This window comes from Sinorhizobium sp. CB7 (genome assembly GCF_041357635.1).
In the GTDB taxonomy this organism is placed as follows: domain Bacteria; phylum Pseudomonadota; class Alphaproteobacteria; order Rhizobiales; family Rhizobiaceae; genus Rhizobium.
Genome location: NZ_JAULLL010000022.1, coordinates 56,096 through 111,525 on the forward strand (window position 1 = coordinate 56,096; position 55,430 = coordinate 111,525).

The following is a 55,430-nucleotide window of genomic DNA, read 5'->3' on the forward strand; positions in this document are numbered from 1 at the left end:
GCCCTCCGGAAAGGAGATCCGCTCTGATCGGCCGCAAAGGCAGCTCCGCATCCGTTGCGTTTTCGATAATGCCGTTGATCAGCAGCACGCGCATGCCGTTCGCATCGCGTGGCGTAACGCTGACATGGGTGAAATGCAGCGGCGTGTCGGAAAGTGTGGAAGCCTCTCCGCTGCCGGTGAGACCGGAAAAGCCACCGGCAAGTCCGAAGACAAGAACGAAGGAGGCAGCGACCAGCGCTGCAAAGGTCTTTTCGGACGCCCGTTGCAGCCACTGCTCTGCTGCGCGGACGCAAGAGACGGCGACGGAACGCGCCTCAGGGGCCATCTGCCGATACCGGGGAGCAAAGTTACGACGACTGTCGTTGAAGCTCCGCGATGAAGGGGGGCTGGAGCAAACATCGTCGATCACCACGAAATCCGCATCTGCGATATCAGATTGGCGCTCGAACGGTTGGAACGGTCGGGAGCCTGTCCTACGCTCCGGTGGTAAAAGATCATAGCGGCGATCAGGTTGCGGTTGCCGGTAGTGGAATGCGCCCATGATGACGACCTCCTCCTGCAATTCAAAGGGTGACAGCGATCTTTGTGCGTCTCACAAGACGCGCAGCGCTGCCGGTGTCCACCTACTGGATGTTTCCTTAAATCGGAGCCGATTTACGGATAAAAACATCCAGCAATTCAAAGTGCTACAGCGACCTTTGTGCGTCTGATAGGACGCACGGCGCTGTAGAGCGGGATGCCGAAAAGAGTGTGCGGCTTTCGGGCGACATCCTGCTCTAACTTTTTAGATTTAGAGGCGGATTCAGATTTCAGGTCGATCCGACCTGAAATCATCCGGCTCTAGTCTCAACGCCATACGAAATCTGGCATTGAAACGAATCCCGCTCAGTCGTAAATTTTAATGGTTAACGCTTCGCAAAGATCGCCATGAAACGGGCGTCTTTCTGGCAAAATTTACCGACTGTTAACGGTGTTGGTTAACAAGTCTCCCGAAGAGAACCACGAAAGACTGAGCTGCCCGTTGATCCATTTCGAGAACGTCGGTTTGCGCTATGGTATGGGACCGGAGATCCTCCGGGACCTGACGTTCAATATACCGAAGAAATCCTTCCAGTTCCTGACGGGGCCGTCCGGTGCTGGGAAAACGACGCTGCTGCGCCTGCTGTTCATGTCGCTGCAGCCGACCCGCGGCCTCATCCATATGTTCGGGCGTAACATCTCGGAGATTCCGCGCGCCGAATTGCCGTTGCTGCGCCGGCGCGTCGGCATCGTCTTTCAGGATTTCCGCTTGCTCGATCACCTGACCACCTATGAAAATGTCGCGCTTCCATTACGGGTGCGCGGCAAGGAGGAAGGCTCCTACCGCAACGATGTGCTGGAGCTCTTGAAATGGGTCGGCCTCGGAGAACGTATCAATGTGCTGCCGCCGGTTCTTTCCGGCGGCGAAAAGCAGCGCGCGGCGATCGCAAGAGCCCTCATCGACCGACCGGAAATCCTGCTCGCCGACGAGCCGACGGGAAATGTCGATCCTCCCATGGCCCGCCGGCTCCTGAACCTTTTTCTCGAGCTGAACCGCCTTGGAACTGCGGTCGTCATTGCGACCCACGATCTCGGTCTGATGGAGCAGGTGGAAGCCCGCCGCATGATTCTTTCCGAAGGGCATCTCGATATCTATGACTGATCGGGCTGAGAGAAAGAACGGAACGACCGCGCCGAAAGGCTCTCGCCAGAAGCGGCCGGAAATGCGCGTGCGTCCGACGGGGCCGATCGTGCCGTCGTCCAATATCCAGGGCAACGCCCTTATGGTGGTTATAGCCATCATGGCCTTTCTCGCCTGCCTGACGCTCGGGGCCGTCAGCATGGTCCGCTCCACCGCGGCAAGCTGGGAAAGCCAGATCTCCCGCGAGATTACCATTCAGATCAAGCCGGACGACAACCTCGACATGGAAAAGGCACTGACGCAGGCGCGCGATCTGGCGCTGACCTTTGTCGGCACCAAGACCGGCCAGATCGTTGACGAGGCAGCAACCGCACGGCTTCTCGAACCTTGGCTGGGCGCCAATCTGGACCTCAAGGAGCTGCCTGTTCCCCGCCTCGTCATCATTACGATCGACGAGAATCACCCCCCTGATTTCGAAGCCATGCGCTCCCTCTTGAAGGATACGATTCCGCAGGCGTTCCTGGACGACCACCGGACCTGGGTGGACCGGCTCGTCTCCATGGCACGCACGACCGTCATGATCGGTACCGGTGTCCTTCTGCTCGTCTTTACAGCCATGGTTCTGACGGTGATCTTTGCGACCCGCGGCGCTCTTTCCGGCAACCGCCACATTGTGGAGGTGCTGCATTTCGTCGGCGCTGAAGGATCCTTCGTTGCAACCGAATTCCAGAAACATTTCCTGAAGATCAGCCTGAAGGGCTCGGCCGCCGGCAGCGCGCTTGCCGCGCTGTTCTTCGCCAGCGCTGGGTTTCTGCAGAGCCGGACGCTGGCAACCCCCGAGACCGACCAGGCCACGGCGCTTTTCGGCACCTTCTCGGTCGGCGCGTTGGGTTATCTCGGCATATTCGCGACCATGATCATTATCGCGCTGTTGACGACACTGACGGCGAGAATAACGGTCATGCGCACGATTTATGAAATTGATCTGCTAAGATCCGATCCGGCGCGAACCGACGGTATGGCAAATTGAAGCCATTATGATGATTTGCCATGAAACAGTCTGTTCGCTGCCGCAATCTGCGTATAATCACGAATCATGACCATGGGCCAAGTGACGCAGAAGACGAGCCCGGTGCCGGAGAATCACAGCTACCGCGACGCGGTGCCGCGGAGGCGCAGCCTTATGCGCCGTTTCCTCCGCTGGGGCGGATTTGCCGCAATCATCCTCGCTGCAGTCATCTTTGGCGGCTTTCTGCGCTTTGTCGATTCGGTAACGACATTGAAGCCTCCAACGGAGCCGAAGGCAGATGCCATCGTTGTGCTGACGGGCGGCTATCAGCGCATCGACCAGGCCGTGGACCTGCTGCGGCAGGGCGCGGGAAAGCGGCTGCTGATCTCCGGCGCCCATCCCACGACGACACCCTTGCAGATCCGCAAGATGACGCAGGGTCCCGCGGACCTTTTTTCTTGCTGCGTCGACATTGGCTATGATGCGCTCGACACGATTGGCAATGCGCGCGAGGCTGCCAACTGGATCCACAGCAAGGGCTACAGGAGCGTCCTGGTTGTCACCAACAATTACCATATGCCGCGCAGTCTCTCGGAACTGAAATATGTCGATCCGGTGACCGATTTCATCCCCTATCCGGTCGTCAATTCCGATCTGAAATCGAAGAATTGGTTCACCGATCCAAACGCAGTCCGAGTGATGCTGGCCGAGTATGGGAAAGTGATGCTGGCAGGAGCCCGCAACCTGATCGGCTTCGGCAGACATGCCGGACTTCGCTCCGAAACCATTGCCAAAAGCGATTGAGCATCGCCGAAAACGAAATGCTTTTTATGACTGACAATATCGTGTAGGCACTGCGACAGCTGGCCGCCTCAACGGCCAGCGCTTAGGAAAGTTCCATGATCGCCTTACGTTCCATCCTTTTCAACATCGCCTTCTATGCCAATCTTACGCTCCAGCTGATTGTATTCCTGCCCTATTATTTTCTGGTGCCGCGCAAGTCCGCCTATGCAATCCCGAAGAACTGGGCGCGATCGAATCACTGGTTGATGGAGAAGATCGTCGGAACGACCTTCGAGGTCGAAGGGCTCGAGAACATCCCGGACGGGAGTTGCATCCTGGCCCCAAAGCATCAGGCCGCCTGGGACACCTACGCGCTTCTGCCCCGGCTCGACGATCCGGTCTATATCCTGAAGCGCGAACTGATGGCGGTGCCGCTGTTCGGCTGGTACGCGAAGAAGCAACGGATGATTCCGGTCGACCGCAGCGCACGCGGCAAGGGCCTGGCAGATGTTCTGAGGCGGACCCGCAAGGAAATGGCAACCGGCCGCCAGCTCATCATCTACCCGGAAGGCACACGGCGCCCACCTGGTGCCGAGCCGATCTACAAGTATGGCATCGCCCGCATGTACCGCGATCTGAATCTGCCGGTCGTGCCGATCGTCATGCACCCCGGCCTCTTCTGGCCAAGGCGCACCTTTCGCCGGTATCCCGGACATTTCAAAGTGCGCATCCTGCCGCCGATCCCGCCCGGCATGGATCCCGACGCATTCTTCGCCCATCTGATCGAGGTCATGGAGAAGGCGAGCGACGAGTTGCTGATCGACACGATCGAGAGAAATCCGCATCTGCCGATACCGCAGACCGCTGCCCAGAGGCTTGCTGAGCTTGGCCGGTCGCAAAAGGCGGCGATCGGCTGACGGACGCGCCGCCTCTAACGGGGAGTACGCATCCGCTCTACTTCGCCCGCGACCTCTTCGAGCCACCGATCGCGGATGCCCATCTCATGCAGATGCGCCAGGGTGTTGAAAACATAGGCATCGTTCCTGCCGGATCTCCCGATTGATTCGTTTACGACCCGGGCGGCGTCAACAGCATGAAGCGCGCCCGCATATTGCTGGTGGGTGCGATCGACGACATAGGCGACCGCCGTTGCCCGCCGTCCGCCATTGAGCCGCAGCGGCACCTGACGCTCGAGATAGACGTTGGTGACGAGTTCGCGGGCGCGGAGATAGTCCAGAACGTCATCCCTGTCTTGCAGTGCGACGCGAAAGGCCATGCCCCGACAGGAGCCGCCGCGGTCGAGACCAAGGACGAGACCGGGTCTCTCCTGCGTTCCCCGATGAACCCAGGAATGGACGCAGAGCGAGCGGCGATAGCCGAAGACGGTTGCGTGATCGTGTTCCACATAATCGAAGCCGGGATTCCACATCAGGGAGCCGTAGCCAAACACCCAAAATTCGTCCATATCCGAAGCCAAATCAAAATCTCAAATCGCGATCACCATTGGAGAACATCATGGCAGCGTCAAGCCAGATCGGCTATTCCGGGATTGGCAGGAAGCTCTGGCTTCTCGTCGCAGCCGTGATCGTCGCCATTGCGCTTTATACGGCCGGCTGGTTCTACGCGGCCGCGGCCCTGAAGACGAGCATCCTGAATGCGCTCGGCGACCAGAACGCCGCCGGCGTCTCCGGGGAATGCAGCAATATCGAGCTTCGCGGCTATCCTTTCCGCATCGGGCTCTTCTGCTCGGAAGTGAAGATCGACGACCGCATCAACGGTGTCTCGGCCACCTTCGGCGACCTTCGCTCCGCCGCCCAGGTCTACGCGCCCGGCCATATCGTCTGGGAGCTGGATTCGCCGGCCGAAATTCGCACCACCCATGGCCTTGCCGTTTCCGCCGAATGGTCGAACCTGCAATCGAGCCTGATCGCCAAGCTCGCAGGTGTGGAACGAACCTCGACCGTTATCGAGAACCTTAAGGCGGGCATCGTTTCCGCCGTTACCGGGCAGACTTTCAATTTCGATGCCGCCCGTACCGAGATTCATTTGCGCCAGAACGGCGACGATCTCGATGCAGCCGTGCAAGTCGAGAATTCGAATACTGCACTCAAGAACATGCCGCCCTTGTTTCCGTCCCTTTCGGCGAGCGCCGACGTGACGCTTGTCGGCAAAGCCGGCCTGATCGACGGCAGTGATCACAGCGGCACCGGTCTCTATGGCGCCAAGGGTGAATTGCGCAAGGTGGTAGCCGATATCGGCGATGGCAAGATCATGACCTTGACCGGACCATTCTCCTTCGATGACGAGGGCTACATCTCGGGCCAGTTCAAACTTCAGATCGAACAGCTTGATCCCTGGCGCGACAGCCTGAAGAAAACCTTTCCCGATCTTGCATCCATGATCGATACGGCCGGCAAGCTCCTGAAAGCAATGGCTGCCGGTGGTGACAACGTCTCGGTGGATCTGAGGGTGGATCGCGGCCAGGTTTCGCTGAACGGCTTCATTCCGCTCGGATCTCTGCCGCCGATCTGAGCCGTGGGCGTAAGGATCCAATATCTTTGATGAAAAACACTTCAGGGCTTGGCTGAAAGCCGAAGAACTCGATTCTGCCGGCCTCGCGAAAACCATTCCGCCGATGCCAGGCCTGCGGCTCGATTTCCCCGAGCTCGCTCGACGTCATCAGCAATCGTGCCCCTTCAGCGGCCATGCCGGCTTCCCACGCGAGAAACAACTGGCTCCCCACACCTGAGCGACGGTGCTCTGCCAGGACGCAGATCATATCCATGTAGGGTATCGTGCCCCAAAAACGGCTGAACCGCAGAAATCCGACGATCGTTCCATTGCGTCTGGCGACCAGATATTCGTTCGACAAGATGCAGCGTCTTATCCAGTCCCTGCCGACATGCTCGTCATGATCAGCCAGCCAATCGATGTTCTCGAGGGTTGCCGGTCCGATCTCCATAGTGCAGTTGTCCTTGAGCGAACCTTCTATTTCTTGTCCAAGGCGTGGCGGCCGAAGTCCGGGGCATCGACATCCTGTCCGGCCTGGACGATGGAGCGACGGATCGCTCGCGTGCGGGTAAAGAGTTCGAAGAGCTTGTCGCCCTCGCCCCAGCGGATCGCACGCTGCAAAGAGGCGAGATCCTCCGAGAAACGCGACAGCATCTCCAGGATCGCGTCTCTGTTGTGCAGGCAGACGTCGCGCCACATCGTCGGATCGGAAGCGGCAAGACGGGTGAAATCGCGAAAGCCGGAGGCGGAATATTTGATAACTTCCGATTCCGTGACGGTTTCGAGGTCGTCCGCCGTGCCGACGATGTTATAGGCAATGAGGTGCGGCAGGTGCGAGACGATGGCAAGCACCTTGTCGTGATGCTCCGGGTCCATTTCGTCGACCCGGGAACCGAGCGTTTCCCAGAAATGCCGAAGCTTCCTGATCGCGGCCTCGTCGGTGCCGGGAAGCGGCGTAAAAATACACCAGCGGTCGTGGAAGAGCCCGGTAAAGCCTGCATCCGGCCCCGACTTTTCAGTGCCCGCCAGGGGATGGCCCGGGATGAAGTGCACATTGTCAGGCATGTGCGGCTGCATCTGCGCGATAACCGAGGCCTTGGTCGATCCGACATCGGTGACGATAGCTCCCGGCTTCAGATGCGGGGCGATCTCTTTGGCCACACTTTCCGAGGCGCCCACCGGAACGGAGACGATCACCAGATCGGCATTCTTCACCGCATCGGCCGAAGAGGTGGTGTAGCGGTCGCCGAGACCAAGCTCCTCGGCTCGCTTCAGTGTCTCCGCACTGCGGGTCGCGACGATCACCTCCTTGGCAAGGCCGAGTTGCTTGATGTCGCGTGCCAGCGACGAGCCGATCAGCCCGATGCCGATCAAGGAGATATGCGCAAACTGGACGCTCGTCATGGGCGGCGCCCCATGAATTCGCCGAGTGCATCGACAACACCGCGATTGGCCTCCTCCAGACCGACGCTCAGGCGCAGCGCATTCGGAAAACCATAGCTGCGGACGGCGCGTAGGATATAGCCGCGGCTTGTCAGGAATTCATCGGCATCCGCCGCACGCTTACCCTCCATGTCTGGAAAGTGAATGAGAATGAAATTGGCAACGGATGGCGTAACTTTGAGGCCCAGGCCTTCCAGTGCGGTCGTCAGCTTCTCGATCCAGAGCATGTTGAAGGAAACGGCCCGCTGGATGAAAGCCTGGTCTCTGATCGCGGCGGCACCGGCGGCAATCGCCACCGCGCTGAGATTGAACGGGCTGCGGATACGGTCCAACGCTCCGACGATCTCGACCGGCGCGTACATCCAGCCGATACGCAGCGCCGCAAGGCCGTAGATTTTGGAGAAAGTGCGCGTCATGACCACGTTGGAGCTCGAGGAAACAAGCTCGATACCCGCCTCGTAGTCGTTGCGCCGCACATATTCCGCATAGGCGCCGTCCAGCACCAGAATGACGTGTTTCGGCAGGCCGGCCTGCAGGCGCCGGATCTCGCTGACCGGCACGTAGGTTCCCGTTGGATTGGCGGGATTGGCAATGAAGACGACCTTCGTCCTCTCTGAGACGGCGGCAAGGATCGCATCGACATCGATGGTGCAATCCTTCTCCTTGACCACGACCGGTGTCGCGCCAGTGCCCATGATCTGGATCTTGTAGATGAGGAAGCCATGCTCGGTGACAATGCCTTCATCCCCCGGTCCGAGATAGACATGGCAGATCAGGGCAAGAAGCTCGTCCGATCCGTTGCCACAAAGGATATTGGCGGGGTTTAAACCATGAACGGCAGCAATCGCCTCCCGCAGCTCCCTTGCCTGACCGTCCGGATAACGCTGCAGGTTGCTGCATGCCGACTGGATGGCCTCGATCGCCTTCGGGCTAGCGCCGAACGGCGTTTCGTTGGAAGACAGCTTGAACACCCGTGCCGCGCCCGGCGCATGTCCCCTGCCAGGCACGTAGGCTGCAATATCCAGGATGCCGGGGCGCGGAACGGGCTTGCTCATCTCAATGTTCATGGGGTCGACCTTGGAAAACCGGAAATCCGGGCATAACAATCCAGTGGCATTAAAGCGGAAAGACGGATTTGTCGAGGGTTGGCTGGCTGCACTGAAGCTGCGCTCGCCGGCCTACCGCTCGATCGGCGCCTGTTTGCGCGTGGTCCGCACGCCACTCGGCGCCAGCACGGGAACAAAGACCCGGCGCGACGCGCGAGCGGCAACAGGCAGACCCTGATAAAGCCGCTTCTGTGCCTCGACGACGATAACACCGGAAAAGGCCGGCCAAAGGGTCCGGCCGATCCGTTCGAAAGCACGGCGCAGACGCAGCACCGTCCTGAGCTTCGACGGTGGGAAGAAGAGCGCCTCGGCGCTCGCGCCCGGCGTGAAATTCGTTTCCCTGAGCAGCGCCGTCAGCTGGCCTCGCGAATAGGGTCGGCCCGAGCCGAAGGGCGTGTGTTCCATCCGTGCCCAGACCCCCCGCCGGTTCGGAACCACGATCACCAGCCGTCCGCCGGGAGCCAGCACGCGCCAGAGCTCCTTCAGCGTCTCGCGCGGGCTTTCGGCAAATTCCAGCGAATGCACCATGAGGATACGATCGATCGAGGAATCCGGCAGCGGCAATTCCTCGTCGAAGATCAGCGCCGTCGAGGAGAGCGCCCCAGGCGGCCAGTTTACCGCCCCCTGCCCGGCGGGCATGAAAGCGAAGGTCCGCTCAGTATCGCCTTTGAACCGTTCGAGGAATGGAACAGAGTAGCCGAGCCCGACGAGCCGTTCCTGCGGCAGACGGACCCACAGCGACGACAATGCCATGGAAATAGATTCCTCCGCCAAGCGCCCGAGCTCGGAATGATAGAACTGACGGAGGTCCACAATATCGGTATGCATTGCTGTAAATGTTATCAATGGGTGGTTGGACTTCAAGGCGGAGGCCTCTACATTTGCCCCTGACTAGAGCGGGATGCCGAAAAGTGTGCGCGGTTTTCGGGCGACATCCCGCTCCAGACTTTTGATTAAGAGACGGATGATTTCAGGTCGATTCGACCTGAAATCATCCGTCTCTGGAATGAAGAGGATTATTTCGATTATGAAGCCTTTGGAAATAGAAGTTTTTATCTGTCGGTCTGATAATTTCGGAGTCCTGGTCCACGATCCGGAAACCGGGCTGACCGCCAGCATCGACGCGCCGGAAGAGGGTCCGATCCTTGCGGCCGCGACGCGCCGAGGCTGGAACATAACCCATATTCTCACCACCCATCACCACACCGACCACGTTGAAGCCAATTTGGCACTCAAGGAACAGTTCGGCTGCGAGATCATCGGTCCATTCAACGAAGCGGTCGCCATTCCGGGCCTCGACCGTTCGGTTGCCGACGGCGACAACTTCGAATTCGGCGATCATACCGTCAATGTCATTGAGACGCCGGGACATACGGCAGGTCACGTCTGCTATCACTTTGTCGATGATAAGCTCCTCTTTGCCGCCGATACGCTTTTTGCGCTCGGCTGCGGCCGCCTTTTCGAACGTCCGGCCGCCGACATGTGGCATTCGCTGCAGAAGCTCGCTGTCCTCCCCGACGAGACCGCCATCTATTTCGGCCACGAATACACGCTTTCCAACGCGCGCTTCGCGCTGACCATCGACCCCGACAACGAACGGCTGAAATCGCGCGCGGCTGAAATCGAGGCTATGCGCGCCGCCGGCAAATTCACCATTCCGACGACGCTGGCAATGGAAAAGGAAACCAATCCCTTCCTGCGCGCGGCCGATCCTGCCATCCGGCGCCATCTGCTGATGGAAAGCCGGACGAATGAAGAAGTCTTCGCGGAGATCCGCAAGCGCAAGGATAATTTCTGATGAGAGCCGAAGATATCGTCCGTGCGCTGTCCATGCAGCCGCATCCTGAAGGCGGATGGTACGTCGAGACTTTCCGAGACAGCCAAGGCGGCACGCGCGGTCATTCGACCGCGATCTACTATCTGCTAGAGGCAGGCCAGCGCTCGCATTGGCACCGTGTGCGCGACGCGGTCGAGGTTTGGCACTACTATGCCGGCGCCCCCCTTGCGCTTTATCGCTCGTCCGATGGCATTCTTTCGGAGACCCTCCGGCTCGGCGCCAACATCGTCGAGGGAGAACGTCCACAGGTGATCGTTCCCGCCGGCTGGTGGCAAGCCGCCGAGACGCTCGGTGACTACACGCTTGTCGGTTGCACGGTTGCGCCCGGTTTCGAGTTCCTCGGCTTCGAGATGGCGCCGCCCGGCTGGGAGCCAACGGGTCGCTAGAAATCACGAAGCCTAAAAAGAAAACTCAGAGCGGTTCTGGGCTTCCATGGAACCGCTCTGATTTACTGGGCCACCGCCGGATGTTCCACGGGACGGCGCCGAAACATTTCCTGGGCGGCAAGGACTGCACCGCCGGTCACCAGCAGGCAGGCGGCCACGATACGCCAGCTCGGTTCAGCAAAGCCGAAAAGCGTCAGGATCAGCGTTGACAGCAAGGGCGCCGTATAACTTGCTGCGCCAAGGATCTGGATGTCACCGTTCTTGACGCCGTAATCCCAGGCATAGAAGGCGGCACCGACTGGAAAAAGGCCGAGGCCGGCAACGGCCAGCCATTCGAACGCGGTTGCCGGCCAGACGGTGGCTTCCAGCCCGATATGGCAGACGAGCGACAGGACGGAAGTTGCAAGACAAAAACCGGTGACGACATCGGTCGAGACGGCGTCGAAACGCCGCGTCAGCAGCGAATAGCCGGACCACGTGAAGGCGCAGAGGAAGGCCGCGCCGTATCCGACCGCATAGGTGCTATCGAAATTCACGCCGTTTCGTCCAACGATGAGAAAGGTGCCGCAAAGGCCGGCAAGCGCACCGACGAGATGATACCATCTGAGCCGCTCGCCCGGCAGCAACGCCGATCCGACGACGATCAGGAGCGGCCAGAGATAGGCGATGAGACCGGCCTCCACGGCAGGAGCATTTCGCAGAGCCGTGAAATAGAGAAAATGATAGCCGAAAAGGCCGGCAATCCCGATGAGCCAGACCTTGGCCGGCTGCTTCAACAGGACCACGCGCTTCGGATTGAGGATCAGGACGATAATCCCCGGCACGCTGCCGATGGCAAAGCAGATGGCGGAAAGCTGGAATGGCGGCATCTTGCCGGAGGCGGCCGTGAACAGCGCCAGAAACGACCACATCAGAATGGCCGAAAATCCCGTCAAGGTCGCGCGAAGCTTCATATGTTCCCCCGAGCGGGAACATTGCCCGCTAGAGCAATTCCAGGAAAGTGCAAAGCGGTTTTCCGTCCGGAATTGCGTAAAAACAAAAAGTTAGAGCGGTTCTGCGTTTCTATGAAAAGCTGAAACGCTCTAATGCATGTCACGCAAAAGTGTGCAGCGGTTTTACGGCAGCGACATGCATGAAAATAACAAGCTGAAGCCTGTGCGCAACAGGCTTTAGATCCCGTATTTTACGGCAGTAATCGTTACCGCTCCATATTGCGTCGGAATGCGCACATAGACAGGAGCGTATACATTCGCGGCCGTGGACTTGGCAAACCAGATTTCCATCGCGTCGCTCTTGCGCAGATATTCGATGTCGCTGCGTCCCTTCTTATAGCCGGATCTGGGCACGAAACGCACGTTGCAGACCAAGGCTTCACCGGAGAAGCCATTTGTCGAGAACGGCCGCGATCCCCTGGGAGACAGGACGAGATCCATCCGTGTTTCACCGTCGAAAATCGGAAGGGTTTGCGAGCAAACCTTCACCTTGTCTGGAAAGATGAGACCGGAAACGGGATCCAGAACGGCGCGCAGATCACTGTCGGTGACGGGAATCCAGCTCTTGGGGCGCCTCGGCTCCGGCTTTGTCGTCGTAGAGACGATATTACCGTTGCGGTAACTCACTTCGTAAGTACGAGCCTTCTTTCCGCTCTTGTAATAAAGCGAATAGTGCAGCGCCTGCAACCGGTCGCGACCGATAATGCCGGTAACTGTGGTCTTGGCGGAAAGCGTCGTCAGGAGATCGGCCAGCCCGGCGGAATTGATGTTACCGGCGATCGTATAGCGTCGATCGTCCTCTATCTGGGTTAGGAAAGCCGCCCTTGCGATCGGAAGACCTGCCAGTGCTACCCTGTATTCGGTTTCGTGCTGGATTTCGCGCGCGCCAACGGGTATCGCAGTCAGAACCGCGATCACGGAGGATAAAAACAGTCTTCCCGCCTTAAACATTACAGATGCCCTGAAATTGGCATGCGGATTTATTTCCGCGTGAACCTGCCTTATACCTCTGCTGCGGAATGAAGGAAACAGCAGCTTTTTGACAGAATTGCGGGAAACGCCAAGGATTGGCTTGACGGGAGCGGCCTCTCTGACTATAGAACCGCAACTTTCCAATTACGGCCTGTTGGATTGCGAGCCCGGTTTGTGCCTGGCATGGCGGTTCGATGGCAGAGAAAAAGAAAATAGGTGTACCCATGTCCCGCATGTGCGAATTGACCGGCAAGGCCGTCCTGACGGGCAACAATGTCAGCCACGCCAACAACAAGACCAAGCGCAGGTTCCTGCCGAATCTGTGCAACGTCACGCTGATCTCCGACGTTCTCGGCCAGCGTTACCGCCTGCGCGTTTCCGCAGCGGCGCTCCGCTCCGTCGAGCATCGCGGTGGCCTTGACGCCTTCCTTATGAAGGCCAGCGAAAACGAGCTCAGCATGCGCGCTCGCCTGCTGCGTCGTCAGATCGTCAAGAAGACCGCTGAAGCTGCATAATCTTCCGCATCTTTCAAAGGCATACGGGCTGAGAGGCTTGCACGGATAGCATCCGGACAAGCCTTTTGCTTTGCCCGGTTTGTTTCTCCAACTGGTGGCATCACCCAGGATAAAAAAATGCAAGTGACCCGCTATACCCTTATCTATGTTACGCTGATGACGCTGGTCGTCGTCGCCTCCAATTTTCTGGTGCAGTTCCCGCTGAACGGCGAGTTCGTCGGCATCAACCTCGGCGATATCTTGACTTGGGGCGCCTTCACATACCCCGTCGCCTTCCTCGTGACGGACCTGACGAACCGCCAATTCGGCCCGGGGGTCGCCCGCAAGGTCGTCTTCGCCGGCTTTGTCGTCGGCGTCGGTCTGTCCTTCTTCACCGCCGTTCCACGCATCGCGATCGCCTCTGGCTCGGCCTATCTCGCCGGCCAGCTTCTCGATATCTCGCTCTTCAATCGCCTTCGCCGTCAGGCCTGGTGGCGCGCGCCGCTCGTCGGCTCCCTGATCGGATCGGCGCTCGACACCGTCATGTTCTTCTCCTTTGCCTTCGCACCATTCTTCATCTTTTTCGGACCGAACGAACCCTTCGCGCTGGAACAGGCTCCGATCCTCGGGATCTTTGCGACAGAGGGTATGCGCTGGATCTCCTGGGCAATCGGCGATTTCGCGGTGAAGATGCTCGTCGGCCTCGCCATGCTCCTGCCCTATGGGGCGTTGATGAACGTTCTGAAGCCGATGCAGCCTGTCCGGGCATCCTGACGACGAGGGTTCCTGGCTACCGAACCAGCGGCTCTTCATTCAGCCGAAATTCCAGCATCATGGTTCGCTGCAGGATCGAATGGTTGTCATCGGAGACCATGACGACATGGGTCGTGCCGTCAGGATCCTGGAAAGCATCGAGCCCTTCCATATTGTCGATCTGATAGCCGAAATCGGCATCCATCAGGACTTCACCGTCGGCGACCGCACCCGGCCTTATCTCATCGCCCTTGATCAGGCGCAGACGCATGCCGATGCCCTCGGCCAGATTGAAGCGCCGCTCGAGCAGAAGCAGGTCGCCATTCGGCAGGAACGCTCCGTCAGTCACATCGAACGCCCCGTCCGGCCGCACGCCGAACCGCCCCTTGAGCGGCCCATCTAGAATCGCCGCCAAAAGATTGCCTTGCTCGTCGAAGCTTTTCTCGGAAACGGCAACCGTGCCGCCTTTCAACGGGCTGGAACGCGGCGCGACCGCAAGTGCTTCCAGGCCACGATTGCCGCGAAGCTCGCTCGGCGGAATTAGGATCGGTACAGAACGGATCGACCGTGATGTCTCGAAACCGGGATCGGGATAGACCTCGACCCGGTGTCGCTGCTCAAAGCCGACAAGAATGCTGTCGCCGTGAAGAGCGAGGCTTTCCGCGTCCATCTGCCCCTTGCCCTCATGGGTTCGGCCTGCTCTGTCCATCATCGGCGTTATGGTCACATCGACCACGTCGGAAAGACGCCCCCGTTCATCCCGTTCGACACGGCCTGTCAGCCAATGTCCCGTATCGAGCACCGAGACGAAATGCTGCCCGTCGGGACGGAAGCGGATCGCCGACAGGGCGCCGAAAAGCCTGTCGCTGGAATAAAGTTCAAGTCCGCCCAGAAACTCCAGGCGGCCGAAAGTCTTTTTTGTTTTGCCAATTTCGAATTCGGAGATGATCCGGCTCTTTACCGGCGTATTCCCGTCGGCCTGCGCTACCGAAGCCTGAGTCGCAAGAAGGAAAACGAGAAATGCGGCGCGCGGCAGATGCCTCATCATCATGCGCACATTTCCGAAACAGGTCGATATCGCCAAATCACGCTCGGTTGTCTCACCCGGTCCTGCGCATACGCGTCGGACCCCGCAGCGAAGATTGGTCTTCGAAGAGGGAGGCGAGCTGCTCGGTCATCGCGCCTGCCAATTCATCCGCATCGACGATCGTCACGGCGCGGCGATAATAGCGCGTGACATCATGCCCGATGCCGATTGCCAGCAGCTCGACGGGCGAGCGTGTCTCGATCTGTTCGATGACGGCGCGCAGATGCCGCTCGAGATAGTTGCCCGGATTGACCGAAAGTGTCGAATCATCGACCGGCGCGCCGTCCGAGATCATCATCAGGATGCGCCGCTGTTCACGGCGACCGAGCAGGCGGTTATGCGCCCAGATCAGCGCTTCGCCGTCGATATTCTCCTTGAGCAGCCCCTCCCGCATCATCAGGCCGAGATTGGTTCGGGCCCGACGCCATGGCGCATCGGCGGATTTGTAGACGATATGGCGCAGATCGTTGAGGCGGCCTGGTGTCTGCGGCTTGCCGCCGGTGAGCCATTTCTCGCGCGCCTGTCCGCCCTTCCAGGCCTTGGTCGTGAAGCCCAGGATCTCGACTTTCACGCCGCAACGCTCCAGCGTACGCGCCAATATGTCGGCGCAGGTGGCGGCCACCGTGATCGGCCGACCGCGCATCGAACCGGAATTGTCGATGAGGAGCGTCACGACCGTGTCGCGGAACTGCGTGTCTCGCTCCATCTTGAAGGAGAGGGGCTGCATCGGGTCGATGATCATGCGCGTCAGCCGCGCCGTATCGAGATAGCCTTCCTCGAGGTCGAAATCCCAGGAACGGTTCTGCTGCGCCATCAGGCGGCGCTGGAGCCGGTTCGCCAGACGTCCGACGGCGCCCTGCAGATGGGCAAGCTGCTTGTCGAGGAAGGCGCGCAGCCGTTCCAGCTCGGCTGCATCGCAAAGCTCCTCGGCCGTGATGATCTCGTCATACTCCTCGGTATAGATGTGATAATCGACCTTTTCGTTGAAGTCGGCGAAAGGCGTATTGGGACGGCGGGTCTCGCCTGGGGTCTCCGAATCGTCTTCACCCTCCTCCATCATGTCGTCGTCGGAAATTTCGGCGCCGTCCATCTCGCCGTCTTCCATCTGCTCGTCGGAAGCTTCGCTGTCTTCGGCAGGCGCCGCATCGGAACCAGCGTCGTCCTCGACCTGATCCTGTTCCTCTTCCTGACTGCGCGGCTGTTCCTCGTCGGTCGAGTTCTCTTCCGAGTCCGGATCCACCTCCTCGTCGCCAAAGTCCTCCGCCATCTGCATGGCGGACAGCATATGGCGCACGACGCGGGCAAATGCCTCCTGGTCATTGATGGCAGCCGAAAGCGTGTCGAGTTCGCCTGCGGTCTTTTCCTCGATGAAGGGGCGCCACAGATCGAGGACCTTGCCTGCGCTCGCCGGCGGCTTCTGGCCCGTGAGCTTCTCTCGCACGATCATTGCCATGGCTTCGCCGATCGGCGCATCCTCCCGCCGCTCGATGCCGGTGAAGTTCGCTTTGGAATATTTCTCCGAATTCATCGAATTGAGGTTGGAGGCCATGCCGCTCATGCGCAATGCACCAATCGATTCCACGCGCGCCTGCTCGACGGCATCGAAGACGGCACGCGCATCGGCGCCTTCCGGCGACATAGTGGCGTGGACGCGCGCATCGTGACAGGCAAGCCGCAGAGCCATGGAATCGCCCAGACCACGCGTGACCGCCAGCTCGTGCGGCGTCGGGCGCTTGGAAAGTTCCGGCAGACGGATGCGCTCGCCGGTCATTCCCGGACGTTCATTGGCAAAGGCGACCTCGACATTGGGATCGCCGGCGATGGAACGCACGCAACCCGTTATCGCACGACGCAATGGCTCCATGTCCACCGGCGCGCCCGGTTTGGCTTTCGAATTGTCTCCACGAGCTGCCATGGTTTGAGAGCTCTTCCTCTCAGGCTTCGAGCACGATGTTGGCGGCACTTTCCTTCAGCTCGACCCCGAAGGCGCGCTGATAGTGCTCGGCGACGAGCGGTCGCTCCAGCTCGTCGCATTTGTTGAGGAAGGTGATGCGGAAGGCGAAAGCGACGTCGCCGAAGATTTCCGCATTCTCCGCCCATGTGATGACGGTACGCGGGCTCATGACCGTCGAAAGATCGCCGTTCATGAAGGATGCGCGCGTCATGTCGGCGACGCGGACCATTTTCGAGACCGTGTCGCGCCCGTTTTCACGGAAGCTCTTCACCTTGGCGAGAACGATATCGACCTCGTTGTCATGCGGCAGGTAATTCAACGTCGTCACGATCGACCAGCGGTCCATCTGGGCCTGGTTGATCTGCTGTGTGCCGTGATAGAGGCCGGTCGTATCACCGAGACCGATCGTGTTGGCGGTCGCAAAGAGCCGGAATGCCGGATGCGGGCGGATGACGCGGCTCTGATCGAGAAGCGTCAGACGGCCGGAGGACTCCAGCACCCGCTGGATAACGAACATGACATCCGGCCGTCCGGCGTCATATTCATCGAAGACAAGCGCGACATTGTGCTGATAGGCCCAGGGCAGGATGCCGTCCTTGAATTCGGTAACCTGCAGCCCGTCCTTGACGACGATCGCGTCCTTGCCGACCAGATCGATACGGCTGACATGGCTGTCGAGATTGATGCGCACGCAGGGCCAGTTGAGGCGGGCGGCAACCTGCTCGATATGCGAGGACTTGCCGGTGCCGTGATAACCGGAAATCATGACGCGGCGGTTATGGGCGAAGCCTGCGAGAATGGCGAGCGTCGTGTCGCGGTCGAAGAGATAATCCATGTCGAGATCGGGCACATAGGCGTCGCCCTTGCTGTAGGCCGGAACGCGGATATCGGAATCGATGCCAAATACCTCCCGGACGGAGACGGTGGTGTCGGGCAGTTCGGAAATATCAAGATCAATCTTGCTCATCATTTCTCCAAGGCGGGTGATCAACACCCGGCCGCATTGTCGTGTCCATTTCGCAGCCGTATCGCTACAGGAGGCGGCCCGCCCGTCCGAATACGTCGGGACGTCGGCGATTCTTCTCCGGGACTGAAACGAAACCTCGATGCGACCCACTGGCCGCCTGCGAGCATTCTTGAACAGTGTCCCGGACAAGAAACGCCGCGTCCGGAAGGTTGGTTCAGCACCGATCGAACGAGCGCGCGAAAACCTGCCGCTGTTGCCCGGCGATCCTGACCAGATCGGACCATACCCTATCCAGACGCCAGAGCAAGGACGGCGCTCAACAAAAACCGTTCTGCTTCAGCAATTGATAGGCCTGGATGACGGCGCGGAACCGGTCCTCCGAACCGCGATCGCCGCCATTCGCATCGGGATGGTGCTTCTTCACCAGCTCCTTGTATCGGCTTTTGATTTCCTTGGCGGAGGCGTTGGCCGGAAGGTCCATCGTATCGAAAGCCTTAGCCTCGAGGCTCTTGAGCTTGCGCATCTGCGGCTCGACACGTGACCCATTGCCGCGACCCTGCGCGACGAAGCCGAAGGGGTCTCGAACCCGCGAATAGGCGCCGGAACGGATATCCGAGTGCAGCGGACTGTTGCTTGCCGCCTTGTTGACGCCGACGGTCCAGGTCGGGCGATGACCCGTCACCGCCTCCTTCTGATAGCGCGCGATCTCCCCGTCGGAAAGACCGGAGAAGTAATTGTAACCCTTGTTGTATTCCTTGACGTGCTCAAAACAGAACAGAAAGAACTGGCCTTCCGCATTGCGCCCGACCGGAGCGCGATGCGTGCCCTGCTTGTCGCAGCCATCCCATTGGCAGGTCGGAGCCGATTGCTCCGCTTCCTGCTCCCTTCGACGACGGGTACGGATGCGATCGAAATATTTTGAATCAAGTCTCATAGCGGCTTAATTATGGGACTGCAGACCCCTGACAACAAGAATTGACAAACAGGAATGTTGCTGGCTTTGTGGAAGCCTTTTGCCGTCAGACGAAGCAGCGAGAGTAACGGAATGACACTTCAATCCCGCATTGAGAAAAAGCTCATCGAAGCCTTTGCGCCCGAGCGTCTGGCGGTCATCAACGAAAGCCATCTGCATGCGGGTCACCAGCCAGACTTCACCGGAACCGGCGAGACCCATATGCGCATCAGGATCGTCTCGGGGAAATTTGCCGGAATGCCTCGTCTTGCTCGGCATCGGGCGATTACCGATCTTCTGAAGCCGGAACTCGACGCCGGACTGCATGCGCTTGCCGTCGAGCCGGCAGCACCCGGCGAGCCTGTGCGCTGGTAGCGGAACTTGTTGCAGATATAGGTGTTAGCCTTCCTCATGCCAAGGAGGAGAGCAATGAGCGAAGGCAAGCCGCAAGCACGGATAGCACGCATCTGGAGGGGCCGGACGACCCGCGCCAAGGCGGACGCCTATGAAGCCTATAACTACGAGGCGGGCATAAAGCCGTTGATCGAAAAGGCCCTCGGCGTGCAGACCTTTCGCGAGGACCGCGAGATCGAGAGTGAATTCATGACCATCTCCTACTGGGAGAGCATCGAAGCTATGAGCAGCTTTGCAGGCTCCGATCCGACCAGAATCCATCATCTTGAACGGGATGCCGAATTCCTGATCGAGCTGCCGAAGGAAGTGCAGATCCTGCGTCTTCTGACCAGCCACGGTATAACTGGCTGTTGAATGTTTCCTAAATCGGAGCCGATTTAAGGATAAAGACATGCAGCAATTCAAAGTGCTACAGCGTCCTTTGTGCGTCTGAAAAGACGCAGGGCGCTGTAGAGCAATTCCAGGAAAAGTATGGAGCGGTTTTCCGTTCGGAACTGCGTAAAACAAAGGCCGGAAGACGCTCAGACCGATTTGCTCTCGGTTTCGTCGGCAGGGCGGATGCGCAGTTTCGTAATGCGATTCTTCTCGCGTTTCATGACGAAAAAGCGCTTGCCGTAGAAAGTAAAGGCCTGGCGTTCTTCGGGAATGGTCATGGATTCGTGGATGACGAGCCCGGCGATGGTCGTCGCCTCCTCGTCCGGAAGGTCCCAGTCCAGAGCGCGATTGAGATCGCGGATCGGTACGCTGCCGTCAACGACGATGGAGCCGTCGGCTTCCTGCCGCACGCCCTGGATATCGAGATCGTGTTCATCGGAGATATCGCCCACGATTTCCTCGAGGATATCTTCCAGCGTCACGATGCCTTGCACCTCGCCATATTCGTCGACGACAACCGCGAAATGCTGCTTGCGCCGCAGGAAGGCATTAAGCTGATCTTCCAGATTGGTGCTGTCGGGCACGAACCATGGTTTCTGCGCGATCTTGACGATGTCGAGATTTTCCGGCTCGACATTGGGTTCCGCCAGCGCGCGCAGAAGATCCTTGGCGTGGACGACGCCGATGATGTTGTCGATCGTGCCGCGCCAGAGCGGCATGCGCGTATAGGGACTTTCGAGAATCGCCCGAACGACGCTCTCGGGCGGATCGTCGGCGTTGATCGCGCGCATGGCGGTGCGATGTACCATGATGTCGGAAAGCTCGAGCTCGCCGAGATCGAGGACCCCGCCCAGCCGATCGCGATCGGCCTTGACCACAGACCCCTCGCGATGGAGCAGGTCGACCGTGCCGCGCAGTTCCTCGTGCGCCGAAAGCATCGAGATTTCCTTCGAGAGATTGATGCCGAAGATCGCCAGGATCTGACGCACCATCGCATTGACGAAGCTCGAAACCGGACCGACGACCACAACGAAGAGTTTGATCGGCACCACGACGGCAAGCGCGAAGCGATCAGGCGCAGAGATCGCCCAACTCTTCGGCAGCACCTCGGCGAAGATGACGAGAATGATGGTCATGGCAAGCGTCGCCAATGCAACGCCCGAGCTTCCGAACAGACCGAGGAAAAGGCTGGTCGCAATGGACGACGCGAGAATATTGGCGAGATTGTTTCCGATAAGCAGCGCGCCGATCAGACGGTCGCGCCGCGCGATTAGCTCGCGCACGAAGCCCGCCCGCACCTCTCCGTTGGTCTCCAACGTGTGCATGCGGCTTCGCGAGACCGCGGTCAGCGCGGTTTCCGAGCCGGAAAAGAAAGCCGATATGAGCACCAGGACCAGAATCGAGATGGCTTCCGGCCAATATTGCGCGAGAAGCGCCAGGGTGCCCTCTACCGTCATTTTGGATGCTTTTCCCTTAAAAAGCTCAGGACCTCGGAAGCCGGCACATCGTCTGCGACGAATGATTGCCCGATGCCATGCGTCAGGATGAAAGTCAGCTTACCGCTCTTGACCTTCTTGTCCTGGGCAATCGCGTCCATCAGCGCCTCCGCCGGCGGCAGCGTTCCCGGAATATCGGACATGCGCACCGGCAGGCCGACAGCGTTCAGATGCGCCTCGACCCGTCGTGCATCATCGGGGCTGGCGAGATTGAGCCGGGCGGAAAATTCATGCGCCAGCACCATGCCGATCGCCACCCCTTCGCCGTGCACGAGGCGGCGGCTGTCATATTCGGTAGCCGCTTCGAGCGCATGGCCGAAGGTATGGCCGAGATTGAGGAGCGCCCGAGGCCCATTTTCGCGTTCATCGGCGGCAACCACGTCCGCCTTGGCCTGACAGCTCGCGGCGATCGCCTCGATCCGGGCTGATCCCCCGGCAAAGACATCCTTCCAATTGGCCTCCAGCCAGGCGAAGAATTCCGGCTTGTCGATCAATCCGTATTTGGCGACCTCCGCATAGCCGGCGCGGAACTCGCGCTCGCTGAGCGTGTTCAGAACATCGGCGTCGGCCAGCACGAGATCCGGCTGGTGGAAGACGCCGATCAGGTTCTTGCCGTGATGGGTATTGATCCCGGTCTTGCCGCCGACGGAGGAATCCACCTGTGCCAGCAAAGACGTCGGCATCTGCACGAAACGCACGCCGCGACGCACGATCCCCGCAGCAAAGCCCGCCAGATCGCCGATCACACCGCCGCCGAGCGCAATCACCGCATCGTTGCGTTCGACGCGCGCGTCGAGAACCGCGTCGCAGACCGCCATCAGATGCTCGAAACTCTTCGTCTTCTCGCCGGCTGGCAGAACAAGTTGCGTGGCGGCAATGCCGGCCGCCTCCAGGCTGGCGGCAAGAGCACCGAGATAAAGCGGCGCCACATGTTCATCGGTAATGATTGCTGCTTTGCGTCCCTTGAGACGCGCCGCAATTTCGTGGCCGGCGCGCGCCATCAGCCCCGGCCCGATCAGGATGTCGTAGGAACGCTCCCCGAGAGGTACGCGGACGAGCCGTTCGGCAGAGGCGGAGAGAATAGCATTCATGGAGCAGCGCTTTCATGGTGGGTCGCGGCAATGGCCGCAAGAACCTCACTGACGATGACTTCCTTGCGGACGTCTCGGGAAGAAATCGTCAGGTCGGCTTCGGCATAGATCGGATAGCGCGCCTTCATCAGGTTTTCGAGCGTCTGCTTCGGATTTTCGGTCTTCAGAAGCGGCCGCGTATCTCGCTTGCTGACACGCTCCCACAGGACGTCGAGATCGGCCTTCAGCCAGAGCGAAAGACTGCTTTTCTTGATGTGCTTGCGGGTGCGGTTGTTGATAAAGGCACCGCCGCCGGTGGAAACCAGCCGTGGCCCCCCCTTGAGGAGGCGCTTGATCACACGGGTCTCCAGAGAACGAAACTCCTCTTCGCCATAGGCCGAAAAGAGCTCGGTAATCGTCATCCGCGAGACTCGTTCGATCTCTGCGTCCGTATCGACGAACGGAATCCCGAGCTGGCCGGCGACCAGGCGGCCGATCGAGGATTTCCCGGCGCCCATCAGCCCGACGAGGACGAGATTGCGTGAGCCGAGCGCAAGGCGCGCCTTCTCTCTCAGACCTTCGTCTTTCAGGCTTTCGGCAAGGGTCAGAACTGGTTCACTCATCGGGCCATTCACAATTTGTTTGCAAACGGTATCGTCAAATGCACCGGTAGCGTCAAGTCGCCGACGCAAACATCACCGCCATATCCGCGACCGACGCGGATATCTGCTATGGAGTCGCGAGGCCTGCCGACCCAAATCGAGGAGACCATTGCATGCCAAGCCTGTTTCGCCTCCTTGTCATCTGTGCGGTGATCGCCGGATCGATCTATGGAGCGATGGTCGCCCTCGTCACCTTCGTAGAACCGCAGCAGCGCGATGTGACGATCCGCATTCCGTCCGAGCGGATCAATCCACCCGCGACCGGCACGGTGCGCAAGTGACGTCCGGGATCATGCCATGAGGGATCTCGGCCGCGCCCATATGGAAGCCTTTCTGGAGATGATGAGCGCCGAACGTGGAGCGGCGGCCAATACCCTCCAATCCTACGAGCGGGATCTGGAGGATCTGCATTCCTTCCTGAACGGTCGCAACGTGCGCCTGACCGAAGCGGGTTCCCCTGATCTCGGCGCCTATCTCTCGGCGCTTTCACAGCAGGGCTTCAAGGCGTCGTCCCAGGCCCGCCGTCTCTCGGCCATGCGCCAGTTCTACAAATTCCTTTATGCGGAGGGGCTGCGGGGCGATGACCCGACCGGCATCCTCGACGCGCCGAAGAAAGGCCGCGCACTCCCCAAGACCATGGGTGTGGACGAAGTGACGCGCCTGCTTGCTGAAGCCGAGAAGGAAGCTGCAGACCCGGCACCGGGACAATTGCAGCGCCTGCGCATGCTTGCCCTTCTGGAATTGCTTTATGCCACCGGCATGCGCGTCAGCGAACTGGTCTCGCTTCCCGCGCGGGTTCTCGATCAGGAGGGTCGTTTTCTCCTAATCCGCGGCAAGGGCAACAAGGAAAGGCTCGTGCCCCTCTCGCAGTCGGCGATTGCCGCCCTCAAAGCCTATGGCCGGATGCGCGCTCTCGAAGCCCGCCGAAACGAAAAGGAGCAGGAGGAAAGTCCATGGCTCTTTCCCGCTGCCTCGAAAGAGGGTTACCTGCCCCGGCAGGTCTTTGCCCGTGATCTGAAGGATCTCGCGATCCGCGCCGGTTTGACCCCGTCGATGATTTCGCCGCATGTCATGCGTCACGCCTTTGCGAGCCATTTGCTGCAGAACGGCGCAGACCTCCGTGTGGTGCAGGAACTCCTCGGGCATTCGGACATTTCGACCACGCAGATTTACACGCATGTGCTGGAAGAACGGCTGCATCAACTGGTGCAGACGCATCACCCCCTTGCCAAACAGGCCAAAAAACAGGAATAGGACCGGCGGAAAAGGCGGAATGCCGCCAGATGCGCTCTGGGCAAAAGGATCGGAAACGCACTTCATGCACAACTATCTCGATTTCGAAAAACCTATCTCGGATCTCGAAGGCAAGATTCATGAACTGAAGAAGCTTGCCAGCGAAGACGAGAGCATCGATACGTCGGACGAGGTCGGGCGGCTTGAGGTACGTGTTCGCGAAGCCATGATCGACATCTATTCCAAGCTCAATCCCTGGCAAAAGACGCAAGTCGCGCGGCATCCGCAGCGTCCGCATTTCGTGGACTATGCCAAGGTGCTGTTCGAGGAATTCACCCCGCTTGCCGGCGACCGCAAATTCTCCGAAGACGCGGCGATCCAGGCCGGCCTTGCACGCTTTCGCGGCGAGCCTGTTGCCGTGATCGGGCAGGAAAAGGGCAACGACACCAAGTCGCGCCTCAAGCACAATTTCGGCAGCCCCCGGCCTGAGGGTTACCGCAAGGCGATCCGCGTCATGGAGATGGCCGACCGTTTTCGTCTGCCGGTCATTACCTTGATCGACACGGCAGGCGCCTATCCGGGCGTCGGTGCCGAGGAGCGCGGCCAGGCGGAGGCGATCGCCCGTTCGACGGAAATGTGCCTGAACATCAAGGTACCGCTCGTTTCCGTCGTCATCGGCGAGGGCGGTTCAGGCGGCGCGATTGCGATTGCGACCGGCAATCGCGTCTACATGCTCGAGCACTCGATCTACAGCGTCATTTCGCCGGAAGGTGCCGCCTCGATCCTTTGGCGCGATTCCACCCGGGCAAGAGAAGCGGCCACCAACATGAAGATCACCGCCGAGGATCTGAAATCGCTGGGCATCATCGACGGCATCATCCCCGAACCCGTCGGCGGCGCGCACAGGGAACCGGACAGCGTGATCGCCGCAACCGGCAACGCGATTGCGGCCGCACTCGGCGAATTGTCCGAGCGGCCCGGCGAGCAGTTGCGCAATGAACGGCGCCAGAAATTTCTCAATATGGGCCGCAATCTTTAGTATACGATCGGCGCTTTATACGCGAGAAGCGGGGAATGAGGCCAAACCTTGGCCACATTCCTGTTATTCCTAACAATTGTGCTTGGGGGAGTCGCGGGCGCTTCATAGGCTAATAACGATTTGTGAAGTATAAGCGGCCTATGATTCCGCTCCAGTCTTGACCATGGGACGGTTCAAGTTGGGTTGTCTCGTACTTATGGGCTTTACCGCATGCGTGTACGTCATATCGCCTATGTATCCCTGATGGCGTTGGCTCTTGCCGGCTGCAACGACGCATTGGAGTCGACGTCCATTGACCTGTCGAAGGTCAAGAACAAGGTCGAGCAGCCGCTTCCGAACAGCATCCTTGCCGAAATGAAAACCAAAGGCATGGATCGCAATTCGCCGATCATGATCCGCATCTTCAAGGAAGAGGGCGCTCTCGAAATCTGGAAGGCGAGGACCGACAATCGGTTCGAAAAAATCGCGGGCTATCAGATCTGCGCCTGGTCGGGGCGCCTCGGCCCGAAAGTGAAGGAAGGCGACCGTCAGGCGCCGGAAGGCTTCTACGATCTTACGCGCGCCAATCTGAACCCGAATTCCAAATATTACCTTGCGATCAATACCGGCTTTCCCAACCGCTACGACCAGGCAAACGGCCGCTCCGGCACCAATCTGATGATCCATGGCGCCTGCTCCTCGTCGGGCTGCTATTCGATGACCGACGAACAGGTTCTGCAGATCTACGCCTTTGCCCGCGACGCCTTCAAGGGCGGCCAGACCACAGTGCAGCTGCAGGCCTTTCCGTTCCGGATGACGGCGGAAAACATGGTCAAGCACCGCATGAGCCCAAACTATGATTTCTGGAAAATGCTGAAGGTCGGCTACGACAATTTCGAGGTCACCAAGCGGCCGCCGGAGGTCAATGTCTGCGAGAAGAAATACGTCTTCAATCAGCAGGCCGAGAACGGTGCCGGCTTCAACCCGTCCGGCAAGTGCCCGGCCATGTCCACGCCTCCGGCACTGACGGCCGCGCTCGCTTCCTACGAAAAGGAATATGAGCGTGACTACGCCAAGGCCATGGGGAAGTATGATGGCATGGCCTGGTACGATCCGAGCGAAGCGGAACGCAAGGCGGTCGTCGCCAAGCTGCGGAAGGGCCGGGAACTCGCCTATGCCCCGACGGGCACCTCGCTTCAGGCTGGCCGCATGGTCAAGGTTGCCGAGCTCGAGGAACTGACGGCCAAGCAGCTGTCGTCTCCTTCAAAGGCGACGGCACGCTCGGCGACGGCCGTTGCGGCAACATCTCCGGCCAATAGCCAGCAGCCGGCTTCTGCACCCTCGCCCGCACCGACGGCGGTTGCTTCCGTTGAACCCGCTTCCGTGCCCATTCCGACTGCCAATCCGCTGGCTTACAGCGCCCCGGCGCCCTCCGAAGTGGCACAGCCGGAATCGAGGAAGCCGTTTTGGAAATTCTGGAGCAAGGATCAGACGACTCCTTCAACCGCAACTGCGACAGCTGCCACAGCACAACAGTCGGCGGCTACTGGCGGTGAGCCGGCTCCCGTCAATAGCCAGCCTGTCAACGGCCAGAAAGTAGCGCCAGCAGCGGCTGCTCCCGCTTCAACGGCATCAGCTCAACCGACCCCTGCTCCTGCGCCGGCCAGCCCACCCGCCGATGGGACCGTAACGGCAACCGAAACGGCGCAGGCGGCATCCAGGAAGCCGTTCTGGAAATTCTGGGCCAAGGAATGAACGCAACCGACGCAGCGCTTTATGATCTGCGTGGCCTGAAGTGCCCCCTGCCGGTCCTGAAGCTGCGCAAGCGGCTTGTGGCTATGCGGCCTGGCGATTCCCTCTATATCGAGACGACCGATCCGCTCGCGGTGATCGATATTCCGCATTTCTGCAACGAGAACGGCCACGAACTCGTCGCGACACAGGTGACCGAAGGGGGTCACCGTTTTCTGGTCCGCAAGGGGTGACTGCTTCGTAGCTGCCTTAGAGCCGGATGATTTCAGGTCGAATCGACCTGAAATCTGAATCCGCCTCTAAATCAAAGAGTTAGAGCGGGATGCCGAAAACCGCACACACTTTTCGGCATCCCGCTCTAGTTCAGATCTTCATGCCGGGGATGGCGAGGGGATTGTTGCCGAGTGCCGTCCGATCCGCCCTATCGACCCGCGGTTTTCCAAGAAAGGCGTCGAACAGGTCCCGCACAAACGCTTCCGGTAGATCCTTCGTGATCAGAACCATCCTTGTCCGGCGGTCCGCCGGATCAGGCCAGGCGGGCAGTCGCACCGGCGGATGAAAGATGTTCTGGACGCCGTGCAGGACGACCGGCCTCTCCGGCCTGTCGGAAAGAGCAACGATCGCTTTCATCCGAAGAAGGCGCTCGCCATGCGCCGAACGCAGCAGATCGACAAACATCTCGAGCGCCATCGGATCGATGGGTTGGCTTTCGACGAGGGAGAATGAACGGATCGTCTCGTCGTGCCGGTTCACGTCATGCGGATCCTGATGGTGGCCATGCCCGTGATCATGATCATGGTGATGGTCGTGATCATGCGCCTCTTCGTCCTGCAACCACCGGCCGACATCGGCGATTTTGGAGGCGGGATCGTAAAGCCCGTTGACGAGAATGGCGGCCTTGCCTGCATCTTCGCTGTCGGCATCAAGCATGGGCGCGCGCGGGTTGAGCCCTCTCAGGCGCACCTCCAGCTCCTGATGGTGCTGTCCGCCGGCGAGCGGAATCTTCGAGACGATCAGCCGGTCGGCGACCGCCACCTGCTTGCGCGCCTCCTCATGATTGTCGAGCGTCTGCAATCCGTTGACGGCATCGACGACGGTGATCACGCCATCGAGTTCGAAATTTGTCGCGATCACCGGATTGCCCATGATCGCCTGCATCACCGGCGCCGGATCGGCAAGCCCAGTGGTTTCGATGACAATGCGCTTGATCGGCCGGACGCGCCCCGTCTGCATGGCGTCCATGAGGTTCGCCAGCGTATCCACCAGCTCGCCGCGCACCGTGCAGCACAGGCAGCCATCCGAAAGTTCGATGATGGAATCGCCGGAACTTTCGACCAGCAGATGGTCGATGCCGACATCGCCGAACTCGTTGATGATGACGGCCGCATCCTTCATGCCAGGATCTTTGAGGATACGGTTGAGCAATGTCGACTTGCCGGCGCCAAGAAAGCCGGTGAGAACCGAAACTGGAATCCGTTCACGTAAACTCATGATAGACCTGCCTCAGAACGAAGTCGGGCGCGGCAACGGTATAGGAACATTGGCAATTTCGTTGGCATCGGCAGATGCCAGCTTGTCCGTCTTTGGCTGCTTCGTCTGGGGCTGCTTCGTCTGAGGCTGCGCATCCTGGCCCTGCAGAATACCGGCAAAGACGAATTGCGGCGGATGATCCATTTCATGGATATAGGGAGACATGACCTTCATGCGGCCCGCCTCGTCACGCGTTTCGCTGCGAACCTGCGCAGCCTTCGGATTGCAGATATCCGCGCTGATGTCGCTTACCTGATCCTGGCCCGGCCCATAGGGATGCAGTGAACCGAGGGTCTCTTTGCCCGCGTACTTACCCGCAAACCCGTTCTCCAGGAGGTCCGCAGAGGCATCCGCGCGCGCCGCAAGGCTATCGGTGCCGAGAACAATGGAAACCAGGGTGCGGCCGTTTCTGGTCGCCGAAGCGATCTGATTGAAGCCGGCGGCGCAGATGAAGCCTGTCTTCATACCGTCGGCGCCGTCGAAGCGCCCGATCAGCATGTTGATGTTCGGAACCTGCTTGGTACCGGTGGTGAAGCCTTCGAGTGCAAAATAGCCGGCATACTGCGGAAACTCGCGCCGAAGCGCGACCGTCAGGATCGCGAGATCGCGGGCAGTCGTATATTGTCCCTTGCCTGGAAGACCGTTGGGATTGATGAAATGCGAATCCGTCATTCCGAGCTGCTGGGCCTCCGCATTCATCCGCGTGACGAAGGCCTCCTGGGTTCCTCCTATCGCTTCGCCGACGGCCATCGCGACATCGTTGGCGGATTTGATCAGCATGATCTTGAGCGCGCTGTCGAGCGTCAGCTTCTGGCCGGGCTTGAAATACATCTTCGCCGGCGGTTGTGCTGCCGCCCGCTTGCTGATCGCCACTGGGGTATCGAGCGAAATCTGGCCGGCCTTGATAGCCCTGAAGACGGTATAGACCGTCATCAGCTTCGTCAGCGACGCCGGATACCATTTGCGAAAAGCTTCCTCGTGATCGAGAACCTTTCCGCTATTCACATCGACGAGGATGTGCGGGTTCGCTTGGGCAAAGGGCGCCATCGACAGGAACAGCGCTGATATGGCCGCGGTGAAAGAGAGCGGCCGCCTGGGGGCAAACAAACGGTTCTGGTTCGTCGGCACGGTCAAAATCCTTGCATATCCGGAAAATTCTCGAAACCTCCGCCTATTTAGCCTATATGGCTATGAGATGGCAAAGGTCGTTAATTAAGTTATTTCGACATCATTATGCCCTTGCGATGTCGCAAACCGGTCACAATTCCGATCAGCAGGATACTCAAGCATGCCGATTTTGAACAGAGCCGCGGAACTTCAGGATGAAGTTACAGAGTGGCGGCGCCATATCCATGCCCGGCCCGAACTTCTCTTCGCAGTGGAGAATACCGCGGCCTTCGTTGCCGAAAAGCTGAGAGAATTCGGCGTCGACGAGATCGTTACCGGCATCGGTCGGACGGGTGTGGTCGGATTGATCCGCGGCAAGGGCGACAGCGGTCGAGCGATCGGCCTTCGCGCCGACATGGATGCCTTGCCGCTGACGGAAATTTCCGGCAAGCCCTGGGCCTCGACGACGCCGGGAAAAATGCACGCCTGCGGCCATGACGGTCATACGGCGATGCTGCTGGGGGCCGCGAAATATCTCGCCGAGACGCGCAATTTCAACGGCAATGTCGCGGTCATCTTCCAGCCGGCCGAGGAAGGCGGCGGCGGCGGCAACCTGATGGTCCAGGATGGCATGATGGAGCGCTTCGGTATCGAGGAAGTCTATGGCATGCACAATCTGCCGGGCCTGCCCGTCGGCCATTTCGCCATCCGCAAAGGGCCGATCGCTGCGGCGACCGACGAATTCACGGTGACGATCAAGGGGCGCGGCGGCCACGCCGCCATGCCGCACAAGACGATCGATCCGATTGCCATCGGCGCGCAGATCGTCACCAACCTGCAACTCATCGCCGCACGAACCGTCGATCCGTTGCGCTCCGTCGTCGTTTCCGTCACCAAATTCAATGCGGGCTTTGCCCATAACGTCATTCCGAACGAGGCGTCGATCGCCGGCACCATCAGAACGCTCGACCCGGAGATCCGCGATCTCGCCGAAACCCAGATGAAGCAGATCATTCGCGGCCTTGCCGCAGCGCACGGCGCCGAGGCCAATATCAGCTTTCATCGGAACTATCCCGTGACGTTCAATCATGCGACAGAAACCGCCCACGCGGTCAAGGTCGCAACGGATATCGCCGGGGCGGACAAGGTGGATCCGGAAACCGACCCGATGATGGGCGGCGAAGATTTCTCCTATATGCTGAACGCGCGCCCCGGCGCCTTCATCTTCATTGGCAACGGCGATAGCGCCGGCCTGCACAACCCGGCCTATGACTTCAACGACGAGGCGATCGCTCACGGCGTATCCTACTGGATCAGACTGGCGGAACAGCGGCTCAGCGCCTGAACAGGCTTTCCCGGAGCAAGCTTTCCTTGTCATCGTGACGCAAAAAGGCTTGGCTTCAAGCCAAGCCTTTTGTATGCATGGCGCAAGTGGTCCCGTAGCTCAGCAGGATAGAGCATCAGATTCCTAATCTGAGGGTCACGCGTTCGAATCGCGTCGGGATCACCATTGTTTATATGTTGCCTTTTGCAGCATCCTGCTGCTGTTCAAGCCGTCCGGGGACGATATGCACATTACGATGATAGGGTCAGGCTATGTCGGCTTGGTATCCGGCGCCTGTTTTGCCGATTTCGGTCACGACGTCATCTGTGTTGACAAGGATGCTTCCAAGATCGAGGCGTTGCGGGCCGGCCGCATTCCGATCTATGAGCCGGGGCTCGACCAGCTTGTGGCGGACAACACGCAATCCGGACGGCTCACCTTTTCCACCGACGTGAAGGAAAGCGTCGCCGGCGCCGATGTCGTCTTTATCGCGGTCGGCACGCCGTCGCGCCGCGGTGACGGCCATGCCGACCTATCCTATGTCTATGCGGCTGCCCGCGAAATCGCCGAGCATGTCACCGGCTTTACCGTCATCGTGACGAAATCGACCGTTCCCGTCGGAACCGGCGACGAGGTCGAACGCATCGTGCGCGAGGCCAATCCGCAGGCGGATGTCGCCGTTGTTTCGAACCCGGAATTCCTGCGCGAAGGTGCGGCGATCGAGGATTTCAAGCGGCCCGACCGCATCGTCGTCGGACTGAACGACGATCGCGCCCGAACCGTCATGACCGAAGTCTACCGTCCGCTCTATCTCAACCAGGCGCCGCTGGTTTTCACGACGCGCCGGACGTCGGAACTGATCAAATATGCCGCCAACGCCTTTCTCGCGATGAAGATCACCTTCATCAACGAAATAGCGGACCTGGCTGAGCGCGTCGGCGCCGACGTGCAGGATGTTTCGCGCGGCATCGGCCTCGACGGCCGCATCGGCGCGAAGTTCCTGCATGCAGGCCCTGGCTATGGCGGGTCGTGCTTCCCGAAGGACACGTTGGCCCTTGCCAAGACCGCACAGGACTACGAAAGCCCGGTGCGTCTGATCGAGACCACCATATCGGTAAACGACAATCGCAAACGCGCCATGGGGCGCAAGGTGATCGCGGCCATGGGCGGCGACGTGCGCGGCAAGAAGATCGCCGTCCTCGGCCTGACCTTCAAGCCGAACACCGACGACATGCGCGACAGCCCGGCGATCGCTATCATCCAGGCCTTGCAGGACGGCGGCGCCCGTATTGCCGGCTATGACCCGGAGGGCATGGAAAATGCCCGCAGGATCATCGAGAACATCGAATATGCTGAAGGCCCCTACGAGGCCGCCGAAGACGCCGACGCGCTTGTCATCGTCACGGAATGGAACCAGTTCCGTGCCCTCGATTTCAAGCGCCTGAGGACACTCGTGCGCGGCCCGGTCCTCGTCGATCTGCGCAACATCTATCGTCAAGACGAAGTTACCCGTCACGGCTTCAGCTATACGGCGATCGGCAGGCCCGCTGCCACTTGAAATCCTTCATCGGCGGAAATGCCGGCTGGATGACCTATATTCCATCGGGAGGTGCATGCTTGATCGGATCCGGCGGAAAACCCGGCAACCGGTCAACCATCGCCTGTCTACGACTCTAAATCATCTTGGAGAGAGGAATTAATGTCAGAAAAGACAGTTCTCGTGGTCGGCGGCGCCGGCTATATCGGCTCGCACACATGTCTGGAGTTGGCCTCGAAGGGCTATCAGCCGGTGGTTTTCGACAATCTCTCCAACGGCCATGGCGAATTCGTCAAATGGGGGCCGTTGGAACAGGGCGACATTCGTGATCGCGCGCGTCTGGATGAAGTTTTCGCCAAATACCGGCCCGATGCCATTCTTCACTTCGCCGCCCTGATCGAGGTCGGCGAATCGGTCAAGAACCCGGTTGCCTTTTACGACAACAACGTCGTCGGCGCGCTGACGCTCCTGTCGGCGGCGCTGGCGGCCGGTGTCAACAATTTCGTCTTTTCGTCCACCTGCGCGACCTATGGCCTGCCTGAACGCGTTCCGATGGACGAAACCCATTCGCAGGCGCCGATCAATCCCTATGGCCGCAGCAAATGGATCATAGAGCAGGTGCTGAAGGACTACGCCACCTATAGCAGCATGCGCTCGGTCATCCTGCGCTACTTCAACGCGGCCGGCGCCGATTTCGAAGGCAGCATCGGCGAGTGGCACACGCCGGAAACGCACGCCATACCGCTGGCGATCGAAGCCGCCCTCGGCCGGCGCCAGGGCTTCAAAATATACGGAAATGATTATGAAACGCGCGACGGTACCTGCGTGCGCGACTACATCCACGTGCTCGATCTGGCCGATGCCCATGTCCGCGCCGTGGACCACCTCCTAAAAGGTGGCGATTCTGTGGCGCTCAACCTCGGAACTGGCACAGGTACCACGGTAAAGGAGCTTGTAAGCGCCATCGCGGACGTATCCGGCCGGCCGTTTCCGACGGAAAATGCTCCCCGCCGCGAGGGTGACTCGACGGCTCTTGTCGCCAATAATGACAAGGCGCGGGAGATTCTCGGATGGGTTCCGCGCTACAACCTTAACGACATCATCCAGTCTGCCTGGAACTGGCATGTTCGCTCCAACCAACACTGAATCCGTTAAGAGCGCCCGATAATCCTGACGCTGGCAATCTGCCTAGTGCGCCAGGATTATCTACATTAGGCATTTGAAAATAAATAGCTTCTAATTTATGAAGCTCAGCGGCTCCGCCTTCCTCTGCCGGCTAACGGAATGAAATCCACATCCGGAATCCGCGCGCCATCTCATATTCAGGAAGCGACACGGTCGACTCAGCAGCCCCTAGAAATTCGGGGCTGCGGTTAGCCGGCAGGGCATGCATTGCTTGCATTAGCTTTTCGATAAACGCCCTGATTTTACCCGATCACAAAACTGTGACTGGCGGGCCACACCGCAGTGCCAACATTTCGTCAAAAAAGCGTCTTTGAGCTGGATTGAAATTGCATGGGATACGGCATTTTGTATCTTCGGCCGCGGAAATTATGGCACATTTATGTCAAATTTCTTCGCTTGCGGGATGCGAGAGGGACGCCTCAGTACAGGCAAACAAACGCATGCCATCTGCATTCACCAATTGGGGATAATTATGAATATCAAAGCTCTTTTACTCGGCTCGGCTGCTGCGCTCGCAGTCGTTTCCGGTGCTCAGGCTGCCGACGCCATCGTCGCCGCTGAACCGGAGCCGATCGAATACGTCCGCGTTTGCGACGCATACGGCACCGGCTACTTCTACATCCCGGGCACGGAAACCTGCCTGTTGATCAACGGTTACGTCCGCTTCCAGACCGACTTCGGTCATGAAGTTGGCTCCACCTTCGACTCCGGCCGTCATGGCTCCGACTGGGATGCCTTCACCCGCGCTCAGCTGCAGTTCACGACCAAGAGCGACACCGAGTACGGCACTCTGACCGGCCTCATCGCTCTGCGTACCAATGCCGACAGCCCGAACGCCGACGGCGACAAGGGCTCTGGCCGCAACACCTTCATCGACGTTGCTTACATCGACATCGCCGGCTTCCGCGTCGGTTACCAGTACAGCTGGTGGGATGACGATATGAGCGGCGAAACCGACGTTCTGAACAGCAACTCCACCAACCACAACTCGATCCGTTACCAGTATACCGCCGACAACTTCACGGCCGGCGTCGCAGTGGACGAACTGCAGGGCAACAGAACGCCCTTCGGCAGCGCAGCCCGTGCGGAAGATGGTCAGTCGATCGGCGTTGCCGGTCAGGTTTCCGTAACCTTCAGCCCGGTCACCGCATACCTGCTCGGTGGCTATGACACCGACACCGAAAACGGCGCAATCCGCGGTATCGTCTATGCCGAAATCGGCCCGGGCAAGCTCGGCCTCGCTGGCGTATGGGCGAGCGGCTCGAACGCTTACTACGAAGCATCCGAATGGGCTGTTGCCGTTCAGTACGCTGTCAAGGCAACCGACAAGTTCACCATCACCCCCGGCTTCCAGTACTTCGGCAACTACGGTCTCGTCGCTGGCGAGGACGAGTTCAACGATGACAACGACGCCTGGAAGGCCGGCCTGACGCTCGACTACCAGATCGCAGAAAACCTGTCCTCGAAGGTCAGCGTTCAGTACTTCGATCAGGACGAAGGCGACGAGCAGTGGACCGGTTTTTTCCGTCTGCAGCGCGCATTCTAATCTGATCTGACCTCGGTTGATCAGGAAGCCCGGCTTTCGAGCCGGGCTTCGACTGAGGCTCTAGAGCAATTCCAGGAAAAGTGCGAAGCGGTTTTCCGTCCGGAATTGCGTAAAAACAAAAAGTTAGAGCGGTTCTGCGTTTCCATGAAAAGCTGAAACGCTCTAAGCGCACTTCAATTGCCTGGAATGCAGCCGTCTATGGCAAGCTGTGTGCAGAAGCCGAACAGCATTCATTGTATTAAAAGGCTGACTTATGCCGGGTCTACCGGTGTCGTTATGACGATTTCCCTGCTCGGTATGGCGACAGCGGGAGAACGAACTTTCTGGAAGCCGCGCTTGACCTCTGCGCGGCTTTCTTTTTGCCCTACCGAAACCCGTTCCTGGGTTTCTACGACGCACTCGTCATTTCCAGCCGTCGTCCGGCTGCGGGTTAATCCCAACGTATTAGTAAGTGACGTAGATAGCTCCAAGAATCTCATTGCTTTTCTTGGAAATGAAGTAATCGCATCCCCCAAAGAACGCCGAAACTATTAAGTTCCGCGAGATTCTTACACCTTGGGGATGTGAAATATTTCAGAATTCCTATCGACCCCCTATCAAGATTGCGGTTGCGGAAGTTTTATTATTAATTACTTATTTAGAGAAATCTAATTCCATAAACAAGATTGATTAAAGCGAACCAGGATGCTGCAACCCGATGGACCCGGTCATTCGCAAGTTCATCTTCCATGATCTGCAGACGGTCGAAGGATATATCGATCCGCCCGATGCGCTCGTGTTCCTCTCTCTTTTGCAAAGCCAGGAAGCAAAAGGACTGAGCGGCGGCATTGCCGAAATCGGCGTCTTCTACGGCCGTTCCTATTTCCTGGTCCGGAAAATCGCCAACGCGGACGAGAAGGTACTGGCGATCGACCTGTTCGAGCAGGCCGCCAAGGGCAATGTGTCGCAATATAAGCGCTTCGTCGAAACCGGCCGCCGGCTCAATCTGCCGGTCGATGAGGGCCTGATCATCAAGGGCGACAGCACGCGGCTAGAGCCGAACGATATAACCGATAGGATCGGCAAGGTGCGCTTCTTCAGCATCGACGGCGGACACATGCTGCCCGATGTGCTTGCGGACGGCTCTTTGGCGATGGATTGTCTTGCCGAACACGGCGTCATCGCCTTCGACGACACCTTTAACCCCGCCTGGCCCGAAGTCACGGTCGGCCTCGCCGATATCCTGCGGCGAAAAAGTGAAGCTTTTTCCGCCTTCTGCATGACGCGGTTCAGAACCTATGTCTGCCGGCGCGAGTTTCATGAGTTCTACCGTCGCACCATTGCCAACGCGCAGGACCTTAGCGCCTTTGATCACACCGAAACCGAATTTCTCGGATCTAGCGTCACGCGCCTTCATGACCCTATTCGCCGCCGCGTCGTCTATGAACTCATGGCCCGGCTGCGCATGCGCGGGCTTTTGGAAAGAGTCTACCGATAGAGCAATCCCCGAAGGCGAATAACCAACTTGTTATCGTGACAATTGAATAAGGCCGTCCCTTGAGATGTTTGCAGTGCAGCATATCAAGGAGACCGATATGGCCTGCACTACCACTGAACTGACATCTGCGGAAAACGCCCCACGCTATGACCGGGTCACGATCGCTCTGCATTGGGCGACGGCCATTCTCGTGACAGGACAATTCACAAGCGCCCACATATGGGAACAATTTCAACGCGGAACGTCTTTGCGACTTAGCTTGATTTCAACGCATATCGCCTTTGGCATCCTGCTTGCAGCCGTCATCATCGCCCGCATCTGCTGGCGATTCATGAACCGCGGCAAATTACCGCCTGCCGTCTCCGGGCTCCAGCACGTTGCCGCGAGCACCGTACACTTTCTCCTCTATGGCCTATTGATTTGCCAGGTGGCACTCGGCTTCACCCTAGGCTGGGCGGTGAACCTGCCGCTGAGCTTCTTCGGCCTATTCACGATTCCACAGCTGCTGACGATCGCTCCCGAGGCGCGACAGACGATTGCCGCCCTGCACAACGGCGTCGCCTGGGCCATCATCGCAATCGCCGGCATTCACGCTGCGGCGGCACTCCTGCATCACTATGTGCTTCGCGATCACGTGCTTCTGCGGATGATCCCCCAACGGAGGCGGAGGCTCTAAGCTAGCCCGCCACATCCGCGAATGCTAATATTGGACAACTTCCCGAGCCCTGAACTGGCGGATCCGGCCGAACGAGACAGAGGAGATCACCCATGGCTGATAAATCGGCATTCACGGCGGACGAATGGAAGCTCCTTCTGGAAAGCGTAATGATGGCGGGCATCGCCGTGACCGCATCCGAACCGAGCGGCCTCTGGGGCCTCATCAAGGAGAGCATTGCCAGCAGCCGCGTTCTCATGGAAGCCAAAGCCGATGCCGCCTCGAACCCGCTCATCAAGGCGGTCGTTGCAGACTTTGAAACGGCCGAGGGGCGAACAGCCGCACGCGACGGTCTGCAGGAAAAGCTGAAAGGCGCCAAACCCCAGGACATGAAGGTGAGGTGCATCGAGACGATCGGGCAGGCGAGAGCCGTGATCGACGCCAAGGCCCCCGAGGACGCGACCGCCTTCAAGAACTGGCTCTATCAGATCAGCAAGCGCGTGTCGGAAGCCGCCAAGGAAGGCGGCTTCATGGGTTTCGGCGGTGTGGCCGAGAGCGAAGCCGAGAAGGCGACGCTTGCGGAGATATCGGCGGCACTAAAGCTTGGTTAGATGTGAGTTTTCGGAAAGTTTGTTCGTGCCGATGGGCAAGATACGAATTTCCATGAAGCGCGACGTGGGCGGCAAGTCCCACCAACCCACGATGATAGTTGTCTGGCGCGGACGCCTCCCCAATTTTCCTCACCAGTCAGTTTATGCTGGGTGAGCAGCGGCCCGTGCCCCAATTACCGCCTCAAATCTTGGAAAGGGCAAATCCCGCCAACCCGTATTTCGGAGCCAGTTGTTTGACGCGAAAGCCTCCCCGAGCTCCCTCATCCCTGTGCCCGTCACAGGGATCCAGTCGCCGTGCGTCCGCACGGCGAAAAGACTCCTCATGCCGATTGCCTGAAGCCCAATCATCCGCCCCTCTTCAATCATGAGGGCTACTTCTGCATTCTCGCCTCCAAGAAGCGAGTCATTCGCGCCGTGGACACGGCGCTGCTGGATCCCTGTGACGGGCACAGGGATGAGGGAGCTCGGGGAGGCTCCGCGCCAAACAACAAGCTTTGAAAATAGGGGAGGTACCGGTTCTGGCATTTCCAAGAACTCCGGGAGGTATGCGGCCCCTCACACTCCCTGACCTGTGCTTGTCACAGGAATTGTGGAGAGAGGCGCAGCCGGTTGCGACGGCAGAGGACGCCAAAAAGTGTGCGCGGTTTTCGGGCGATTTCTCCTAGGGTCAGCGCATCTCCGATGCGCTGGCGTTCCGCCTGGCAACGGACAAATGTGCACCGCAATAAAAAATTCGTGATACATATTGCAATGCGTCAAAAGTCTGCCACCGTTTGGCCTTTTAACGCAGCAGGCGGGATCACTGCCGCTTGACCAAACCGACTTGCGAGCCATTTCTGACAGCGGCGTTCGAATTCCCACCTTGAGCAGCTGTCCCGGCCGGAACAGATGGAGTTGTAACATCACAAACCTGATCCTTGAGCCGGATGAAATTGTCTTCGAACATTTAAGCGAGAACCGGTCTCGCGCGGCGCTGAATGGAGCGTTCTGGTCGGCGCTGGATACGCTGATACCGACGGCGTTGAACAGCCTCGTGTTCATCGTCACGTCGAGATACCTGCAGCCGCAGGACTTCGGTCTCGTGGCGCTTGCTTTCAGTATCGTGAGTTTTGCCGCCGGCCTCGGGCCGACGGCGTTCGGCGAAGCGTTGATCCAGCAGAAGACCATTCGACGCAGCCATCTCGACACCGTGTTCTGGATGGCGTTTGCGTCGGCTGCCATCCTTTACATGGTGATTTTCACCGGATCGCGCCACATCGCCCATGCCGTGGGCCACGACGAAATCGTCGGCCTGCTGAAGATCATCGGCCTGAAGGTCTTCTTCGACATGATGATCATCGTTCCCAACGCGCTCATCGGCCGCACGATGTCTTTTCATCTCGCGGCCACCCGGACGGCAATTGCCACCGTCGTATCCGGCCTCATATGCCTGACGCTGATCATCGCGGGCTTCGGCCTCTGGGCGCTCGCGATCGCGCAAATCGCGGCACCCGCGGCCGGGTGCGCCGCCGCCTTCTGGGGCGCGCGCTGGCTGCCGGGACTGCGGATCAAGTGGAAGAGCCTTCGTGAGCTCCTGCACTACGGCGTGTTCGCCTCCGGCAACCGCTTTCTCCAGTCCATGAGCCTCGATCAGCTGATCATCGGCACGCTTGTCAGCCCGGCCGCGCTCGGCATCTATAACTTCGCCCGGCGGCTTTTTGAAATGATCAACAACGTTGTCGCCGGAGGATTGAACTCGGTAACGCACGTTCTTCTGTCGTCGCTTCAGCATGATCAGAACAAAGTCCGCGAGGCATTCCTCATGGCAACCTTCGGCTGCTCGCTCGTGTCGTTCCCGGCTTTCATGGGGCTCGCGGCTGTCGCCGATGACGCCATTCCGCTGATTTTCGGGCAGCATTGGGTGGCTGCGGTCTGGCCGGTGCGCTTCTTCTGCGTCATCGGCTTGATGGCCGGGATAGGCGTCGTCCAGGCCTCCCTGATTACCAGCCAGGGCAGATCAGACTGGTGGTTCTATTACCAGCTCGTCCGAAACATCGTGACGATCGTCACGGTCTTGCTACTGCACCGATATGGCGTACCCACCATCGTCTTCGCGCTGATGCTCGAGGTGCTCATTCTTTGGCCCGTTACGCTTTGGATGGTCTCCCGCCTCATCGATCTCAGTATCGGAAGTTACTTTGCCCAGTTTCTAAGACCGATTGCCGCCTATCTCGGCATGCTGGCTGCCGTGCTCGGCGCTTCCGCATTGCTGCAGGACTGGGCGCCGGCCTGGCGCCTGGCAATCGAAATCCCTGTCGGGGCAATCGTCTATCTGGGCCTGATCTTTATCCTATGCCGCGAGAGGGTCCTTTTTCTGGCAAATACAATGTTACGGCGGCGCCAAGGACAGCCTTCATGAAGCTTCGTTCGGCGCCGTGAGCGAGCCGCCGAACGATTATGCTGTCTCTATCGAATCCGCCGACCGATGTCGCAAAGGAGGGAAGTTATGTCACTCGTCACGTTCATCATCCCGGTTCGACACCAGGACAATGCGAAAGACTGGCCTGCCTTGAAAGCACGGCTGTCCCAAACCGTGGCCTCGATAGCCGGTCAGTCGAGCAACGATTGGAGCGCCGTGATCGTCGCAAACGAGGGGGCGGACCTGCCCGATTTGCCGCCGCGATTTTCGGTATGCCGCGTCACGTTTCCGCCGAACCAGCTCCACGACATGGGCAGCGCGGATAAGGAAAAGGTCTACGACGCCTTCCGCCTGGACAAGGGACGCCGCGTGCTGAGCGGCATGCTTTCGGCCCGTGATGCCCAGTTCTTCATGATCGTGGACGACGACGATTTCGTCAGTTCCAATATCGTCAGTCACGTCGCGCAGCACCCCCGCGCAAACGGCTGGAAGATCACCAAAGGCTACCTCTGGAACGAAGGCGGCAAGCTGGTCATGCACCACGATGATTTCGCCAATTTCTGCGGCACATCACTGATCATACGATCGCGTCTCTATGACCTCCCGGCGACGCTTGAGGATGCCGACATCGACCATGTGAAGACGATGCTGGGCAGCCATGTTCGCATCGCAGGCATATTGGCCGAACGCGGCACCCCGCTCGAGGCGCTGCCGTTCCGCGGCGCGATCTACCGGGTCGGCCATGCCGGCGCGCACAGCAAGTCCTCCGGTCTTCTGGCGACCTATTTCTTGAACCGCCACGCACTCCGCCATCCTCGCCAGCTTGTTCGCGATCTTTTGCGGGTTCGCCCGCTCGACCGCAGCCTGCGCAATGAATTCTTCGGGACTGCCTCCGAGGGCCAACAGGGTGACATGGTGGTCAGCGGTGGAAGAGCCTGAGATAGCGCAGGCGGATGCAGGCTCCAGGCCAACTCCTCCCCTGAGCCAAGTTCCTCCCCAAAACCAGCAAGGCTCGCCGCGGCCCCCCCGGGCGAGCCATCGCTATGCATCGCTGGACGCGATGCGGGGGCTGGCCGCATTTGCGGTCGTTGTCTATCATCTTCAACGACCCTATGCGCCGCTCGCCTATGTCGCCGTCGATTTCTTCTTCGTCCTCAGCGGCTTCGTCATTGCCAGGGCCTACAGCGAAAAGCTCGCCAGCGGAATGCCGCTGGCCGCCTTCATGAAGGCCCGCTACGCGCGCCTCTATCCCCTGTTCCTCCTCGGCACCTTCTACGGACTGGTGCAGCTGCTCTCCCATTGGAAATGGTCGAGCGCCAATGTCGGCGATCTGCTCGCGAGCCTGGTCTCAACCCTGTTCATGCTACCCTCCCCGAGCTTCCTGACGAGATCCCCAACGGATCTCTGGCCGCTCTATCCCTTGAACGGACCGGCCTGGTCGCTGTTCTGGGAATTGCTCGTGAATTTCGCATTCGCGGTCGTCCTTTTCAGGATGAAAACGAAAGCTCTCGCCCTTCTCGCCGCAGCCGCGCTCGTCTGCCTGATCTCATCCGTCTTCATCCACAAATCGCTCGACCTCGGCTGGGAATGGCGATCGATCGACGGCGGACTGGCGCGCGTCTTCTTTTCCTTCGCGGTTGGAATGATCATCTTCAGGATCCAGAAAGACAGGCCGCCAACGACCACCTATCTTGCGATCCTCCCGATCGCCCTGATTTTCGGCCTGTTGTTCCTGCCGATCTATTCGCTGAAATTTGCCCTTTTCTTCTGCGTGATCATCTCGCCGCTTGTCGTCTTTGCCGGCACGCTTCTGGAAATTCCGGCGAGAATCCAGCCGGTTGGTGTATTTCTCGGTTATCTGTCCTATCCGATCTACATGTGTCACAGGGGTTTTACGGAGATGTATGCTCATTTCTACCGTAGCGAGCAAATGAGCCCGTTGGTTTATATCGGGGGCTTTTTGGTGTCGATTTCAGTGATATCGTTTTTGTCGGCTCAGATTGTCTCCGTCGTTCCACGACTTGGGCCTTTCGCGAAAATGCGAGCACCGTAGACGCGGGATCCGCTCCGTCAGCGCAGCGCTTACAGGCCGGATCGTGCCTTAATGGCCTATGCTTGGAGCCGGCATGCCGACAGTCAACATTGGGTTCAGAACATTTCCAAGCGGCTGACGATCAGTTTCGCGGAGCCAATCTCCGTGTCCGGTTGAACTACGCCCCTTACGGGAGACGATCAAGGCGCATCTCGACAAGGAGAAGCAGCTCTATTCTCGTGGCATCAAGGTGCTGTCCTTGTTCTTCATCGATGAGGTGGCGAAGTATCGCGACTATACGCGATCCGACGAGCGGGGAGAGCATGCCCGTGTTTTCGAGGAGGAGTATGCGCTTCTCAAGGACGAATATCTTTCGGAGCTTGCGGTCGACAACGAGCCCTATCGCAAATACCTGGCCGGCATCGATCCCGCGAAGACTCACAACGGCTATTTTTCGATCGACAAGAAAACGAACCGCCTCAAAGACCCCGATGTCGCTAGAACAGGCGACAACAAGGGGCAGTCGGAAGATCCGGACGCATATGACCTGATCCTGAAAGACAAGGAGAGGTTGTTATCGTTTGCGGAGCCGACCCGCTTCATCTTCTCCCACTCGGCGTTGCGTGAAGGCTGGGACAATCCGAACGTCTTCGTTATTTGCATGCTGAAGCACAGTGACAACCAGATTTCCCGACGGCAGGAAGTCGGTCGTGGTCTTCGTTTGAGCGTCGACCAAAACGGTGATCGCATGGACAATCCAGTGACCGTTCATGACATCAACGTGCTGACGGTTGTTGCCAGCGAGAGCTACAGGAACTTCGTGGATGCGCTTCAGAAGGAGATGGTCGAAGCGCTGACTGCTCGGCCGCGGCAGGCGAATGAGGAGTATTTTAAGGGCAAGCTCATTCAGGCCGACGGCGTGTCGATCGAGGTGTCATCCGACATGGCTGCAGGGATCGAGTTCTATCTCGTGCAAAATGGTTATGTCGACCGGCAGAAGAACATCACGGAAAAGTATCAGAGCGCCCGTGAGAATGGGACGCTGGCTGACCTGCCGGAAGATTTGAAGCCTTACACTGACCAGATCGTGAAACTGATTGACGGTGTCTTCAATGAACGGCAGTTGCCGAAGATGCAGGACGACCGCCGTTCCAAGCGCAACCCGCTCAACGATAACTTCCACCGCAAGGAATTCCAGGAGCTTTGGAGCCGGATCAACCAAAAGGCTGTCTATAGGGTCGAATTCGAGCCGTCGGAACTGATCCGCAAGAGTGTTAGCGCGCTCGACAGCCATCTGAGGGTGACGCCGCTGCAATATACGGTCACCGCTGGCATTCAACGCGATGGCCTGACCTATGACGCCGTCGGGGATGGCAAGAGTTTCCGCGAAAACGAGCAGGAGACCTACCAGGCCGAAACGGTCGTCTCACTCGTCAAGTACGATCTGCTGGCGAAGCTTGCAGAAGCGACGCAGCTTACCCGACAGACCGTCGCGGAGATCCTATCGGGGATTCAGCCGACCGTGTTCGGTCAATTCAAGCAGAACCCGGAGCATTTTATCAGTGAAGCATCCCGCCTGATCATCGAGCAGAAGGCTACAATGGTCATCGAGCGGCTGACCTACGATGCTGTCGCCGAGCGCTACGAGTCCGACATCTTCACGGCCAGCCAGACGGTTCAAGACTTCTCCAGGGCGAGCGAGAAGCTGAAGAAGCATGTCTATGACTATGCACTTCTCGATTCAGACACCGAGCGCAAGTTCGTCGAGCAGTTGGACACCAGCAACGAGATCGTCGTCTACGCCAAGCTTCCGAAAGGCTTCGCAATCCCGACCCCTGTGGGCGACTACAATCCGGACTGGGCAATCTCGTTCAAAGAAGGTTCGGTTCGGCACATCTACTTCGTCGCCGAAACCAAGGGCACCCTATCATCACTGAAGATGCGTGAGTTCGAAAATACCAAAATTGAATGCGCCCGCCGCTTTTTCGAAGAAATCGGCAGCAAGGTCGCAACCGAGCAGGTGAAGTATGACGTCGTCACAGACTATACCAGGCTTATGGATGTTGTGAGAAGCGTATAAGCCGAACGCGCGGTGGTGGAAATAGTTTCCGCTACCCGCATTGAAAAATCTCCACTGAGGCCGCAAGCCCGGTCAGGAGATCTGCGAAGGAAGCCAATGGGTTATCGGTAGTTGACGAAGAGTGAAAAATCCAATGGCGGAGAGGGGGGGATTCGAACCCCCGATAGGCTTGCACCTATGCCGCATTTCGAGTGCGGTGCATTCAACCACTCTGCCACCTCTCCGCGGGGCTGGTTGGCGCTTTGTCGACGCGGGCGTTCTCATAGCGAGAGAAAGTGCTGCTGGCAAGGCGAATATTGAAGCTTATCATCCTTTTGTCTTGACAGGCTCTAGGGCCTCGCGCTATCCCCACTCGGCAATAGGCGTGGGAGAGTCTGCGCCTTGCCTGCCTCGCGCCCGCGTGAGGCTTCACCGGCAGTCCGATGAGAAGACCGCAAGTCTTTGCAATCCCTGCTAAACTTCGACTGATAAAAAGACGGCCGCTTGTCTTTGGGACGGGCAGAGCCGGAACGAACATGAAAGGATAAAAAATGTTCGCAGTCATCAAGACCGGCGGTAAGCAGTACCGTGTGGCGGCAAACGACGTGCTGACCATCGAGAAGCTGGAAGTCACCGCTGGCGACACTGTTGAATTCACCGAAGTCCTCGTGATCGGCGAAGGCGCCGACGCTGCGATCGGTGCTCCCTTCGTCAAGGGCGCCTCCGTCAAGGCCGAAGTGGTCGAGCACAATCGCGGCAAGAAGGTTATCGCCTTCAAGAAGCGCCGCCGCCAGAACTCCAAGCGTTCGCGCGGCCATCGTCAGCATCACACGGTTGTCCGCATCACGGACATCGTGGCTGCCAAGTAAGCAGCAAGAAGCAAGATCAGGGACTTAGAGGTTTAAAGGAGAACACCAATGGCACACAAAAAAGCTGGCGGTTCGTCGCGTAACGGTCGCGATTCCGAATCCAAGCGCCTTGGCGTGAAGAAGTTCGGCGGCGAAGCCGTCGTTGCAGGTAACATTATCGTGCGTCAGCGCGGTACGCAGTGGCATGCGGGCGCCAATGTTGGCCTCGGCAAGGATCATACGATTTTTGCGCTTACCGCCGGCAATGTGGACTACCGAACGAAGGCCAATGGTCGCGTCTACGTATCTGTAATGCCAAAAGCGGAAGCAGCGGAATAAGCCGGTAGCGCTCAAAAACAGCCGGCGTCTCATCGACCCGGCTGATCGTACCAGGTTCAGTCCAGAAAACAGGGGAGATGGGGCGCCACCCAACTCCCCTTTTTCTTTAACCTCAAGGAGGACTGAACCATGCAAGGCGAAATGTTGAGGGAAGACCAATACCGGTCTCCCAAGGAACGGCTGAGGCCGGAGCGGTTAAGGACCGATTGCCCTGTCTTATTATCCGAGAGGCTCGTTTTGCGCGCCCCTCACGAAGAAGACATCGACGCCCTTGCCCATCTCGCCAACAACGCCAAAGTCGCCACCATGGTATCGCGTATGCCGCATCCCTACACGGCCAATGATGCCGCCGACTTCGTGCGTCGCACGAAGAACGGCGAAATTGGCAAGTGCGTCTATGCGATCACCAAGGCTGATAACGGCGCCTTTATGGGGTGCTGCGGCGTCGAGCCGACGAGCGACGAACGTACCGTCGAAATCGGCTATTGGCTGGGCGAGCCCTGGTGGAACCAGGGCTACATGACTGAGGCGGCACACGCGCTGGTCGACATGGTCTTCCGCACGCGGGAGAGGGTCGAGCAGATCGATGCCCGCTGCCGGGTGATGAACGTCGCCTCCAGGCGGGTTCTTCAGAAGTGCGGCTTCCAGTTCCAGGGTCCGGGGCTTGCCGCCTCGCTGGCGCTGGCGAGCAACGTGCCGGTCGAATGGTACAGGCTCGACCGCAAGACCTGGATATCGCTGCGCAGCTGGGGGGCACTGTCATGAGTGCCGCCCTGCAGAGAGCAAAGGTTGCAAGGCCGCTGATGCCCGGACCCGTTCCGGTCATCAGTACGGCCCGACTGACCCTGCGCCCGCACCGGATGAGCGATGCCGACGCGATCGCCGAATCGCTCTCCGATTTCGCGGTCACCCGCATGCTGGCGCGGGTGCCTGCGCCCTATGACCGGCAGGATGCGCTGGACTGGCTCGTTCCGGCCACCTCCGGCCTGCTGCCGGACTGGCCGCTTGCGATCACCGACGGCGACGACACGCATATCGGCAGCGTCTCGATCGAGCTCCGACACGGCCGCTGGCACCTCGGCTACTGGCTGAACCGCCTCTACTGGCGGCGCGGCTACATGGGCGAGGCGGCGGCGGCCGCGATTGAGCGCTTCTCGCGACGGATGCCGGAGACGACCATCCATTCGGGGGTCTTCGCCGACAATATCGCCTCCCTGCACCTGCAGGAGAAGCTCGGCTTCCGCATCACCGGATGCAACGAGGTCTATAGCTTCGCGCGCAATACGTTGGTGCCGCACATCGAAACGGTGCTGGAACCGGGTTTTTTCCGAGCCCGGAAGGCAGCCTGACTTGTTTTTACGCAATTCCGGACGGAAAACCGCTGCACACTTTTCCTGGAATTGCTTAGCCGACAGAGGCATCGCCGGCAAACCCGGCGATGCCTCACCCGTTCAATCGATCTCGACCCAGACCGGGAAATGATCGGACCCTTGAGCCTCGGTATCCACATGGGCCGAGCGCAACCGGCCTTCTAGGCCGCAGCTTATAAAGCAGTAATCGAGATGCATACGCCTGTCGCGATTCTTCGGATCCATCCAGCTATAGCCGCCGGGCTTGTGCCCGCCGGCGACGGCGAGCGCGTCGATCGGCGTGTCGAAGCGGGCGATGCGGCCATAGAAGGCGTCCTCGAGGCCGACGCAGGCGCGATATTCCGGCGATTCCGGCTCCATGTTGAAGTCGCCCATCAGAACATAGTCCTCCGGCAGCGGCGGATCGACGAGGCCGACCTCGGCGCCGCCGGTGAGCGACCCGCCCTCCGTCAGGAAGGCATTGATCCGTTCCTTCAGATGAACGATCTGGCGGATGCGCTCGTCCGGCGAGACGTGGTCGAGATGGACGGAATAGACCCGCAAGGCGCCGATCGGCGTCTCGATAACCGCCTCGGTCGCGCCGCGCTGGAGGTTGAGCTTGGAAAGGGTGCGGCTGCGCGGCAGAAGCAGCATGCGCGTCGAAAGGATCGGCCAGCGCGACAGCACCATGTTGCCGAACTGGTTGCGGCGGCCGACGGTCCGGCCTTTCTCGACCACCGTTTCGCCATGCATGTCGAAAGCCGGCCCGTAGACCGAGAAATAATCCGGCAGCAGGGCCTCGATCGCGGCGACCATATCGACGCCGCCGTTCTCCGGCCAGCCCCGGGTCGCCTCCTGCAGCGCGATGATATCGGCGCCGGCGAGATTGGCGACGATCCGCTCCAGATCATAGCGCCCATCGAGACCGAACCCGTACTGAATGTTGTAGCTTGCGAATTTCACGATAATCTTTGACCTCTCGCTGAACGGTCTATATCGAAGGCGCAATGGCGGGTCCAAACTGACACCGAATGGCAGACATAAAATGAAATTTCTCGACGAGGCAAAGGTCTTTATCAGGTCCGGTGACGGCGGCGCGGGCAGCATCTCCTTCCGCCGCGAGAAGTTCATCGAGTTCGGCGGTCCTGATGGGGGCGACGGCGGGCGCGGCGGCGACGTCTGGGTCGAGGCCGTCAACGGGCTGAATACGCTGATCGATTTCCGCTATCAGCAGCATTTCAAGGCCAAGATCGGCATGCACGGGATGGGCAAGAACCGCACCGGCGCCAATGGCGACGACGTGACGCTGAAGGTCCCGGTCGGCACCCAGATCTTCGAGGAGGACCAGGAAACCCTGATCTGCGACCTGACCGAGGAAGGCCAGCGCTTCCGCCTTGCCGCCGGCGGCAATGGCGGCTTCGGCAATGCCCACTTCAAGTCCTCCACCAACCAGGCGCCGGATTGGGCCAATCCCGGCCTCGCAGGCGAGGAAAAGACGATCTGGCTGCGGCTGAAGCTGATCGCCGATGCCGGTGTCGTCGGGCTGCCGAATGCCGGCAAGTCCACCTTTCTTGCCGCCGTCACCCGCGCCCGGCCGAAGATCGCCAATTATCCTTTCACGACGCTCCATCCCAATCTCGGCGTCGCCACGGTCGATGGCCGGGAATTCGTGCTGGCGGATATTCCGGGCCTGATCGAAGGCGCCCATGAGGGCGTGGGCATCGGCGACCGCTTCCTCGGCCATGTCGAGCGCACCCGCGTGCTGCTGCATCTCGTCTCCGCCCAGGAGGAAAAGGTCGGCAAGGCTTACAAGACGGTCAAGCACGAGCTGGAAGCCTATGGCAACGACCTGACGGAAAAGCCCGAGCTGGTCGCGCTGTCGCAGATCGACGTGCTGGACGAGGAGAGCCTGAAAAAGAAGACGCGCGAGCTTGCGCGCGCCTGCGGCAAGACGCCGTTCAGGATCTCGGCCGTGACCGGCCAGGGAATGACGGAGGTGCTGCGTGCGCTGCGCGATGTCATCGTCGAGGCCAATACGGAAGAAAAGCCGGCGAAGATGCCAAAGCTTCGCCATCGCGATATCGCCACCCTGGATGAGGACGAGGAACAGCAGGGATGACCAGCCGCAAGCCGCTCGGCCGCTATCGCCGCATCGTCATCAAGATCGGCTCCGCCCTCCTCGTCGACCGCAAGACCGGCCTGAAGAAGGCCTGGCTCGATGGCATATGCGCCGATATCAACGGGCTGAAAGCGAAGGGCGTCGACGTGCTCGTCGTCTCCTCCGGCGCGATCGCGCTCGGCCGCTCGGTGCTCGACCTGCCGTCCGGCGCGCTGAAGCTGGAGGAAAGCCAGGCGGCCGCGGCCGTCGGACAGATCGCGCTGGCGCGCGCATGGTCGCAAAGCCTGTCCGAGAATGACATCGTTGCCGGCCAGATCCTGCTGACGCTCGCCGATACGGAAGAGCGCCGCCGCTATCTCAATGCCCGCGCCACGATCAGCCAGCTCCTGAAGATCGGCGCCGTTCCTGTAATCAACGAGAACGATACGGTCGCAACAAGCGAAATCCGCTATGGCGACAATGACCGGCTGGCCGCGCGGGTCGCGACCATGACGGGCGCGGACCTCCTGATCCTGCTTTCCGATATCGACGGCCTCTATACCGCGCCCCCTCACCTCGATCCCGAGGCGCAATTCCTGGAAACAATCGCCGCGATCACCCCTGATATTGAGGCCATGGCCGGCGGTGCCGCCTCGGAACTGTCGCGCGGCGGCATGCGTACCAAGATCGATGCCGGCAAGATCGCGACCGGGGCCGGCTGCGCCATGATCATCGCGTCAGGCAAGACTGACAGGCCGCTCGCCGCGATCGAAAGCGGCGCTCGCTTTTCCTGGTTTGCGCCGTCGGGCACGCCCGTTACCGCCCGTAAGACCTGGATTGCCGGGCAATTGCAGCCGGCAGGCAGCCTGCATGTCGATGATGGCGCCGTGGCGGCCCTCGGCGCCGGAAAGAGCCTGCTACCTGCCGGTGTGCGCTCCGTGACCGGCCATTTCGGCCGCGGCGACACCATCGCCGTCATCGCTCCCTCCGGCCGGGAAATCGCCCGTGGCCTCGCAGGGTACGATGCCGACGAGGCACGGCGGATCACCGGCCGCAAATCCACGGAAATTGAAGCCATTCTCGGCTATCCCGGTCGAGCCGCGATGGTCCATCGCGACGATCTGGTCATGACGGCGAATGCGAAAGCCGAAACTGAGAGGAAGGATGCAGCCCATGCTTGATGCTGCTGCGACAAGCCCCGACATCGACGCCCTGATGCTCGATATCGGCCGCAAGGCCAAGGCGGCTGCGCGACCGCTGGGTTTTGCGTCCACCGATGCGAAGAACGCCGCCCTGAACGCGATGGCTGACGCCATCCTCGCGAATAAGGATCATATCCTCGCCGAAAACGCTAGGGATCTGAAGGATGTCGAGGGCACGGATATCCTCCCCTCCTTCGTCGATCGCCTGACGCTCAATGAGAAGCGTGTCGCCGAAATGGCCGAGGGCATCCGTGCGATCGCGGCACTGAACGACCCCGTCGGAGAGGTGATTGCCGCATGGGATCGCCCGAACGGACTGAAGATCGAACGGGTGCGCACGCCGCTCGGCGTCATCGGCGTCATCTTCGAAAGCCGCCCGAATGTCACGGCCGATGCCGGCGCTCTCTGCCTCAAGGCGGGCAATGCCGTTATCCTGCGCTGCGGTTCCGATTCGCGCCGTTCATCGCGGGCTATCCATGCCTGCCTGGTCGAAGGATTGAAGGCCGCGGGACTTCCAGAGCACGCTATACAGCTCGTTCCGGTGACGGATCGCGCCGCGGTCGGGGCGATGCTGAGGGGCTTGGACGGTGCGATCGACGTCATCGTACCGCGCGGCGGCAAGAGCCTCGTCGCCCGCGTGCAGAACGAGGCGCGCGTGCCGGTCTTTGCCCATCTCGAGGGCCTGTGCCATATCTATGTCGACGCCTCCGCCGATATCGAAATGGCGAAGAAAATCATCGTCAACGCCAAGATGCGGCGGACCGGCGTCTGCGGCGCAGCGGAAACCCTGCTGGTCGATGGTTCGGCAATCGGCACGCATCTGACGCCGCTCCTCGAGGTATTGACGGAAGCCGGCTGCGAGATACGCGCCTCCGCCACCGTACTCAAGGTCGCACCCGGCATGAAGCCGGCGACGGAGGAGGACTGGTCGACGGAATATCTGGATGCCGTGATCTCCGTTGCCGTCGTCGACGGCATTTCCGGCGCGATTGCGCATATCAATAAATATTCCTCCAACCATACGGAGGCGGTCATCGCTGAGGATCCGGCAGTCGTCGGGCGTTTCTTCACGGAAATCGATTCGGCCATCCTGCTTCACAATGCCTCGACGCAGTTCGCAGATGGCGGTGAATTCGGCATGGGTGCCGAAATCGGCATCGCGACCGGCAAGATGCATGCCCGCGGCCCGGTCGGCGTCGAACAGCTGACCTCCTTCAAATACCGCGTCCGAGGCACCGGACAGATACGGCCCTGACGTGCAAACCGAAAAGATCGACCCCCGCTACCTCCGCATGCCGCATGTCGAGCGCGGCATGGTCGTCGGTCTTTTCGGCGGTTCCTTCAATCCGGCGCATGAAGGCCACGCTCTTGTGGCGGAGATCGCAATTCGCCGTCTTCGCCTCGATCAGCTCTGGTGGATGGTGACCCCCGGCAATCCACTGAAGGACCGCAATCACCTTGCCCCTCTCGCTCAGCGCATCGCAGGCAGCGAAGCGCTTGCCTCCGATCCGCGCATCAAGGTCACGGCCTTCGAGGCAGCGCTCGGCGTTCGCTATACGGCCGATACGCTGGAGCGCGTCAAGGCGCGCAATCCCCATGTCCATTTCATCTGGATCATGGGCGCCGACAGCCTGAAGACGTTTCACAAATGGCAGCGATGGCAGGAGATCGCCCGGACTTTTCCCATTGCCGTCATCGACCGGCCGGGTTCGACGCTCTCCTTTCTGTCGTCGAAAATGACCAAGACCTTTGCCTTCGCCCGCGTCGACGAGGACGATGCCGGTGTGCTCTGGAAAAAACCGGCGCCTGCCTGGACCTTCATCCACGGCCCCCGCTCGCTTTTGAGTTCGACAGCTCTGCGTGATGGCGCGGCAGAACACAAGACCGGAATACGCCCGGCTGCGGAATGACTGCCGCCCGCCAGCTATTTGATTTTCTTGGGATTTAATGCATGTCGCGCAAAAGTGTGTGCAGCGGTTTGCGGCAACGACATGCATGAAGACAATGCCTGAAAAATGAAAAGCCCGACGGGGGAGGAGATCCGTCGGGCTTTCAAACCTGATCGACAACTGGGAGGAGGAGGGTTGCCGATCCATATCGAAAACGGCTTTGGGAGGAGGAGATCGCCGTTTCGATGATTATGTTTTAGCAGAATTTGTGTGATAATAAACTGCTGATAGTGCAATGCAGCAATGCGCTCTGTGCAAATCACGATTCTACCGATTGCCCAAAAAATGCTTTTTTTGCCCAAATCCCTCAACTTATATGGTGGTCGCAGCCGGGATTCCCGAAGGAACTTCCACTGAAACAGGCAAGCTTTTACTTTCAAAGCTGCCCAAAAACATTGAACTCGTGTCCTTTTCGGCCGAGCCATGCAGCCGACGTATACGTCGTCGTTCTGCCATGCTTTGTATGAGCATCACAACATATTACAAGTGGATATATTTTCCAAAATATATCCCCTAGCCAAAGCTTTGCCAACGTTATATTCAGGAAAATATTACGATTATTGGAGGGTTCAATGCATATTCAACGCCGTCGATGGATCAAGCTGGCAGCTGCCGCGATCTCGGCCTTTTGGCTGGGCGCTGCGGTCATCTCTACGCCCGCCGCCGCGGCCGACAAGGTTACCGTCTTCGCTGCCGCAAGCCTCAAGGACGCGCTCGATAGCGTTAATGCCGCATGGCAAAAGGAAACCGGCAAGCAGACGACAACGTCCTATGCCGCAAGCTCGGCGCTTGCCAAGCAGATGGAAAATGGGGCGCCGGCCGATATCTTCATCTCGGCCGACCTCGACTGGATGGACTATGTCGCCAAGAAGAACCTGATCAAGACCGACACCCGTTCCAATCTTCTCGGCAACGCCATTGTACTGGTTGCTGCCAAGGACAAGGCAAAGCCGGTCGACATCAAGGAAGGTTTCGATCTCGCCGGCCTGCTCGGTGGCGGCAGGCTTGCCATGGGCGAGGTAAAATCCGTTCCGGCGGGAAAATACGGCAAGGCTGCGCTTGAATCGCTGAAGGTCTGGCCGTCGGTCGAAAGCAAGGTGGCCGGCGCCGAGAGCGTGCGTGCCGCACTCGCGCTCGTTTCGCGCGGCGAAGCGCCCTACGGCATCGTCTACCAGACCGATGCCACCGCCGATGCAGGCGTTGCTATCGTCGGCACCTTCCCGGAAAACAGCCATCCGCCGATCATCTATCCCATCGCGATAACGGCCGACAGCAAGAATCCGGATGCGGCCGCCTATCTCGATTTCGTAAAATCCGATAAGGCTGCTCCTCTCTTCGAAAAACAAGGGTTCACGGTCCTGAAGTGATCGTTGCAAATCCGCGCATGAAGAGAAGGCTCGCTGCGGTGGGCCTTCTCCATTTTAAGGATAGGGAGAAGAGAAGTTGGACGCACTGGGCCTGAGCCCCGAGGAATGGACGGCGATCCTGCTCAGCCTGCGCGTTTCCATCGTCGCCATGCTGGCAAGCCTTCCCGCCGGCATTGTCGTCGCCTTGCTTCTCGCCCGCGGCAAGTTCTGGGGCAAATCCATCCTGAACGGCATCGTGCATCTGCCGCTCATTCTTCCGCCCGTCGTCACCGGCTTCATCCTGCTCATTCTTTTTGGCCGGCGCGGCCCGATCGGCGCCTTTCTCGACCAATATTTCGGCATCGTCTTTTCCTTCCGCTGGACAGGTGCAGCACTTGCCTGCGCCGTGATGGGATTTCCCCTGATGGTCCGCAGCATCCGACTGTCACTGGAGGCAGTCGACCGCAAGCTCGAGGAGGCGGCGGGAACGCTCGGCGCAAATCCCGCTTGGGTCTTTCTTACCGTCACGCTGCCGCTGACAATTCCGGGCATCATCGCCGGCATGATCCTGTCCTTTGCCAAGGCCATGGGCGAATTCGGCGCCACGATCACCTTCGTCTCCAACATTCCGGGCGAAACCCAGACGCTGTCCGCCGCGATCTACACCTTCACGCAGGTTCCGGGCGGTGATGCCGGAGCGCTGCGACTGACGATCGTTGCCGTCATCATTTCCATGGCGGCACTGCTTGCGTCCGAATTCATGGGCCATATCCTTGGCCGCAGGGTGGATATCGAATGACCCTCATCGTCGAAGCCAGGCACAGATTGGGCAATTTCGCACTCGATGCCGCCTTCACCTCCGAGGGTGGCGTCACGGCGCTCTTCGGTCGCTCCGGTTCCGGCAAGACCTCGATGATCCGCATCATTGCCGGCCTGACACGTCCGAGCCACGGAAAAGTCATCTTCGACGGCGACGTCCTGACCGATACCGAGAAGGGACGCTTCGTTCCCCGGCATCGGCGACGGTTCGGCTATGTCTTTCAGGAGGCGCGGCTCTTTCCGCACCTGACGGTTCGCCGGAATTTGAATTACGGCCGCTGGTTTGCGCCGCGCGCCGATCGAGGTGAGAACTTCGATCAGATCGTCGAGCTTCTCGGCATTCGATCGCTGCTCGACCGGCGGCCGGAAAAATTGTCCGGCGGCGAAAAGCAGCGGGTCGCCATCGGCCGGGCGCTGCTCTCCTCGCCCCGCCTGCTGCTGATGGACGAGCCGCTTGCCGCCCTCGACGACGCCCGCAAGGCGGAAATCCTGCCATACCTCGAACGTCTGCGTGATGAGATGGATATCCCGATCGTCTACGTCAGCCATTCGGTCGCCGAGGTGGGGCGACTTGCCAATCGTGTCGTTCTCATGAGCGACGGAAAGGTGGAGGCGACGGGTTCAGTCGTCGATGTTCTCAACCAGCCATCGCTCTCGCTCGCAGACCCTCGCGATGCGGCCGCCTTGATCGAGGGCACGGTCGAGGAATGCGACACCCGGCATAGGCTGACGGTCGTCGCTCTCAAAGCCGGGCAGCTGCATGTCCCGGCAACCGGTATTTCCGTCGGCAAGACGGTTCGCCTGCGCATTCCAGCCCGCGACGTCATGCTGGCAACCCATCGGCCGGAGGGCCTGAGCGCGCTGAATATTCTGGAGGGACGGGTCGATAGCCTCTCGGCCGGCACCGACGGAACGGTGGAGGTGCGGCTTGATTGCGGCGGCGATACCATCCTTGCCCGCATCACCGAGCTCTCCTGCGAACGGCTCGCCCTTGCTTCAGGCTTGCCCGTTTTCGCCGTCATCAAAACGGTAGCGCTGGATCAGGATGATTTCAGGCCGAATCGGCCTGAAATCTGAATCCTGATCTACATCA

At 59.5% G+C, this 55,430-nt stretch carries 55 protein-coding genes, 2 tRNA genes and 1 pseudogene (1 of these 58 cut by a window edge); 39 read left to right on the forward strand and 19 right to left on the reverse strand.

Going from position 1 to position 55,430, the window contains the following annotated elements; genetic code table 11:
* On the reverse strand, positions 1–325 hold the 5' portion of the coding sequence (locus AAE029_RS30575) for a hypothetical protein (protein WP_371076685.1). 131 nt of this gene lie to the left of the window's left edge; 325 of the gene's 456 nt are visible here — the first part of the coding sequence; its start codon is at positions 323–325; its stop codon lies beyond the left edge, outside the window.
* A gap of 696 nt (positions 326–1,021) precedes the next feature.
* Between AAE029_RS30575 and ftsE the strand changes: the two genes are divergently transcribed.
* The 4 genes from ftsE (at position 1,022) to AAE029_RS30595 (ending at position 4,369) form a co-directional block, all read left to right on the forward strand.
* Positions 1,022–1,681 (forward strand): cell division ATP-binding protein FtsE, encoded by a 660-nt coding sequence (gene ftsE / locus AAE029_RS30580; RefSeq protein WP_371076686.1) that lies wholly within the window; start codon positions 1,022–1,024, stop codon positions 1,679–1,681.
* Positions 1,682–1,742: 61 nt separating this feature from the next.
* On the forward strand, positions 1,743–2,690 hold the full coding sequence (locus tag AAE029_RS30585) for a cell division protein FtsX (protein WP_371076735.1): 948 nt from the start codon (positions 1,743–1,745) through the stop codon (positions 2,688–2,690).
* Between the two features lie 66 nt (positions 2,691–2,756).
* The gene (locus AAE029_RS30590) at positions 2,757–3,473 is read left to right on the forward strand and encodes a YdcF family protein (RefSeq protein WP_371076687.1); all 717 of its coding nucleotides are present in this window, start codon (positions 2,757–2,759) and stop codon (positions 3,471–3,473) included.
* A 95-nt stretch (positions 3,474–3,568) separates the two neighbouring features.
* Entirely contained in the window at positions 3,569–4,369 is an 801-nt protein-coding gene (locus tag AAE029_RS30595; RefSeq protein WP_371076688.1) for a lysophospholipid acyltransferase family protein, read from the forward strand.
* A 14-nt stretch (positions 4,370–4,383) separates the two neighbouring features.
* Here the strand turns inward: AAE029_RS30595 and AAE029_RS30600 are convergent, their stop codons facing one another.
* On the reverse strand, positions 4,384–4,917 hold the full coding sequence (locus AAE029_RS30600) for a gamma-glutamylcyclotransferase (protein ID WP_371076689.1): 534 nt from the start codon (positions 4,915–4,917) through the stop codon (positions 4,384–4,386).
* Positions 4,918–4,967: 50 nt separating this feature from the next.
* Here AAE029_RS30600 and AAE029_RS30605 point away from each other — a divergent pair, with 50 nt between their 5' ends.
* A complete protein-coding gene (locus tag AAE029_RS30605) occupies positions 4,968–5,984 on the forward strand; it encodes a DUF2125 domain-containing protein (RefSeq protein ID WP_371076690.1) in 1,017 nt (338 codons plus the stop codon).
* Here the strand turns inward: AAE029_RS30605 and AAE029_RS30610 are convergent.
* From AAE029_RS30610 to AAE029_RS30625, 4 genes are all read right to left on the reverse strand, one after another.
* A complete protein-coding gene (locus AAE029_RS30610) occupies positions 5,953–6,414 on the reverse strand; it encodes a GNAT family N-acetyltransferase (protein WP_371076691.1) in 462 nt (153 codons plus the stop codon). The two genes, AAE029_RS30605 and AAE029_RS30610, sit on opposite strands and share 32 nt — an antisense overlap.
* Before the next feature lie 26 nt (positions 6,415–6,440).
* Complete coding sequence (locus AAE029_RS30615) at positions 6,441–7,367, reverse strand: prephenate/arogenate dehydrogenase family protein (RefSeq protein ID WP_371076692.1); 927 nt, start codon at positions 7,365–7,367, stop codon at positions 6,441–6,443.
* A complete protein-coding gene (gene hisC / locus AAE029_RS30620; RefSeq protein WP_371076693.1) occupies positions 7,364–8,473 on the reverse strand; it encodes a histidinol-phosphate transaminase in 1,110 nt (369 codons plus the stop codon). Before hisC ends, AAE029_RS30615 begins: the two co-directional genes overlap by 4 nt.
* Before the next feature lie 111 nt (positions 8,474–8,584).
* Positions 8,585–9,376 (reverse strand): methyltransferase domain-containing protein, encoded by a 792-nt coding sequence (locus AAE029_RS30625; RefSeq protein ID WP_371076694.1) that lies wholly within the window; start codon positions 9,374–9,376, stop codon positions 8,585–8,587.
* A gap of 163 nt (positions 9,377–9,539) precedes the next feature.
* Between AAE029_RS30625 and gloB the strand changes: the two genes are divergently transcribed.
* Positions 9,540–10,310, forward strand: coding sequence for a hydroxyacylglutathione hydrolase (gene gloB, locus AAE029_RS30630; RefSeq protein WP_371076695.1), 771 nt, complete (start codon positions 9,540–9,542; stop codon positions 10,308–10,310).
* Entirely contained in the window at positions 10,310–10,735 is a 426-nt protein-coding gene (locus tag AAE029_RS30635) for a cupin domain-containing protein (protein ID WP_371076696.1), read from the forward strand. Before gloB ends, AAE029_RS30635 begins: the two co-directional genes overlap by 1 nt.
* Positions 10,736–10,797: 62 nt before the next feature.
* On the opposite strand, the gene AAE029_RS30640 is transcribed toward AAE029_RS30635, so the two are convergent.
* Both AAE029_RS30640 and AAE029_RS30645 read right to left on the reverse strand, forming a co-directional pair.
* On the reverse strand, positions 10,798–11,688 hold the full coding sequence (locus AAE029_RS30640; RefSeq protein ID WP_371076697.1) for a DMT family transporter: 891 nt from the start codon (positions 11,686–11,688) through the stop codon (positions 10,798–10,800).
* Between the two features lie 216 nt (positions 11,689–11,904).
* Positions 11,905–12,678 carry a DUF3108 domain-containing protein gene (locus AAE029_RS30645; RefSeq protein WP_371076698.1) on the reverse strand — a complete coding sequence of 258 codons (774 nt, stop codon included), beginning with the start codon at positions 12,676–12,678 and terminating at the stop codon, positions 11,905–11,907.
* Between the two features lie 245 nt (positions 12,679–12,923).
* On the opposite strand from AAE029_RS30645, the gene rpmB reads away from it, so the two are divergent.
* Both rpmB and AAE029_RS30655 read left to right on the forward strand, forming a co-directional pair.
* Complete coding sequence (gene rpmB / locus AAE029_RS30650) at positions 12,924–13,214, forward strand: 50S ribosomal protein L28 (RefSeq protein ID WP_371076699.1); 291 nt, start codon at positions 12,924–12,926, stop codon at positions 13,212–13,214.
* A 117-nt stretch (positions 13,215–13,331) separates the two neighbouring features.
* A complete protein-coding gene (locus AAE029_RS30655; RefSeq protein ID WP_371076700.1) occupies positions 13,332–13,967 on the forward strand; it encodes a VUT family protein in 636 nt (211 codons plus the stop codon).
* Positions 13,968–13,983: 16 nt separating this feature from the next.
* On the opposite strand, the gene AAE029_RS30660 is transcribed toward AAE029_RS30655, so the two are convergent.
* The 4 genes from AAE029_RS30660 to AAE029_RS30675 all read right to left on the reverse strand — a co-directional run bounded on the left by AAE029_RS30660 (position 13,984) and on the right by AAE029_RS30675 (position 18,888).
* Positions 13,984–14,997: an esterase-like activity of phytase family protein gene (locus AAE029_RS30660; protein WP_371076701.1), complete on the reverse strand. Its 1,014-nt coding sequence runs from the start codon at positions 14,995–14,997 to the stop codon at positions 13,984–13,986.
* A 49-nt stretch (positions 14,998–15,046) separates the two neighbouring features.
* The gene (gene cobT, locus AAE029_RS30665; RefSeq protein WP_371076702.1) at positions 15,047–16,948 is read right to left on the reverse strand and encodes a cobaltochelatase subunit CobT; all 1,902 of its coding nucleotides are present in this window, start codon (positions 16,946–16,948) and stop codon (positions 15,047–15,049) included.
* Positions 16,949–16,967: 19 nt separating this feature from the next.
* Complete coding sequence (gene cobS, locus AAE029_RS30670; RefSeq protein WP_371076736.1) at positions 16,968–17,954, reverse strand: cobaltochelatase subunit CobS; 987 nt, start codon at positions 17,952–17,954, stop codon at positions 16,968–16,970.
* 316 nt (positions 17,955–18,270) lie between these two features.
* Positions 18,271–18,888, reverse strand: coding sequence for a J domain-containing protein (locus AAE029_RS30675; RefSeq protein WP_371076703.1), 618 nt, complete (start codon positions 18,886–18,888; stop codon positions 18,271–18,273).
* Positions 18,889–18,999: 111 nt separating this feature from the next.
* On the opposite strand from AAE029_RS30675, the gene AAE029_RS30680 reads away from it, so the two are divergent.
* Together AAE029_RS30680 and AAE029_RS30685 are read left to right on the forward strand one after the other, a co-directional pair.
* Positions 19,000–19,281, forward strand: a complete 282-nt coding sequence (locus tag AAE029_RS30680) for a BolA family protein (RefSeq protein ID WP_371076704.1) — start codon at positions 19,000–19,002, stop codon at positions 19,279–19,281.
* A 54-nt stretch (positions 19,282–19,335) separates the two neighbouring features.
* The gene (locus AAE029_RS30685; protein WP_371076705.1) at positions 19,336–19,674 is read left to right on the forward strand and encodes a hypothetical protein; all 339 of its coding nucleotides are present in this window, start codon (positions 19,336–19,338) and stop codon (positions 19,672–19,674) included.
* 167 nt (positions 19,675–19,841) lie between these two features.
* Here AAE029_RS30685 and AAE029_RS30690 read toward each other — a convergent pair whose 3' ends face one another.
* From AAE029_RS30690 to AAE029_RS30700, 3 genes are read right to left on the reverse strand one after another with little or no spacing between them, the layout of a single operon-like run.
* The gene (locus AAE029_RS30690; protein WP_371076706.1) at positions 19,842–21,152 is read right to left on the reverse strand and encodes an HlyC/CorC family transporter; all 1,311 of its coding nucleotides are present in this window, start codon (positions 21,150–21,152) and stop codon (positions 19,842–19,844) included.
* On the reverse strand, positions 21,149–22,282 hold the full coding sequence (gene aroB, locus AAE029_RS30695) for a 3-dehydroquinate synthase (RefSeq protein WP_371076707.1): 1,134 nt from the start codon (positions 22,280–22,282) through the stop codon (positions 21,149–21,151). The genes AAE029_RS30690 and aroB overlap by 4 nt, the downstream gene beginning before the upstream one ends.
* A complete protein-coding gene (locus tag AAE029_RS30700) occupies positions 22,279–22,884 on the reverse strand; it encodes a shikimate kinase (protein WP_371076708.1) in 606 nt (201 codons plus the stop codon). Before AAE029_RS30700 ends, aroB begins: the two co-directional genes overlap by 4 nt.
* Before the next feature lie 152 nt (positions 22,885–23,036).
* Between AAE029_RS30700 and AAE029_RS30705 the strand changes: the two genes are divergently transcribed.
* The 5 genes and pseudogenes from AAE029_RS30705 (at position 23,037) to AAE029_RS30725 (ending at position 27,159) form a co-directional block, all read left to right on the forward strand.
* A complete protein-coding gene (locus AAE029_RS30705) occupies positions 23,037–23,204 on the forward strand; it encodes a hypothetical protein (RefSeq protein ID WP_371076709.1) in 168 nt (55 codons plus the stop codon).
* Between the two features lie 16 nt (positions 23,205–23,220).
* Positions 23,221–24,177, forward strand: coding sequence for a site-specific tyrosine recombinase XerD (gene xerD, locus AAE029_RS30710; RefSeq protein WP_371076710.1), 957 nt, complete (start codon positions 23,221–23,223; stop codon positions 24,175–24,177).
* A gap of 64 nt (positions 24,178–24,241) precedes the next feature.
* Positions 24,242–25,195: an acetyl-CoA carboxylase carboxyltransferase subunit alpha gene (locus AAE029_RS30715; protein WP_371076737.1), complete on the forward strand. Its 954-nt coding sequence runs from the start codon at positions 24,242–24,244 to the stop codon at positions 25,193–25,195.
* 210 nt (positions 25,196–25,405) lie between these two features.
* Positions 25,406–26,662, forward strand: a pseudogene (locus tag AAE029_RS30720) (L,D-transpeptidase family protein); the annotation flags it as partial.
* A 263-nt stretch (positions 26,663–26,925) separates the two neighbouring features.
* Complete coding sequence (locus AAE029_RS30725) at positions 26,926–27,159, forward strand: sulfurtransferase TusA family protein (RefSeq protein ID WP_371076711.1); 234 nt, start codon at positions 26,926–26,928, stop codon at positions 27,157–27,159.
* A 130-nt stretch (positions 27,160–27,289) separates the two neighbouring features.
* Here the strand turns inward: AAE029_RS30725 and AAE029_RS30730 are convergent, their stop codons facing one another.
* Together AAE029_RS30730 and AAE029_RS30735 are read right to left on the reverse strand one after the other, a co-directional pair.
* Complete coding sequence (locus tag AAE029_RS30730; protein WP_371076712.1) at positions 27,290–28,417, reverse strand: GTP-binding protein; 1,128 nt, start codon at positions 28,415–28,417, stop codon at positions 27,290–27,292.
* Between the two features lie 12 nt (positions 28,418–28,429).
* A complete protein-coding gene (locus tag AAE029_RS30735) occupies positions 28,430–29,584 on the reverse strand; it encodes a D-alanyl-D-alanine carboxypeptidase family protein (RefSeq protein ID WP_371076713.1) in 1,155 nt (384 codons plus the stop codon).
* 160 nt (positions 29,585–29,744) lie between these two features.
* Between AAE029_RS30735 and AAE029_RS30740 the strand changes: the two genes are divergently transcribed.
* From AAE029_RS30740 to AAE029_RS30795, 12 genes are all read left to right on the forward strand, one after another.
* A complete protein-coding gene (locus AAE029_RS30740; RefSeq protein ID WP_371076714.1) occupies positions 29,745–30,908 on the forward strand; it encodes a M20 aminoacylase family protein in 1,164 nt (387 codons plus the stop codon).
* 88 nt (positions 30,909–30,996) lie between these two features.
* A tRNA-Arg gene (locus AAE029_RS30745) sits at positions 30,997–31,073 on the forward strand.
* Positions 31,074–31,131: 58 nt separating this feature from the next.
* Positions 31,132–32,445: a UDP-glucose/GDP-mannose dehydrogenase family protein gene (locus AAE029_RS30750; protein WP_371076715.1), complete on the forward strand. Its 1,314-nt coding sequence runs from the start codon at positions 31,132–31,134 to the stop codon at positions 32,443–32,445.
* 141 nt (positions 32,446–32,586) lie between these two features.
* Positions 32,587–33,570, forward strand: a complete 984-nt coding sequence (galE, locus tag AAE029_RS30755) for a UDP-glucose 4-epimerase GalE (RefSeq protein WP_371076716.1) — start codon at positions 32,587–32,589, stop codon at positions 33,568–33,570.
* Between the two features lie 511 nt (positions 33,571–34,081).
* Positions 34,082–35,155 (forward strand): porin, encoded by a 1,074-nt coding sequence (locus AAE029_RS30760; protein WP_371076717.1) that lies wholly within the window; start codon positions 34,082–34,084, stop codon positions 35,153–35,155.
* Positions 35,156–35,852: 697 nt separating this feature from the next.
* Entirely contained in the window at positions 35,853–36,632 is a 780-nt protein-coding gene (locus tag AAE029_RS30765; protein WP_371076718.1) for a class I SAM-dependent methyltransferase, read from the forward strand.
* A gap of 97 nt (positions 36,633–36,729) precedes the next feature.
* Positions 36,730–37,308, forward strand: a complete 579-nt coding sequence (locus AAE029_RS30770) for a cytochrome b (protein ID WP_371076719.1) — start codon at positions 36,730–36,732, stop codon at positions 37,306–37,308.
* 92 nt (positions 37,309–37,400) lie between these two features.
* A complete protein-coding gene (locus AAE029_RS30775; protein WP_371076720.1) occupies positions 37,401–37,898 on the forward strand; it encodes a hypothetical protein in 498 nt (165 codons plus the stop codon).
* 910 nt (positions 37,899–38,808) lie between these two features.
* The gene (locus AAE029_RS30780; RefSeq protein WP_371076738.1) at positions 38,809–40,296 is read left to right on the forward strand and encodes a lipopolysaccharide biosynthesis protein; all 1,488 of its coding nucleotides are present in this window, start codon (positions 38,809–38,811) and stop codon (positions 40,294–40,296) included.
* Between the two features lie 87 nt (positions 40,297–40,383).
* Positions 40,384–41,235, forward strand: a complete 852-nt coding sequence (locus AAE029_RS30785; protein WP_371076721.1) for a galactosyl transferase — start codon at positions 40,384–40,386, stop codon at positions 41,233–41,235.
* 40 nt (positions 41,236–41,275) lie between these two features.
* Complete coding sequence (locus tag AAE029_RS30790; RefSeq protein ID WP_371076739.1) at positions 41,276–42,349, forward strand: acyltransferase family protein; 1,074 nt, start codon at positions 41,276–41,278, stop codon at positions 42,347–42,349.
* Positions 42,350–42,587: 238 nt separating this feature from the next.
* Positions 42,588–44,408, forward strand: a complete 1,821-nt coding sequence (locus AAE029_RS30795; RefSeq protein ID WP_371076722.1) for a type III restriction endonuclease subunit R — start codon at positions 42,588–42,590, stop codon at positions 44,406–44,408.
* Between the two features lie 134 nt (positions 44,409–44,542).
* Here the strand turns inward: AAE029_RS30795 and AAE029_RS30800 are convergent.
* Positions 44,543–44,632: transfer RNA gene (locus AAE029_RS30800), tRNA-Ser, on the reverse strand.
* 306 nt (positions 44,633–44,938) lie between these two features.
* Between AAE029_RS30800 and rplU the strand changes: the two genes are divergently transcribed.
* The 4 genes from rplU to AAE029_RS30820 all read left to right on the forward strand — a co-directional run bounded on the left by rplU (position 44,939) and on the right by AAE029_RS30820 (position 46,923).
* Entirely contained in the window at positions 44,939–45,256 is a 318-nt protein-coding gene (rplU, locus tag AAE029_RS30805; RefSeq protein WP_028753733.1) for a 50S ribosomal protein L21, read from the forward strand.
* Between the two features lie 48 nt (positions 45,257–45,304).
* Positions 45,305–45,574, forward strand: coding sequence for a 50S ribosomal protein L27 (gene rpmA / locus AAE029_RS30810; RefSeq protein ID WP_371076723.1), 270 nt, complete (start codon positions 45,305–45,307; stop codon positions 45,572–45,574).
* Between the two features lie 129 nt (positions 45,575–45,703).
* Entirely contained in the window at positions 45,704–46,339 is a 636-nt protein-coding gene (locus AAE029_RS30815) for a GNAT family N-acetyltransferase (RefSeq protein ID WP_371076724.1), read from the forward strand.
* A complete protein-coding gene (locus tag AAE029_RS30820) occupies positions 46,336–46,923 on the forward strand; it encodes a GNAT family N-acetyltransferase (RefSeq protein ID WP_371076725.1) in 588 nt (195 codons plus the stop codon). Before AAE029_RS30815 ends, AAE029_RS30820 begins: the two co-directional genes overlap by 4 nt.
* A 102-nt stretch (positions 46,924–47,025) precedes the next feature.
* Here the strand turns inward: AAE029_RS30820 and AAE029_RS30825 are convergent, their stop codons facing one another.
* Positions 47,026–47,886 carry an endonuclease/exonuclease/phosphatase family protein gene (locus AAE029_RS30825; RefSeq protein WP_371076726.1) on the reverse strand — a complete coding sequence of 287 codons (861 nt, stop codon included), beginning with the start codon at positions 47,884–47,886 and terminating at the stop codon, positions 47,026–47,028.
* Positions 47,887–47,968: 82 nt separating this feature from the next.
* Here AAE029_RS30825 and obgE point away from each other — a divergent pair, with 82 nt between their 5' ends.
* The 7 genes from obgE (at position 47,969) to modC (ending at position 55,414) form a co-directional block, all read left to right on the forward strand.
* A complete protein-coding gene (obgE, locus tag AAE029_RS30830; RefSeq protein ID WP_371076727.1) occupies positions 47,969–49,042 on the forward strand; it encodes a GTPase ObgE in 1,074 nt (357 codons plus the stop codon).
* On the forward strand, positions 49,039–50,202 hold the full coding sequence (proB, locus tag AAE029_RS30835; protein WP_371076728.1) for a glutamate 5-kinase: 1,164 nt from the start codon (positions 49,039–49,041) through the stop codon (positions 50,200–50,202). Before obgE ends, proB begins: the two co-directional genes overlap by 4 nt.
* Positions 50,195–51,478, forward strand: a complete 1,284-nt coding sequence (locus AAE029_RS30840) for a glutamate-5-semialdehyde dehydrogenase (protein ID WP_371076729.1) — start codon at positions 50,195–50,197, stop codon at positions 51,476–51,478. Before proB ends, AAE029_RS30840 begins: the two co-directional genes overlap by 8 nt.
* Before the next feature lie 37 nt (positions 51,479–51,515).
* Positions 51,516–52,133 carry a nicotinate-nucleotide adenylyltransferase gene (locus tag AAE029_RS30845; protein ID WP_371076740.1) on the forward strand — a complete coding sequence of 206 codons (618 nt, stop codon included), beginning with the start codon at positions 51,516–51,518 and terminating at the stop codon, positions 52,131–52,133.
* Between the two features lie 611 nt (positions 52,134–52,744).
* Positions 52,745–53,539, forward strand: a complete 795-nt coding sequence (modA, locus tag AAE029_RS30850) for a molybdate ABC transporter substrate-binding protein (RefSeq protein ID WP_371076730.1) — start codon at positions 52,745–52,747, stop codon at positions 53,537–53,539.
* A 76-nt stretch (positions 53,540–53,615) separates the two neighbouring features.
* Positions 53,616–54,317 (forward strand): molybdate ABC transporter permease subunit, encoded by a 702-nt coding sequence (modB, locus tag AAE029_RS30855; RefSeq protein WP_371076731.1) that lies wholly within the window; start codon positions 53,616–53,618, stop codon positions 54,315–54,317.
* Positions 54,314–55,414 carry a molybdenum ABC transporter ATP-binding protein gene (gene modC, locus AAE029_RS30860; RefSeq protein ID WP_371076732.1) on the forward strand — a complete coding sequence of 367 codons (1,101 nt, stop codon included), beginning with the start codon at positions 54,314–54,316 and terminating at the stop codon, positions 55,412–55,414. The genes modB and modC overlap by 4 nt, the downstream gene beginning before the upstream one ends.
* Positions 55,415–55,430: the final 16 nt, after the last annotated feature.

Coding starts and splice junctions, on each gene's coding strand:
- AAE029_RS30585 (WP_371076735.1), top strand. CDS start 1,743: ATGCGCGTGCGTCCGACGGGGCCGATCGTGCCGTCGTCCAATATCCAG.
- AAE029_RS30590 (WP_371076687.1), top strand. CDS start 2,757: ATGACCATGGGCCAAGTGACGCAGAAGACGAGCCCGGTGCCGGAGAAT.
- AAE029_RS30595 (WP_371076688.1), top strand. CDS start 3,569: ATGATCGCCTTACGTTCCATCCTTTTCAACATCGCCTTCTATGCCAAT.
- AAE029_RS30600 (WP_371076689.1), bottom strand. CDS start 4,917: ATGGACGAATTTTGGGTGTTTGGCTACGGCTCCCTGATGTGGAATCCC.
- AAE029_RS30605 (WP_371076690.1), top strand. CDS start 4,968: ATGGCAGCGTCAAGCCAGATCGGCTATTCCGGGATTGGCAGGAAGCTC.
- AAE029_RS30610 (WP_371076691.1), bottom strand. CDS start 6,414: ATGGAGATCGGACCGGCAACCCTCGAGAACATCGATTGGCTGGCTGAT.
- AAE029_RS30615 (WP_371076692.1), bottom strand. CDS start 7,367: ATGACGAGCGTCCAGTTTGCGCATATCTCCTTGATCGGCATCGGGCTG.
- hisC (WP_371076693.1), bottom strand. CDS start 8,473: ATGAACATTGAGATGAGCAAGCCCGTTCCGCGCCCCGGCATCCTGGAT.
- gloB (WP_371076695.1), top strand. CDS start 9,540: ATGAAGCCTTTGGAAATAGAAGTTTTTATCTGTCGGTCTGATAATTTC.
- AAE029_RS30635 (WP_371076696.1), top strand. CDS start 10,310: ATGAGAGCCGAAGATATCGTCCGTGCGCTGTCCATGCAGCCGCATCCT.
- AAE029_RS30640 (WP_371076697.1), bottom strand. CDS start 11,688: ATGAAGCTTCGCGCGACCTTGACGGGATTTTCGGCCATTCTGATGTGG.
- AAE029_RS30645 (WP_371076698.1), bottom strand. CDS start 12,678: ATGTTTAAGGCGGGAAGACTGTTTTTATCCTCCGTGATCGCGGTTCTG.
- rpmB (WP_371076699.1), top strand. CDS start 12,924: ATGTCCCGCATGTGCGAATTGACCGGCAAGGCCGTCCTGACGGGCAAC.
- AAE029_RS30655 (WP_371076700.1), top strand. CDS start 13,332: ATGCAAGTGACCCGCTATACCCTTATCTATGTTACGCTGATGACGCTG.
- AAE029_RS30660 (WP_371076701.1), bottom strand. CDS start 14,997: ATGATGATGAGGCATCTGCCGCGCGCCGCATTTCTCGTTTTCCTTCTT.
- cobT (WP_371076702.1), bottom strand. CDS start 16,948: ATGGCAGCTCGTGGAGACAATTCGAAAGCCAAACCGGGCGCGCCGGTG.
- cobS (WP_371076736.1), bottom strand. CDS start 17,954: ATGAGCAAGATTGATCTTGATATTTCCGAACTGCCCGACACCACCGTC.
- AAE029_RS30675 (WP_371076703.1), bottom strand. CDS start 18,888: ATGAGACTTGATTCAAAATATTTCGATCGCATCCGTACCCGTCGTCGA.
- AAE029_RS30680 (WP_371076704.1), top strand. CDS start 19,000: ATGACACTTCAATCCCGCATTGAGAAAAAGCTCATCGAAGCCTTTGCG.
- AAE029_RS30685 (WP_371076705.1), top strand. CDS start 19,336: ATGAGCGAAGGCAAGCCGCAAGCACGGATAGCACGCATCTGGAGGGGC.
- AAE029_RS30690 (WP_371076706.1), bottom strand. CDS start 21,152: ATGACGGTAGAGGGCACCCTGGCGCTTCTCGCGCAATATTGGCCGGAA.
- aroB (WP_371076707.1), bottom strand. CDS start 22,282: ATGAATGCTATTCTCTCCGCCTCTGCCGAACGGCTCGTCCGCGTACCT.
- AAE029_RS30700 (WP_371076708.1), bottom strand. CDS start 22,884: ATGAGTGAACCAGTTCTGACCCTTGCCGAAAGCCTGAAAGACGAAGGT.
- AAE029_RS30705 (WP_371076709.1), top strand. CDS start 23,037: ATGCCAAGCCTGTTTCGCCTCCTTGTCATCTGTGCGGTGATCGCCGGA.
- xerD (WP_371076710.1), top strand. CDS start 23,221: ATGAGGGATCTCGGCCGCGCCCATATGGAAGCCTTTCTGGAGATGATG.
- AAE029_RS30715 (WP_371076737.1), top strand. CDS start 24,242: ATGCACAACTATCTCGATTTCGAAAAACCTATCTCGGATCTCGAAGGC.
- AAE029_RS30725 (WP_371076711.1), top strand. CDS start 26,926: ATGAACGCAACCGACGCAGCGCTTTATGATCTGCGTGGCCTGAAGTGC.
- AAE029_RS30730 (WP_371076712.1), bottom strand. CDS start 28,417: ATGAGTTTACGTGAACGGATTCCAGTTTCGGTTCTCACCGGCTTTCTT.
- AAE029_RS30740 (WP_371076714.1), top strand. CDS start 29,745: ATGCCGATTTTGAACAGAGCCGCGGAACTTCAGGATGAAGTTACAGAG.
- AAE029_RS30750 (WP_371076715.1), top strand. CDS start 31,132: ATGCACATTACGATGATAGGGTCAGGCTATGTCGGCTTGGTATCCGGC.
- galE (WP_371076716.1), top strand. CDS start 32,587: ATGTCAGAAAAGACAGTTCTCGTGGTCGGCGGCGCCGGCTATATCGGC.
- AAE029_RS30760 (WP_371076717.1), top strand. CDS start 34,082: ATGAATATCAAAGCTCTTTTACTCGGCTCGGCTGCTGCGCTCGCAGTC.
- AAE029_RS30765 (WP_371076718.1), top strand. CDS start 35,853: ATGGACCCGGTCATTCGCAAGTTCATCTTCCATGATCTGCAGACGGTC.
- AAE029_RS30770 (WP_371076719.1), top strand. CDS start 36,730: ATGGCCTGCACTACCACTGAACTGACATCTGCGGAAAACGCCCCACGC.
- AAE029_RS30775 (WP_371076720.1), top strand. CDS start 37,401: ATGGCTGATAAATCGGCATTCACGGCGGACGAATGGAAGCTCCTTCTG.
- AAE029_RS30785 (WP_371076721.1), top strand. CDS start 40,384: ATGTCACTCGTCACGTTCATCATCCCGGTTCGACACCAGGACAATGCG.
- rplU (WP_028753733.1), top strand. CDS start 44,939: ATGTTCGCAGTCATCAAGACCGGCGGTAAGCAGTACCGTGTGGCGGCA.
- rpmA (WP_371076723.1), top strand. CDS start 45,305: ATGGCACACAAAAAAGCTGGCGGTTCGTCGCGTAACGGTCGCGATTCC.
- AAE029_RS30815 (WP_371076724.1), top strand. CDS start 45,704: ATGCAAGGCGAAATGTTGAGGGAAGACCAATACCGGTCTCCCAAGGAA.
- AAE029_RS30820 (WP_371076725.1), top strand. CDS start 46,336: ATGAGTGCCGCCCTGCAGAGAGCAAAGGTTGCAAGGCCGCTGATGCCC.
- obgE (WP_371076727.1), top strand. CDS start 47,969: ATGAAATTTCTCGACGAGGCAAAGGTCTTTATCAGGTCCGGTGACGGC.
- proB (WP_371076728.1), top strand. CDS start 49,039: ATGACCAGCCGCAAGCCGCTCGGCCGCTATCGCCGCATCGTCATCAAG.
- AAE029_RS30840 (WP_371076729.1), top strand. CDS start 50,195: ATGCTTGATGCTGCTGCGACAAGCCCCGACATCGACGCCCTGATGCTC.
- AAE029_RS30845 (WP_371076740.1), top strand. CDS start 51,516: ATGCCGCATGTCGAGCGCGGCATGGTCGTCGGTCTTTTCGGCGGTTCC.
- modA (WP_371076730.1), top strand. CDS start 52,745: ATGCATATTCAACGCCGTCGATGGATCAAGCTGGCAGCTGCCGCGATC.
- modC (WP_371076732.1), top strand. CDS start 54,314: ATGACCCTCATCGTCGAAGCCAGGCACAGATTGGGCAATTTCGCACTC.